Here is a 57,671-nt window from a genome sequence, read left to right on the forward strand (position 1 = left end):
GCTGAAACACACAAGTAACAGGGGTGGGGTGGCCGGAGGTTACAAGGATCACGGCGCGGCAACGAACCCACGCATCCGCCATGGGCGCCCCGACCATCGACGCAAGTGATGCTGTGTCGCCGCACGCCACCGATACCCACCGAATGCCGTATTCCTCCCGCCCCCGCCACCCCCGCCCTCACCCCGCCCCGCCTCGCCCTCAGGCCGCCCGCGCCCCCGCCCTCACCCCGCCCGCGCCTCGCCCTCAGGCCGCCCGCGCCCCACCCTCAGGCCGCCTGCAGCCCACCCTTAGGCCGCCCGCGCCTCGCCCTCGCCTCGCCAGCGGGTCGCCGCCGGGACACCCTTCCGCAGCCAGCCGCCGGTCAGGCCGCCCCGACCCGCCGCGCCGACCCGCCTCCCGCTCCCGCTCCCGCTCCCGCGAGATCTTGGTGCGTTGACGCCCCTTGAGGGGCGGTTCCGTACCAAGATCTCGGGGCACACCGCCTGATACCCCGAGTGGATCATCGGTCGGTGGAGAACCACGGTCCGCGCGGGCTTGCCCTCGACCATGGGGCAGCTCGACAGCGTCGCGGGCAGCCACCCCGGTGCGCCTGAATCGTCTGCGACATCAGCTCGACAGCGATGGAGGTGCGGTAGTTCTTCTCCAGTACGCGATGCCGCGATCGCGGTCGCGCGGGCCCAGGGTGCTGGCTCAGGTGCCAGCCGTGGACTGCGACACGGCGCAGCACGGTCCGGCCGGTGGGAAGGCCGGTTGCCGGCAGGATGCCGGATGCCAGCGGGCCGGACGCCGGCAGGCCAGGTGGCGGGGCCGGGTGCCGGCAGGCCTAGGTGACGGCGAGGGCGGGTGGCGGCGAGGGCGGGTGACGGCGGGCCGGTGACGGCAGGCCGGTGACGGCAGGCCGGTGGCCGCGGCGTGGACTGGTGGGCCTCGGGAACGGGGCCGGCCCGCCACCCGAGGAGTGGGGTGGCGGGCCGGCGGGCGTCGGCGGAGTCGGTCAGCGCCGGGCGAGGCCCTCGCGGGCGGCGACGGCGGTGTCCGGGTGGTCGGTGAAGACGCCGTCGAGGCCGAGGGCGAGGAACAGCTCGTACTCGGCCTGGATGTCGCCGCGGGCGTTCGGGTCGGTACCGATGCGCAGGTCGGCCGGGAGGAACTGGTTTTCGGCCCGGAACGTCCAGGCGTGCACGATCAGCCGCTCGCGGTGCGCGTCCCGCACCAGGGTGGTCGGGGCGAGCAGCCTGCCGGCGGCGTCCCGCGGCACGATCAGGTTCTTGTTCGCGCCGACGCCGTCGGCGTACGAGGCGATCCACTTCAGGCCGGCCGGCTTCGCCAGGTCCTGGTAGGTGCGGGCGTCGCCGGCAACGGTGAAGTCGTACGGGCGGCCGGTGGCGTCGAGGAGCTGCGCGAGCCGGACGTCGGTCATCCGGTCCAGCTTGCGGAGGTTCGCCGTCTCGAACGACTGGATGATCACCGGGGAGTTGCGGCGGGTCAGCCCGTTGCGCCGTAGCACCTCCACCAGCGGCTCCTCCAGCGGCAGCCCGATGGACGCGAAGTAGCTCGGGTGCTTGGTCTCCGGGTAGACGCCGATCGTGCGGCCCCGCGCCCGCCCCTCACTCCGGGCCAGGTCGATGACCTCCTGGAGCGTGGGCACCTGGTAGCGGCCGTCGAAGGCGGTGTTGGCGACGCGCACCTTGGGCAGTCGCTCCTTGGCACGCAGGGTCCGCAGCTCCGCGAGGGTGAAGTCCTCGGTGAACCAGCCGGTGACCGCGACGCCGTCGATGGTCTTCGTGGCCCGTCGCGCGGCGAACTCGGGGCGGACGGCCACGTCGGTCGTACCGCTGATCTCGTTCTCGTGCCGCGCGACCAACGCGCCGTCGCGGGTGGCGACCAGGTCCGGCTCGATGTAGTCCGCGCCCTGCCGGATGGCCAACCGGTAGGCCTCCAGGGTGTGCTCGGGTCGGTAGCCGCTGGCGCCCCGGTGACCGATCACGAGGGGCCGGTCCGTCGGCCGGGCGCGCTCGGCGGCGGGTGCCGGGGCGGCCGAGGCCGTCAGCGCCGGCACGGCCACGGCCGCCGCGAGCAGGGCGCCGGCCAGGCCGAGGGCGGAAAGGGTACGTCGCAACGCCGTCTCCTTGTCGTCGAGGAATCCGCCTCAGCAGACAGGCCCGGGTTGACGGCGAGTTGGTCGGTGCCTGGCCGGCGGGTGAACCCTCGGGATGCCGGTTTCCACACCCGACTCGCGACAGAAAAGGAAGATTGTCTGGTGCGCCGGCTTCTTCGTCATCCCGTACGGCTGGTGCCGTTCGGCTTCCTGGTGACGATCCTGGTCGGCACCGGTCTGCTGATGCTGCCCTGGGCCACCAGCGAGTACCGGCACACCCCCTTCGTGACCGCCCTGTTCACCGCCACCTCGGCGGTCTCGGTGACCGGGATGGCGGTCGTGGACACCCCGAACTACTGGAACGAGTTCGGCCTAGCGATGATCACCGTCCTCACCCAGGTCGGCGGCCTCGGCATCGTGACCGGGGCGACCCTCGTGATCCTCGTGGTGGCCCGGCGGCTGGGGCTGCGCAGCCGGCTGCTGGTGCAGGCCGAGACGGCCGAGTTCGGCATCGGCGACGTACGCCGGCTGCTGCTGCGCATCGCCGGCCTCGCGCTGGTCTGCGAGGCGATCATCACCGCGATCCTGACCGCCCGGCTGTGGCTCACCTACGACTACCCGTTCGGCCGGGCCCTCTGGGGCAGCCTCTTCCACGCCGTGCAGGCCTTCAACAACGGAGGTTTCGCCCTCTACACCGACAGCCTGGTCGCCTTCTCGACCGACGCCTGGGTCACGGTGCCGCTCTCGATCGGCACCATCGTCGGCGGGCTCGGCTTCCCGGCGCTGTTCGAGGCCGTACGCGAGTGGCGGCAGCCGACCCGCTGGGCGGTCGCCACCAAGCTGACCGTCTGGGGCAGCGTGACGCTGCTGGTGGTGGGCTTCCTCGGCCTGCTCGCCATCGAGTGGTCCAACCCGCGCACCCTCGGCATCTACGCCTGGTCGGACAGGTTCCTGGTGACGTTCGCCCAGAACGCGTTCATCCGCACCGGGGGCTTCAACGTCGTCGACGTGGACAGCCTGGAGGAGGAGAGCTATCCCCTGATCATCGCGCTGATGTTCATCGGCGGCGGCAGCGCCAGCACGGCCGGCGGGATCAAGGTGACCACCTTCTTCCTGCTCGCCTTCGTCATGTGGGCGGAGCTGCGGGGGGAGCCGGACGTGACGGTCGGGCACCGCCGGGTGGCCACCGCCAGCCAGCGGCAGGCCATGACGGTCGCGCTGCTCAGCCTCGCGTTGGTGGCCTGCGGCACGGTGGTGCTGATCTTCCTCACCGAGGGGGTCCCCCTCTACGCCGCGCTGTTCGAGGTGACCTCGGCGCTCACCACCACCGGCCTCAGCGTCGGAGTCGCCGCGTCGCTGCCGGAGAACGGCCAGATCGCCCTGATCATTCTCATGTTCGTCGGCCGGATCGGGCCGCTGACCCTCGGGTCGGCGCTCGCCCTGAACACCCGGCGGCGGCTGTACCGCTACCCGGAGGAGCAACCCATTGTCGGCTAGGAAGACGGCGGCCGAAGGCAGCGTCGTGGTGATCGGACTGGGCCGGTTCGGATGCCACCTGTCCGGGGCGCTGACCGCGCTGAATCACGAGGTGCTGGCCATCGACCGCAACCCGGACCAGGTGCAACGGTGGTCGGCGCAGCTCGACCGCGTCGTGCAGGCCGACGCCACCGAGGAGGGGTCGCTGCGCCAACTCGGCGTGGCGGACTTCGGCCGGGTGGTGGTCGCCATCGGCGCCTCGTTGGAGGCGAGCGTGCTGACGGTCCTGGCGCTGGCCGAGCTGGGCGTGCCGCAGATCTGGGCCCGGGCCACCTCGACGAAGCACGCCAAGATCCTGGACTCGGTCGGCGCGCACCACGTGATCTTTCCCGAGGCGGAGACCGGCGAGCGGTTGGCCCACCTCATCGTCAGCAGGATGCTCGACTTCATCGAGTTCGGCGACGACTTCGCCATCGCCAAGGTGTGCACCCCGGAGACGATGGTCGGCCGACCGCTCGGGGAGCTGACCCCCACCGAGCGCTACGGGGTGCGGGTGGTGGGCGTGAAGCTGCCCGGTGAACGTTTTCGGTACGCCACGGACGCCACCGTGGTCGCCCCGGGCAGCATGCTGATCGTCGAGGGGGACATCGGGCAGGTGCAACGGTTCGCGGAACTCAGCTGACCCCGGCGGGCTCAGTCATCGTCGTCGTCATCGTCCCTTTCCGTGTCCCTTTCCCTTTCCGTTTCCTGACTTACTTTTTTTCCACCACCCGACCCCTTGCCCTTGCCGGAGTTGTCGGACTTGGCCTTCGACCCGGCAGAGCTGCCGCCCGAACTTCCGGCGGACGTGCCGGCCTTCTTCGTCGGCGCCTTCGTGGTGGGGGCCTTCGTGGGGGCCTTCGTGGGCGCGACGGATGGCGCCGCGCCGGCCACCCCGGAGACCTGCGCCCCGCAGGCCTCGTCGCCGAGGCGGAACTCCAGCGGCAGCGGGTTGAGGCCCGTGTGCCGCCCGGTCAGGGTGAGCTTCTCCGACGCGCCGGGGGCCAGCGCGGCGCGCTGCGGAGCGGGCTGCACGACCACCGTGCTCCCCTGCTGGCGTACCGGGGCGGGCGTCGCCTTCGTCACCGTCTGCTGGCCGGGGAAGGTGAAGCTCAGCCGCCAGTCCCGCAGCTCCCGCCCGCCCGTGTTGGTCAGGGTCAGCTCGGCGGCGAAGTCCTTGCCGGAGTCCGTACGCAGCGCGTACACGACCCGGCAGGGCGGGGTGGTCGGCGCCTGCGCGCCCATCCGTGCCTGGGTGGGCTGGTCGATGCCCCCGCTGGCCGGGCTGCGGGAGGTGAAACCCCACATTCCCGCCGTCACCGCCACCAGGCCGGCGGCGGCCACCCCCGCCTCGATCCGCCGGCGTCGGATCGCCGCGCGCCGGTTGCGCGTACGGGAGAACGGCAGCGCGTCGGTCGCGGCGGACCAGGGCAGGATCGTGGTGCCGGCGGCGGCCAGCGCGGCCTCGTCCACGGGCCCCGCCGCCGGGGAGACCGGCACCGCGGCCACCATGCCGGCGGCCTCGGCGAGCGTCCGCGCGACCTCGGTGGTGGCGGGCCGGTCCATGGGGCGCTTGGCCAGGCAGCGACCCACCAGGTCGCGCACCTCGTCGGGGAGCCCCGCCACGGGCGGCATCGGTTCCGGATCGTTGTACATGTGCGCGCGCAGCATCTGGGTGGTGGTGCTCGCCTGCCAGGGCAGCCGGCCGGTGAGCATCCGGTAGAGCAGCAGACCGACCGCGTACACGTCGGTGGCCGGGGAGACCTGACCGTTGTCGAGGCGCTCCGGGGCCAGGTACGCGGGCGTGCCGAGCAGGGCGCCGTCCGGCCCCTTCTCCTTCTCGCCCACCAGCGCGGAGATGCCGAAGTCGACCACCTTCACGCCGGTGGCGGTCAGCATGACGTTGCCGGGGGTGACGTCGCGGTGCACCACGCCGCGGGCGTGCGCGGTGGCCAGCGCCGAGGTGACCTCCGCGCCGATCGTCACCGCCTCCCGCCAGGGCAGGCTGCCCCGGCGCAACCGGCCGGTCAGCGACTCGCCGTCGACCAGCTCCATGACGACGTACGGCACGGTCAGGCCGACCTGCTCGGACTCGCCGTAGTCGTAGACGTTGGTGATGTTGGGGTGGCACAGCCGGGCCGCCGCCTGCGCCTCGATCCGGATGCGGTGCCGGAACGCGCGGTCGCTGGCCAGCCGCGACGCGAGCACCTTGACCGCCACCTGCCGGCCGAGCACCTCGTCGTAGCCGCGCCAGACCACGGACATGCCGCCCGCCCCCAGCTGCTCGATCAGCCGGTACCGCTCACCCAGCAGTTGTGCGCCGTCCCGGTTCGCTCCACCCATGAGGTTCGTTGTTGCCCCGGACCGACCCGGCTACACCTCAAGGGTCGGAATCGGTCAGCGATTCACCCGTTCAGGCGGTGGCGAGGAGCTGGTCCACCGGCGCGTAGTCGTCGGTCAGCACCAGCGCCTCACCGACGAACGCGGTGAGGTCCGCGCCCGCCAGCAGGCTGGCGTCCTCCCGCAGCTCGGCCAGCCGGGCGCGGACCGCCTCCAGCGGCAGCGGGGCGTCGGAGGCGACGATCAGGAAGTTCGAGCCCTCCCGCCCGGCGAGCGCCGCCGCCGGGGCGATCAACGCGACGTGCCGGAACTCGGCGGCGACCGTGGCCAGCTCGCTGCGGATGAAGCGCAGCGGCGGGTAGTCGATGACGTTCTGCACGTAGACGCCGCCGGGGCGGGTCACCCGGCGGACCTCGGCGGCCATCTCCCGGGTGGCGAGGTGCCAGGGCACCACGAGGTGCCCGAACGCGTCGCCGACCACGAGGTCGCGGCTGTCGGTGGCCTCCGCGGCGACCAGCAGCCGGGCGTCACCCACGACCGCCCGCAGGTCCGGCCCCTGGCGTACGCCGAGCTGCCGCTCGCCCAGCTCCACCAGCCCGCCGTCGATCTCGAACACGACGTTGTCGGTGCCCGGACGGGTGGCGGTCAGGTAGCGGGGCACGGTGAACCCGCCCCCGCCCAGGTGCAGCGCGTCGAGCCGCTGCCCCTTCGGGGCGACCACGTCGGCCACCGCCCCGATCCACCGCGTGTACGCGTACTCCAGGTGGGTCGGGTCGGCGAGGTCCACGTACGAGTGCTGCGCCGAGTTGAGCAGCAGGGTGCGGCCGGAGTCCCGGCCGGGGTCGGACTCCACGCTGGCGCAGTGGTAGGCGGTCTCGATGTCGCACGGGTTCGGAGCGACCGTGGTCAGCCCGGCGCCGACGAGACCGAGCACCGCCAGGGCGGCCTTGGCACGGGCGGGGCCGGGCAGCTCCGCGCGGTCCTGGCGGCGCAGCCACACCCCGAGGCCGAGCCCGGTGAGCCCGAGCGAGGCCGCCAGGGCGAACAGGATGACCGTGCTGGGCAGCGCGGCCACCAGCACGAACCCGGTGCCCAGGGTGGCCGTGATCCCGCCCAGCGTGCCGATGCCGGAGAGCCGGCCGACCACCTGACCGGTGCGCCGCAGGTCGGCCAGCTGGAGCTTGACCACCAGCGGGGTGACGGCGGCGAGCAGGGCCGCCGGCACGAAGACGGCGAGCGCGACGAGCAGCAGGATGGCCGAGGCCGCCCCGCCGCGCAGCACCTCACCGGCGTACCGGACGACCGGCAGGGTGACCGCCGTGGCGATGCCGGCCAGCACCAGCGCCGGCGCCAGCAGGACCCGCGGGTTGCGCCGGTCGGCCAGCCAGCCGCCCGTCCACGCGCCGTAGGCGATGGCGGCCAGGGCGATGCCGATGACCGAGCTGGTCACCTGGAGGGTCACCCCGACGTACGGCCCGACCAGCCGCAGCGCGACGGTCTCCAGCACCAGGACGGCGCCGCTGGAGAAGAAGACCAGGAACGCGGCGAGGCCGTTGGGCAGGGCCCGGGTGGTCGAGGCCGCCGGTGTGGCGGGCGGGACCGTGACGTCGGAGGATGCGGAGCTCACCCGCGCGATGGTACGCAGGAAAACTGGGCCCGCGGGTCAGTACATCGAGAGATGAACATGGTTCGTGTGGTCGGCGGCGGGGCTGCCGCTGCCGCCGTACGCCCGCCAGCCGGTGCCGGGGTGCCAGATCTGCCGGTACCAGATCACGTAGAGCACGCCGAGCCGGCTCGCGTTGCGCACGTGCCAGGCGGCCAGGCTGTCCCCGTACGCCTTGTCCCCGCCGGTGGCGGTCCTGTCCTCGAACCCGTTGGTGGCGGCCGAGAAGTCACAGGCGCGGCCCTTGGGGTGCTCGCCGGAGCCGCCGCTGCGGTAGCAGGAGACGTGCCGCTTGTAGCCGGCGGCCTGGGTCTGCTTGAGGGCGTTGAGCGTGCGGGGCGTGATGCAGCCGGAGGTGGTGGGGTCGTTCACCGAGCAGGACTCCGACGGCCACGAGCCGTCCGAGTTGCGGGGGGCCGGCCTCGCCGAGGCGGAGTTGCCGCCGCTGAAGCCGCCGCTGCCACCCGAGCTGACCGCCGCGAGCGCCGCCTCGGCCTCCTTCTTCTTCTTCGCCATCACCGCGAGCTGCTTCTGCTGCTCCCGGACCTCGGTGTCGATGGCGATCTTGGCCTGCCGCGCCTGCTCGCGCGCCTCGGTCAGGCTGCGCAGCCGCCTGCCGTCGCGCTGCGCCATCAGGTCGAGGCTGGCCGCCCGCTCCAGGAACGTCTCCGGCGAGGTGCTGTTGAGCAGCATCGACGTGGGCGTCAGCCGGCCCAGCCGGTAGGACTGGGCGGCCACCTCGCCGACCTGCGCGGTCAGCTCGACCAGGCGCACCTCCAGGGCCCCCAGCTGCCCCACCAGCCGCTTCTGCCGGGCCTTGGAGTTGTCCAGCCGCCCCTTGGCCTCGATGTGCGCCTTGGCGGTCGCCTCCAGGGCGTCCCGCAGCTTCTTGGTGCCGCCCTCGTTGGGCTCCGCGTACGCCGGCACGGCACCGACGCCGAGGAGCAGCGCCACGGCGACGAGCAGCGCGGCCAGCGGGCGGCGGGCACGCCGCACGGCGGTCAGCGGGCGGCGGCCGTCAGGCCCGGCGGGCATGGTCCTGCGCACGAAAGCATCCTTCCGTCGGCCGCCGGCCCCGGACGACGGCGTGGCGCGGCGGCGGCCCCCGCCGGGCGCCGGACGGCGGCCTGCTGGCGGAGACCGGCGGTCAGGATACCGGACGGAGCCGTCCCGACCAGGCCCACGAACGCCCGGAGCACCGAACGTCGACGCAGTGTCGCGTCGACGTCACGCACCGCCGAGCAGCGCCTCGCGTACCTCCGCCCAGATGTGCTCGCTCGCGGCCACCAGGAGGCCGTGGCCGTCGTCGCCCGGGCGGTAGTCGGTGCCGTCGAAGCGCCGGGCGACCCCGCCCGCCGCGCGCACCAGCAGGGAACCCGGGGCGTGGTCCCACGGCAGGGTGCTCCAGAAGAGCACGAAGTCCTGGTCCCCGGTCAGCACGTCCAGGTATTCCCGGCCGGCGCAGTGCAGGCCGGGCAGCAGTTCACCCAGCCGCGCGCCGCCCGCCTCGACCAGAGCGCGCGGCGCGGCCGGCAGGGCGTGCGACATCGCGGCGCCGCGCACCGCGTCGAGCGCGGGCGCGCGGTCGCCGGTCCGCACCGGCCGGCCGTCGAGCCGGGTCTCCTCGCCGGCGCGCGCGACGGCCAGCGTCCCGGCGAGCGGGTCGAGCACCCAGGCGGCGACGGGATCCCCGTCGGTCAGCAGCGCCACCATCAGCGCGAACGGCTGCCGGCCGGCCGCGAAGTTCGAGGTGCCGTCGACCGGGTCGACGAGCCACACGTCGCCGGAGCCACGCAGGTGCTCCAGCAGGGCCGGGTCGTCGGCGACCGCCTCCTCGCCCACGACGACCGAGCCGGGGCGCAGCCGGCGCAGGGCCGCCGAGATGATCTCCTCGGCGCGGCGGTCGGCGACGGTGACGAGGTCACCCGGCGCCTTCTCGCTGATGTCGGCGGCGTCGAGCTTGCGGAACAGGGGAAGCACGACCTGGTCGGCGGTCTCGCGCAGCAGACCACCGACGTCGTCGAGCAGGGTGTCAGCCACGCGGCGGCAGCTTCACCACGCTGACGAAGAACTCGTCGATCTGCCGGACCACCGAGATGAAGCGCTCGAAGTCCACCGGCTTCGTCACGTACGCGTTGGCGTGCAGCTGGTAGCTGCGCAGGATGTCCTCGTCGGCCTGGGAGGTCGTCAGCACCACCACCGGGATCCGGCAGAGCTGCTCGTCGGACTTGATCTCTTCCAGCACCTCCCGCCCGTCGCGGCGGGGCAGGTTCAGGTCGAGCAGGATCAGGTCCGGCTGCACGACGTCGGCGTACCGGCCCTCCCGCCGCAGGTAGGCGAGCGCCTCGGCGCCGTCGGAGACGACGGTCAGCCGGTTGCGGAGCTTGTGCTCCTCGAACGCCTCCTGGGTCATCAACACGTCACCCGGATCGTCCTCCACCAGCAGGACCTCGATCGGGCTCTTGCCGTCCGCCGGCGCGGTCATCCCACCGTCTCCCTCATGTCACCCGTTCTACCGCCTTCCGGTGCCCGGTCGGGCCCGTCCGTGGTCTCCGTCTCGTCGGCGCGTCGGTCGGCCTGCGCCGGGGTGCCCGCACCCGCCTCGGCGCCGGGCTCGTCGCCGTCCCCGGTCGTGGGCTCGTCGGTCGGCGCCTCGTCGGTCGCGGCGGACGCGGCGGCCGCCGCCTCGACATCCTCGGGCAGCGCCGGGAGGGTGAAGCGGATCGCCGTGCCCTCCTCGGTGCCGGTGTCCACCCAGACCCGGCCGCCGTGGTATTCCACGATCTTCTTGACGATCGCCAGCCCGATCCCGGTCCCCGGGTACGCGTCCTTGGCGTGCAGCCGCTGGAAGATGACGAAGATCTTGTCGGCGAACTCCGGCTCGATCCCGATGCCGTTGTCCTGGCAGCTGATCTCCCACTCGTCGCCCACGAGGCGGGCCGAGACGTGCACCTTCGGGGGTACGTCGGGGCGGCGGAACTTCACCGAGTTGCTGACCAGGTTGGCCAGCAGGTTGGTCAGCAACGGCTCCTCGCCGCGGATGACCGGCAGCTCGCCCCAGGTCAGCTCCGCGTCGGCGTACTGCCGGGCCGCCTCGGTCTGGCCGGCCACGTCGCCCATGACCTTGTTCAGGTCGACCTCGGTGAAGCCCGTGGTGAGCCGGCCGATCCGGGAGAAGGCGAGCAGGTCGTTGATCAGGCGCTGCATCCGCTGCGCGCCGTCGACCGCGAACGCGATGTACTGGTCGGCCCGCTCGTCCAACTGCCCCGCGTAGCGGCGCTGGAGGAGCTGGCAGAAGCTGGCCACCTTGCGCAGCGGCTCCTGGAGGTCGTGCGAGGCGACGTACGCGAACTGCTCCAGGTCACGGTTGGAGCGGGTGAGTTCCTCGGCCTGCTTCTGGAGCTGGCTGTTGACCCACTCGATGCGCTCGCGGGCCTCCCGTACCTCGGCCAGGTCCTTGGCGATCTTGCGCCGCATCGCGTCCACGTCCTCGCCGAGCCGGAGGAACTCGGGTGGGCCGGTGCCGGAGATGCCGTGCTGGTAGTCGCCCTCGGCCACCTCGCGGACCTGGTCGGCGAGGCCGGTCAGCGGGCGGATCACCATCTTGTCCAGGGAGACCAGCAGCATGCTGCCGGCGATGATCACCACCGCGACCGCGACGATCAGCAGGACGACCAGCAGGTTGCTGGTCCGCCGGACGTCCTCGGCGCTCCGCTGCCGGGCCTCGAAGATCTCGAGCTGGAGGTCGTCCAGCGCGCTGCGGACCGCGTCGAACTGCTCCCGGGCCTGGTCGGTGATCAACGCCTGCCCCGCGGCGGTGCCGCTCTGCTGCGTCGCGGTGACCACCGGCACCGCCACCGCCTGGCGCCACTCCTCGGCCCGCTGCTCCACCTTCAGGAGCTCCTGCCGGATCTCCGGGTAGTCGCCGAGCAGCCGCTCCATCGAGGCGACCAGGTCCTGCTCCCGCTTGCGCCCCGCGTCGTACGGCGTCAGGTCGGCCGGGTTGCCGCTGACCGCGTAGCCGCGCACCGCGGTCTCCTGGTCCAGCAGCGCGTTCTGCACCTCCTGCGCCTGCACCCGCAGCGGCCCGGTCTTGTTGAGGATCGCGTCGATGTGCATGCGGTTCTTCGTCGCCACCGCCACCGCGCCGCCCGCCAGCCCGATCAGGAGGACGGCGACGACGGTGAGCAGCATGACGACCCGCTGGCGCAGGGTCCACTCGCGGATGCCCGTCACCGGCCACCGCCCCGGCTGACCAGCAGCATGGCGACGTCGTCGGCGAACGGGCCGCCGTTGAGCTGTTCGGCCCGCCCGACCAGCCAGGCCGGCAGCTCGGCCAGCGGCACGGCGAGGGTCGCCGGGTCGGCGAGCAGGCCGCTGAGGCCGGGCACGTCGAGGCGCTCGTCGCCCTCGCCGGTCCGCCCCTCGATCAGGCCGTCGGTGTACATCAACAGGGACCAGTCATCGGTGTCGAACTCCAGGTCGTAGGCCACGGGCCGGCGGGGTCGTACGCCGAGCAGCAGACCGCCGCGCGCCGGAACCGGCACCACCTTGCCCCCGGCGAGCAGCAGCGGCGGTGGATGCCCGGCCAGCCGGACGGTGGCCCGATTGGCGTCGAGGTCCAGCCGCACGGTGGCGACGGTCGCGAAGATCTCCTGGAGCCGGCGCTCGCTCATCAGCACCTGCTCCAGCGCCGGAAGCACCTCGTCGTCGGGCACGCCCGCGAGGATCAGCGCCCGCCAGGCGACCCGCAGCTCGACGCCCAGGGCCGCCTCGTCCACGCCGTGCCCGCAGACGTCGCCGACGATCAGGTCGAGCCGGTCGGGCCGGGTCTGCACCACGTCGTAGAAGTCGCCGCCGATCAGGGCGGCGTGCCGGCCGGGCCGGTAGAAGGTGTGCACCGCGACCACGTCGGTGGTCATCAGCGGCTGGGGCAGCAGGCCCCGTTCGAGGCGGGCGGACTCGGCCTGGCGCAGCTCGACCTCGCGCAGCCGCCGGGCGTTCTCGTCGGCGCGCTTGCGCTCCACCGCGTACCGCAGCGCCCGGGTCAGCAGCACCCCGTCGACCTGGCCCTTGACCAGGTAGTCCTGGGCACCCTCGGCGACCGCGACGATGCCGAGGTGCTCGTCGGAGCGGCCGGTCAGCACGCAGACGGCGGCGCCGCTGGCCATCTCCAGCACCTGGCGCAGCCCGTCGAGGCCCTGCGCGTCGGGCAGACCCAGGTCGAGCAGGACGCAGTCGACGCCCATCACGCGCTGCCGGGCCTCGCTGAGGCTGGTCGCCACGAGCAGGTCGATCATCGAATTGGTCTCGGCGAGCAGCTCACCGACCAGGAAGGCGTCGCCCTCGTCGTCCTCGACCAGCAGCACCCGCAGCCGCTCGCCGGGAGGCAGGTTGGGATGACGTCCCATCCCGCCGTGCGGGTACGGCGCGACGGAGGAACCGGCCAGGCCGGTCCCCCGGTACGGCCGGGTCACCGCCGCGAGACGCGGGAGATCGCTGGTGATGTCGGGCTCCTTCCGAGTGCCCTGCTGATCCTGTATTAGACAACGTTCGCACACAACACGACGGGCTCCGCATGCGCGGGGATGGGTCGGATCACTGCGCGGCGGGGGGCGAAACGGACGGGAGAGCCCCTGGTCCGCACCGGGAGTCCCGCTGACGGCCGCCGGGGTGCAGGATGGTGCCCACCTGAGACCCCTCCCGAGGAGACCCCGTGGGCGCACCCCCCATCCGCCCCGCCGACCGCGCGCTGGCCCGGCCCCGTCGCCGGCTGGCCGCCGCCGTGGCGGCGCTCGCCGCGCTCGCCGCCGTGGGCGCCGGCACCCTGCTCGACCTGCGCACCCCCGCGCCGCGCCCGGCCGACGCGCCGCCGGGCGAGTTCAGCGCCACCCGGGCGTACGAGCACGTCGAGGTCGTCGCCGCACGCACGCACGTGGCGGGCAGCCCGGCGAACGACCAGGTCCGCGCCCACGTCGAGGGGGTGCTGCGCGGCCTCGGCCTGGAGACCGAGGTGCAGGACACCGTCGCGCCCGAGGCCGGCCAGCTCAGCGGGGCGGCCGGCGGGGCCACCCTGGCCCGGGTACGCAACGTGGTGGCCCGGCTGCCCGGCACCGACCCCACCGGGAAGGTCTTCCTCGTCTCGCACTACGACTCGGTGCAGTCCGGCCCGGGCGGCAACGACGACGCCGCCGGCACCTCGACCATCCTGGAGGTGGCCCGCGCGCTGGCCGCCGGCCCCCGGCCGCGCAACGACATCGTCTTCGTGCTCACCGACGCCGAGGAGGCGTGCCTGTGCGGGGCGGCCGCGTTCGCGTCCAGCCACCCGCTGGCCGCCGACGGCGGCGTGGTGCTCAACCTGGAGGCGCGCGGCTCCACCGGCCCCGTGATCATGTTCGAGACGTCGCGGGACAACGCCGCCCTGGTGGACGCCTTCGGCCGGGCCGCCCCGCACCCCGTGGGCACCTCGTTCGCCGTGGAGATCTACCGCGCGCTGCCCAACGACACCGACTTCACCGCGTTCCTCGACGAGGACTTCGTCGGGCTGAACTCGGCGTACATCGACGGCGGGGCGATCTACCACACCCCGTTGGACACCCCCGCCGCCATGGACCGGGCCAGCCTCCAGCACCACGGCGACAACGCCCTCGGCCTCGCCCGCGAGTTCGGCCGGGTCGACCTGACCGCCCTGGACGCCGGGCACGACGCCACCTACTTCCCGGTCCCGGGCGGGCTGGTCCGCTACCCCGGCTGGCTGGTGCTGCCCCTGGCGCTGCTGGCGCTCGCCGCCGTGGCCGCCCTCGGCTGGCTCGCCCTGCGGCGGGGCCGCACCACCGGGGGCCGGCTCGCCGCCGGCTTCGGGTTGGCGCTGCTGCCGCTCGTACTCGCCCCGCTCGGCGCGCAGCTGCTCTGGGCGGCGATCACCGCGCTGCGGCCCGGCTACGCCGAGCTGCTCGACCCGTACCGGCCCACCTGGTACCGGCTGGCCGTGGTGGCGCTCGCCGCCGCCGTCCTGTGCACCTGGTACGCACTCACCCGCCGCAGGGTCGGCCCGGCCGCGCTCGCCGTCGGCGGGCTGGGCTGGCTGGCCGTGCTCGGGGTGCTGCTCGCCGTGCTGGTGCCCGGCGGGGCGTACCTGGTCACCCTGCCGGCCCTGGCCGGCGCGCTGGCCGGGCTGGTCGCGCTGAGCGTGCGGATCGACGGCCCGTGGCCGGTGGTCGCGGCGACGCTGGCCGCGGCGGTGGCCGTGGTGGTCCTGCTGCCCACCGTGGTGCTGCTCTTCCCGGCGCTCGGCATGGCGATGGGCGGGGTCGCGGCGCTGGTGGCGGTGCTGCTCGGCCTGGCCGCGCTGCCGGTGGTCGACCTGCTGCACCCGCAGGCCGGCGGGCAGCGGGCGATGGCCGCCCTGCGCGCGCGCCGCCTCGGCGCGCTGCCGGCCGCCGCCACCGCCCTGGCGGCCGTGGTGCTCGCCGGGGTCGGGCTCGCCGTCGACCGCTTCGACGCCGCGCACCCCGCGCCCACCCACCTGATGTACGCCCTCGACGCCGACACCGGGCAGGCCCGCTGGCTCAGCCACGAGGAGGACCCCCAGCCCTGGACCGACGGCTACGTCGACGGGGTGACCGAGGTCGCCGACTTCCCCGGCCTGGGCGACGCGGAACTGCGCGCCGGCCCGGCGCAGGCGGCGAACCTGCCCGCCCCGAAGCTGGAGGTGCTCGCCGACACCACCGCCGGCGCCGAGCGCACCCTGCGCCTGCGGCTGGTCCCGCAGCGCCAGGTCCGCCTCACCACCCTGCACGTGGACGCGGCTACGGCGACGGTGCTGCGGGCGGAGGTGGCCGGCCGCGCGGTGCCGGTGGAGGCCCGGGAGGGACGCTGGGGTTTCGGCCTGGTCTTCCACGCCCCGCCGTCGGAGGGCATCGAGGTGACGCTGACCGTCACGCCGAAGGCGGGACAGGTGGCGCTGCGCGCGATGGACGCCAGCGACGGCCTGGACGCCCTGCCCGGCTTCCGGCCGCGCCCGCCCGGCGTGGGCATCGTGGGCTCGCACAGCTCGGAGATGCTGGCCGTGGCCCGCACCTATCCGCTGTAGCCGGCACGGCGGCGCGGGGCCCGGACCCGCGCCGCCTCCCTCGGCGGCGCTAGCGGTCCGGGCGGGGTTCCTCGCGCCGCCACGCCAGCAGTCGGCGGTACGCCGCCACGCCGTCGGGCACCCAGTCCCATTCGGTGAGCCGCCGGTCCAGCTCCTCCTCGCTGAGGAAGGCGTGCCACGCGACCTCGGTGGCCTGCGGGTCGACTGGCACGTCGCAGCGAACCTCGTAGACCGCCGACCACCACGTGTGCTCCGGCGTGTCGTAGAGGAAGGTGAACAGCGGCGTCGGATCGGGCAGGCCGCGTACGCCCAGTTCCTCCTCCGCCTCGCGCCGCGCCGCCTCGTCGTACGACTCGCCCGCCCCGACCACCCCGCCGACGAACATGTCGTACAGCGAGGGGAAGACCAGCTTCCGTGCGGTGCGGCGGTGCACGAAGATCTCGCCCGCCGCGTTGCGCACCAGCACGAACGTGCAGCGGTGCCGGAGCCTGCGGGCGTACACGTCGCCGCGCCGGGCCTGGCCCACCACCCGGTCGTGCTCGTCCACCACGTCCAGCAGCTCACCCGCCGACAGCCGCGCGTCATCGGCCATGCCGTGGGTCACTTCCAGCGGAAGTGCACGAAGAGGCGGCCGAAGTTCTTCGAGTCCTTCTCGACGCGGTGGTAGAGCTGCTTGACGTCCTTCTGGTCGAGGAAGCGCAGCACCCGCTTCTTGAGCTGGCCGGAGCCCTTGCCGGGGATGATCTCGACGAGGGTGGCTTTCTTCGCCACCGCCTCGTCCATGATCCCGCGCAGGGCCCGGTCGATGTCCTGGCCCTTGTTGAAGATGTCGTGCAGGTCCAGCTTCAGCTTCATCGCGCACCCGCCGGCAGCTCACGTCCCATGACGCCGATGGTAGGCGCCCCGCGGCGCCCACCGCGATGCCCGGTGATCAGGACGGCATGGACGTCACCCGGCCGTTTCACGGTCCATGGCGTCCTGATCACCCCGGCGTGGCGGCGGCGCGCATCGCGGTGACGAGCGCACGGGGCGGGGCAGCTAAGCAGAGCTGCCCCGCCCCGTGCCCGCGCTGTCAGCGGTTGCCCTCGACCCGGGTCTGCACCCGGTCCAGGGCGACGCGGTAGTCGTCGTTGCCGCTGTGCATGGCCGCCGCGATGCGCAGGTGCCGCAGCGCGTCGGCGTGCCGGTTGAGGCGCTCCAGGGTGCGGCCCAGCACGTGGTGGGCGTAGTGGTCGGCGGGGTCCCGGTCGACCAGCTCCCGCAGCTGCGCCTCGGCCCGGTTGAGCTGGGCCGACTGGAAGTACGCCCGGGCCAGCAGCTGGCGTACCGAGGCGTTGCCGGGCTCGGCCTCGACGATCGGTTCGAGCAGCCGGGCCGCCCCGGTCGGGTCACCGGCCTCGAAGAACATGGTCGCCCGCCGGTACTCGGCCAGAAGGTCCATCCGACCCACCCCCTCGTGTCGCGCCACTGTCCCGACGCTGGCACAACATCCGCCGTACCGCGACTGTTCCCGACCGGGAACCGCGTGGGCCCGGCCGGCGACCACGACGCCGCCGGAGCCGGCGGGACGGGACGGAGGCGGAGGAAGGACGGAGGCGGACGGGGCGGAGGCGGCGTCAGGTGGCGGCGCCGTGCCGGTTGGCGGCCAGCTCCCAGGCGCGTACGCCGCCGACGATGCCGGCGGTGTTGGGCACCACCACCACGTCGTCGCCCATCCGGGCGAGCTGCTCGGGGCGGATCAGCCGGGAGTTGCCGCCGCCCAGGTAGAGCCGGTCCCAGCGGAACACCGGCCGCAGCCCTTCGACGACCTGCCGGATCCGGCGGGACCAGAACGCGTCCCCGAGGCGGCGCCGCTCCGGCTCCCCCACGTACGTGTCGTAGGTGGTGTTCCAGCGCACCGGGGCGTGGGACAGCTCCAGGTGCGGGGCGAGCACCCCGCCGTCGAAGAGCGCGCTGCCCAGCCCGGTGCCGAGGGTCAGCACCAGCTCGCAGCCGGTCCCGGCGACCACCCCGGCGCCGTGCACCTCGGCGTCGTTGAGCACCAGCGCGGGCACCCCGAACGCCTCGGCGAGCGCGGTCCGCGCGTCGTACCCGGACCACTGGGTCACCAGAGCCGGGTCGACCTTCGAGCGGGGCCCGGAGCGGGTCACGTAGTGCGGGGTGGCCACCACCACCCCGTGCCGGATCATGCCCGGCAGGCCGACGGTGAGCCGGTCCGCCGTGGGCAGCCGACCCGCCAGGTCCAGCAGCGTCTTGACGAAGAGCGCCGGCGGCAGGGGGTACGGGGTGGGCACCCGCAGCGGCCGGGCGCGCATCGTGCCCGCCTCGTCCAGCACCGATGCCTTGATCCCGCCGCCGCCACAGTCGATCGCGAGAGTGGTCACCACCCGAGCAGTGTGCCGCGCGCCTGCCGGGGCGCGGAGCAAGGGTGGGCGATCGGGGCGGATAGGGTCGGACACTGATGAGCGCGACGATGATCGTCAAGGGGCTGGCCGCGGGGCACGGGGACCGGGCGCTGTTCGCCGGGCTGGACCTGGTGGTCGCACCGGGGGACGTGGTGGGGCTGGTCGGGCCGAACGGGGCCGGCAAGTCGACGCTGCTGCGTACCCTCGCCGGACTGCTGCCCGTGGAGGCCGGCAGCGTGACGCTCAGCCCGCCCACCGCGAGCGTCGGGCACCTGCCGCAGGAACCGGAGCGGCGGCCCGACGAGGGCGTAGGGGAGTTCCTGGCCCGGCGCACCGGGGTGACCGCCGCGCAGGCCGCCCTGGACGCGGCGACGACGGCGCTCACCGACGGCGCGCCCGGCGCCGACGACGCCTACGCCGAGGCGCTGGAGCGCTGGCTCGCCCTCGGCGGCGCGGACCTGGAGGAGCGGGCCGAGCAGGTGGCCGCCGAGCTGGGCCTCACGGTCGACCTCGACCACCCGATGACGGGACTCTCCGGCGGCCAGGCGGCCCGGGCCGGCCTGGCCTCGCTGCTGCTCAGCCGCTACGACGTCTTCCTGCTCGACGAGCCGACCAACGACCTGGACCTGGCCGGCCTGGAGCGGCTGGAGGAGTTCGTCACCGGGCTGCGCGCCGGCACGGTGCTGGTCAGCCACGACCGGGAGTTCCTCGCCCGCACGGTGACCCGGGTGCTGGAGCTGGACCTGCACCAGCAGCAGGTCCGGCACTACGGCGGCGGCTACGCGGGCTACCTGGAGGAGCGCGAGGTCGCCCGCCGGCACGCCCGCGAGGACTACGAGGAGTACGCCGACACCCGGGCCGGGCTGGAGGCGCGCGCCCGCACCCAGCGGGCCTGGATGGAGAAGGGCGTGAAGAACGCCCGCCGCAAGGCCACCGACAACGACAAGATCGGCCGCAAGTTCCGCGCGGAGGCGACCGAGAAGCAGGCGGCCAAGGCGAAGCAGACCGAGCGGCTGATCGAGCGGCTGGATGTGGTCGAGGAGCCGCGCAAGGAGTGGGAGCTGCGGATGGAGATCGCCGCCGCACCCCGCGCCGGCGCCGTCGTGGCCTCGCTGCGCGACGCCGTCGTACGCCGGGGCGACTTCACCCTCGGCCCGGTGACCCTCCAGATCGACTGGGCCGACAAGGTGGCGGTGACCGGGGCGAACGGCTCCGGCAAGTCCACCCTGCTCGCCGCCCTGCTGGGCCGGCTGCCCCTGGACTCCGGGCACGCCGCGCTCGGCCCGGGCGTGGTCGTCGGCGAGGTGGACCAGGCCCGGGGGCTCTTCCTCGGCGACGCGCCCCTGATCGACGCGTTCGGTGCCGCCGTACCGCAGCTGTCGCCGGCGGACGCGCGGACGCTGCTGGCCAAGTTCGGCCTGCGCGCGGGGCACGTGCTGCGGCCGGCGGCGACCCTGTCGCCGGGCGAGCGGACCCGGGCGGCGCTGGCGCTGCTCCAGGGGCGCGGGGTGAACCTGCTGGTGCTGGACGAGCCGACGAACCACCTGGACCTGCCCGCCATCGAGCAGCTGGAGTCGGCGCTGGCCAGCTACCCGGGCACGCTGCTGCTCGTCACCCACGACCGGCGGATGCTGGACGCCGTGACGACCAACCGGCGGCTGCGGGTGGCCGCCGGACGGATCGCCGAGGATTGATCCGTGCCGACCCGCCGGTGGCGGGTGAGAATGACTCCATGCTCAAGTGGGAGTACGCGCTGCTGGTCCGCCGCCGCCAGGCGGCCACCACCGACATCGGCTGGGAGATCGTCTTCGTCTGGTACGGCCCCGACGGCTCCATGGTCGACGTGACGCCCTACGGCGACACCGCGCTGGCGCACCTGAACCGGGCCGGCGACCAGGGCTGGGAGTTGGTGGCGATGAGCGAGGACCCGTCCCTGCCCGGCAACAGCGAGTTGCACCGCTACCACCTCAAGCGGCCCAAGCCGGCCGCACCGCAGCCCCGGCAGCGGATGCGCGGCGGCGCCCGCCCCCGCCGCACGATCACCGGCTGACCCGGCGACAGGCCACCCCGCCGCACGATCACCGGCTGACGCGGCGGCGGGCGGGGTGCCGCGGGCATAACGGGCGGGGATCCGGGTATCGGCCGGCGGGAGGTGGCCCGGATGGTCGCGCTGGCGCAGCATCCGCCCTCGGCCGAGCGGCTGCGGGCGATCGACGGATTCCTCGCCGAGGCGTGGGCCGACCAGGCCCGGCACGACGACCGGCTGCGCGACCTCGCGGTCGAGGTGCGCTTCGACCGGGGGGTGGCCCACCTCGGCGGGGAGGTCGCCGAGGAGGCCGAACTGCGGCTGGTCCGGGACCGGGTCGGCCGGCTCGCCGGGGTGCTCGGCGTCTGGTGCCGGGTACGCGTCGGCGGGCGCGACCCGGTGGTGGTCGACCTGGGCTGCGGCGCCACCAAGCAGTGGCCGGGCAACCTGGGGCTGGACATCTTCCCGGCCCCGGGGGTGGACGCGGTGGCGGACCTCTCCGGCTCGTTGCCGCTGGCCGACGACTCGGTGGACGTCTTCTTCGCGGTGCACATCCTGGAGCACCTGATCGACTTCCTGCCGCTGGTCGACGAGTGCCACCGGGCGCTCCGGCCGGGCGGGGTGCTGCACGTGATGAGCCCGTGGTGGCGGCACGTGAACGCCGTCGCCGACCCGACCCACGTACGGCTGCTCGACGTGCAGACGGTCAAGGGCATCTGCCTCCAGCGCCCGCCGGGCACCCCGCGCTGGTACCCGCTGCACGTCGGCTGCGACGGCTCGTCGATCTTCGCCGACCTCACCCCGCTGCCCCCCGACGCGGACGGCCCCACCCCCGCCCACCTGGCCCGCTTCTTCGACTGACCCGCCTCCCACCCGCCCCGAGGGGGAGAGTGGGTCAGGGGCCCTGGGTGCTTTCGCGGGGGGTCAGGGTCCAGGGGGCGGAGAGTTCGCGGGGTGGGGCGGTGCGGTCGCCGTCGATGCGGCCGGCCAGCAGCTCCACCGCCAGCCGGGCGATGCGCTCCTTGTCGGGGGCGATGGTGCTCAGGGTGGGCACGGAGAAGCGGCCGTCCTCGATGTCGTCGAAGCCGGCCACCGCCACGTCCTCGGGCACCCGCAGGCCCGCCTCGTGCAGCGCGCGCAGGGCGCCCAGGGCGAGGGTGTCGTTGAAGCAGAAGACGGCGTCGGGGCGTACGCCGTAGGCCAGCAGGCCGCGCATCGCGGCGGCGCCGTCCGCGCGGTGCCAGGCCGTCGCGGGCGCCACCAGCCGTTCGTCGTAGGCGAGCCCGGCGTCGGCGAGCGCGGCGGTGTAGCCGGCGAGCCGGAGCCGGGCGCTGACCCCCTCCGGGGTGCGTTGCGAGCCGATGGCGGCGATCCGGCGCCGGCCGAGACCGGCCAGGTGGGCGGTGATCGCCCGGGCGGCGCCCACGTTGTCGATCCCGACGTGGTCGGCGGGACCGTGGTCGACGCGCTCGCCGAGCAGCACCATCGGGGTGCCGGCCAGGCCGGTGAGGTCCTCGGCGGTGAGCGCCAGCGGGCTGAAGATCAGCCCGTCGATGAGGTGCTCGGTGATGCCCGAGGCGGCCACCCGCTCCTGCTCGTGACCGCCGCCGGTCTGGTCGATCAGCACCGTCCAGCCCAGCTCGGCCGCGGCCGTGACGACGTGCCGGGCCAGCTCGGCGAAGTAGGGGATGTCCAGCTCGGGAACCGCGAACGCGATGACGCCGGTGCGCCCCTTGCGGAGGTTGCGGGCGGAGAGGTTGGGCCGGTAGTTCAGCTCGGCGATGGCCTCCTCGACCCGGGCGCGGGTGTCGGGGCGGACGTGCACGTAGCCGTTGACCACGTTGGAGACGGTCTTCACCGACACGCCGGCCCGCTCCGCCACGTCCTTGAGCCTGTGCCGCACCACGCCGCCTCCCCCCATGGGTGCGCACTTTACCTCGTGGGCCGCTCTTTACAACGTTGCTTACAACGTTGTAGAAACCATGGGCACCGGGTGACCGTGGTCACCCGGTACCCGGCAACCAGGAAAGGTGGCACCCTTGCGGACCGCGCAGCTCACCATCGACCCGGCCTTCGCCGTCGGACCGGCCGACCGGCGGCTCTTCGGCTCCTTCGTCGAGCACATGGGTCGCTGCGTCTACGGCGGGGTCTACGAGCCCGGGCACCCCGCCGCGGACTCGCGGGGGCTGCGCGGCGACGTGCTGGAGCTGACCCGTGAGCTGGGCGTGTCGGTGGTCCGCTACCCCGGGGGCAACTTCGTCTCCGGCTACCGCTGGGAGGACGGCGTCGGCCCGGTCGGCGACCGCCCCCGCCGCCTCGACCTGGCCTGGAAGACGATCGAGACGAACGCCTTCGGGCTCGACGAGTTCATGACCTGGGCCGCCGCGGCCGAGGTCGAGCCGATGATGGCCGTCAACCTCGGCACCCGGGGCGTGCAGGAGGCCTGCGACCTGCTGGAGTACACGAACCATCCCGGCGGGACCCACCTGTCCGACCTGCGCCGCAAGCACGGCGCCGAGGAGCCGTACGGGGTGCGGCTCTGGTGCCTGGGCAACGAGCTGGACGGCCCGTGGCAGGTCGGCCACAAGACCGCCGACGAGTACGGCCGGCTCGCCGCCGAGACCGCCCGCGCCATGAAGATGATCGACCCGTCGATCAGCCTGGTCGCCTGCGGCAGCTCCAACCGCACGATGTCCACCTTCGCCTCCTGGGAGGCGACGGTGCTGGAGCACACCTACGAGCACGTCGACTACATCTCCGCGCACACCTACTACGACCCGTCCGACGGCGACCGGGCCAGCATCCTCGCCTCCGCCGTGGACATGGACAACTTCATCCGCGAGGTCGTCGCCACCGCCGACCACGTGGCCGCGAAGCAGCGGCACCGGCGGAAACTGAAGATCTCCTTCGACGAGTGGAACGTCTGGTACCAGTCGCGTCTCCAGGCCGACCTGGACCGGCGCGGCTGGGTCGAGGCCCCGGCGCTGATCGAGGACGACTTCACCGCCGTCGACGCGGTGGTGGTCGGCGACCTGCTGATCACCCTGCTCCGGCACGCCGACCGGGTCGGGGTGGCCTGCCAGGCCCAGCTCGCCAACGTGATCGCCCCGATCCGCACCCGCACCGGCGGCCCCGCCTGGCGGCAGAGCATCTTCCACCCGTTCGCGCTCACCGCCCGGCACGCCCGCGGCACGGTGCTGCGTACGGAGCCGGTCGGCCCGACCTACGAGACGAAGCGGTACGGCGAGGTGCCGGTGCTCGACACGGTCGCCGTGCACGACGAGGAGACCGGCGAACTCACCGTGTTCGCGGTCAACCGGGGCGACACGGACCTGGAGTTGCACCTCGACCTGCGCGGCCTCGCAGGACTATCCGCTTCATCGCACGTGAGCCTCGCCGCCGGGGACGACCCGACGGCGACGAACACCGAGGCCGAGCCCGACCGGGTGACGCCTCGGCAGCTACCCACCACCACCACCGACGGCGGCCGGTGCTCCGTGCGCCTGCCGGCCGTCTCCTGGAACATGCTGCGTTTCTCCCCCGTCGGCGGCTGACACCGCACCTGTCCTGAGCAGGCACAATTCATCCCGTCCCCCAAGGAGCAAAATCCCATGATGCAGAACGAAATGAGCCGGCGGCGGCTGCTCGGCCTCGGCCTCGGGCTCGGCGCCGCGGCCTCGCTGACCCTGGCCGGGTGCGGCGGCGGCGACGACAGCTCGGGCCCGGCGGCCGGCAACGGCGGCAAGGACTACACCGGCCCGAAGGTGGACCTGAAGCTGTGGAACGGCTTCACCGGCGGCGACGGCGACATCTTCAAGGCGCTGGTGAACCAGTTCAACACCGAGCACCAGAACATCGCCGTCGCGATCGCCACGTACCAGTGGGAGGACTACTACAACAAGCTCCCCGGCGCGGCCTCCAGCGGCGCCGGCCCGGACATCGCGGTCATGCACATGGACCAGCTCGCCACGTTCGCCGCGCGCGGCGTGATCACCGAACTGGACGACGTCGCCAAGACCCTGGAGCTCTCCGAGGGCGACTTCGCCCCCACCGTCTGGAAGGGCGGGCTCTACAACTCCAAGCGGTACGGCATCCCGCTGGACATGCACCCCCTCGGCTTCTACTACAACAAGGGGGTCATGCAGAAGGCCGGACTCGACCCGAACAAGCCGCCGGCGACGAAGGACGACTACACCGCCGCGCTGACCGAGCTGAAGAAGTCCGGGGTGCAGGGCTTCTGGGTCAGCCCGTTCCAGTTCACCGGCGGCATGACCTTCTACTCGCTGCTGCACCAGTGGGGCGGCAGCGTCTTCGACGCCGAGGCCACCAAGGCCACCTTCAACTCCGACCAGGCCGTCGAGGCGTGCACCTGGCTGACCGACCTGATCAAGCAGGGCCACTCCCCCGCCAACGTCGGGCAGGACGCCGACTACCTGGCCTTCAAGAGCGGCAAGAACGCCTTCAACTGGAACGGCATCTGGCAGATCAACGACCTGAAGAAGAGCCCGGAGATCCAGTGGGGCGTCGCGCCCCTGCCGCAGATCGGCTCGCAGCCGGCAGCCTGGGCCAACTCGCACAACTTCACGATCGTCAAGCAGCGGGCCAACGACGCCAACAAGGTCTCGGCGGCCAAGGTGTTCATCAACTGGCTCAGCCAGCACTCCCTGGACTGGGCCAAGGGCGGCCAGGTCCCGGCCCGCAAGGCCGTCCGCGACAGCGCCGACTTCAAGGCGCTGACCGAGGTCAACGCCCTCGCCCCCGAGCTGGAGTACGCGGCCTTCCCGCCGGCGGCCCCGGGCCTGGGCGAGGTCATGACGACCTTCTACAACTCGTTCAACGAGGCGGCGCTGGGCAAGAAGTCGCCGAAGCAGGCGCTGGACGACGGGGTGGCCAAGGCGAACAAGCAGCTGGAGGACAACCGCAAGAAGTACGGGAGCTGAGTTCCCGTGGCGGACGTGATCGAGGTCGGGGCGGCGCGTGGTGACGCGCCGCCCCCGGCGGCTGGCGCCGCCCGCCGGGGCACCCGGCCGGGCCGGGCCGGACGGGCCACGCCGTACCTGTTCCTCGCGCCGTACCTGCTGCTGTTCGGGGTCTTCGGCCTGCTGCCGATCCTGCTCGGTCTCTGGCTCAGCGTGCACCAGTGGGACTTCCAGCTGCCCAACCGGCCTTTCGTCGGGCTGGACAACTACGCCGAGCTGTTCTCCAGCGAATCGGCCGTCTACGGCGACTGGTGGCAGAGCGTACGGGCGACGGCGGTCTTCACCGTCTTCGCGGTGCCGCTGCTGGTGGTCGTACCCCTCGGGCTGGCGCTGCTGCTGAACCGCTCGTTCCCCGGCCGGACCTTCTTCCGGGCGGTCTACTTCGCGCCGTACGTGCTGGGCGTGGCGGTGATCGGCCTGCTCTGGCGTTTCCTGCTCGACGCGAACCTGGGCCTGGTGAACCGGCTCGCCGGCATGGTCGGGCTGCCCGCCGACACCCCGTGGGTGACGGACGTGCCGTGGGCGTGGGTCTCGTTGGTGGGGGTGACCGTCTGGTGGACCTCCGGCTTCAACGCCGTGATCTACCTGGCCGGGCTCCAGGACATCCCGCAGGAGCTGTACGAGGCGGCGAAGGTGGACGGCGCGAGCGCCTGGGAACGGTTCCGGCACGTCACGCTCCCCGGGCTGCGTCCCGTGCTGCTCTTCGTGATCACCACGACCGTGCTCGCCTCGGCGAACGTGTTCGGTCAGTCGTTCCTGATCACCCAGGGTGCGCCGGGCACGGAGACCCGCACGGTGGTCTGGTTCATCGTCGAGGAGGGGCTGCGGGACAACGACGCGGGCCGCGCCGCCGCGATGAGCATCGTGTTCGCCCTGATGCTGGCGGTCGTGAGCATCGCCAACTTCCGCCTCTTCCGCTACCGGGAAGACTGAGGGGACCGCCATGACGACGCCCACGCGCACCACGCGCGCCCCCGAGCCGGGCCGGGTCGGTGTCCCGGCGGCCGGGCGCGCGCCGGGTACCGCGCTGCGCCGGACCGCGCTCTACGCCACCCTGGTCGCGCTCGCCCTGGTCTTCCTGCTGCCGCTGGTGTGGATGGTCATCACCTCGCTGAAGACCTACACCGGGGCCCAGCAGATCCCGCCGACCTGGCTGCCGGAGCCGATCTCCGGGTACGGCTACGAGCAGATCCTGAACAACTCGGCCAACCCCGTGCTGCGCTGGTTCGCCAACAGCATGCTGGCCGCCACCGCGCACGCGCTGCTGGTGCTGGCGACGGCCTCGATGGCCGCGTACGCCCTGGCCCGGATGCGCTTCCGCGGCCGTGGGGTGTTCTTCGCGCTGATCGTCGGGACGCTGTTCATCCCGCCCACCTCGCTGATCATCCCGAACTTCCTGATCGTCGACGAGCTGAACTGGATCGACACCCTGACCGTGGTGATCGTCCCCGGGGCGGCGAGCGCGTTCGGGGTGTTCTTCCTGCGGCAGTTCTTCCTCTCCCTCCCCCGGGAGCTGGAGGAGGCCGCGGTGCTGGACGGGGCCAACCAGTGGCAGATCTTCTGGCGGGTGGTGCTGCCGCTGTCCCGGCCGGCGCTGGCCACGCTGGCGGTGCTGTCGTTCCTCACCAACTGGAACGATTTCCTCTGGCCGATCTTCGTGCTGTTCAGCCCGGAGACGCTCACCCTGCCGCCGGGCCTGGGCCTGCTCCAGGGCGCCTACGTCACCGACTACCCGGTGATCATGGCGGGGGCGGTGCTGGCCAGCGTGCCGGTGCTGGTCCTCTTCGTGCTCGCCCAGCGGCACATCATCCAGGGCGTCTCCCGCAGCGGGCTGAAGGGATGACGGTCGGAACGACCCGGCGGCGCGGCGCGGCGGCGGTGTTCGCCGCCGCGCTGTTCGCCGCCGGGTGCGGTGGTGGAGAAGAACCTTCGAACACGGGAGACGACGCGCGCATGTTCACCAACCCGGTCGTACGCACCGACGCGCCCGACCCGCAGGCGATCCGGGTGGGCGACACCTGGTACCTGTTCCACACCAACGCCGGTGGCCGCAACGTCCCGGTGCTCACCTCCCGGGACCTGGTCGACTGGACCCCGGCCGGGGACGCGCTGCCGGAACTGCCGGCCTGGGCGGACGCCGGGAAGACCTGGGCGCCCAAGGTGATCGAACTGGCCCCGGGCCGGTTCGCGCTCTACTACACCGTCGCCGGGCGCGAGTCGGGGCGGCAGTGCGTCGGGCGGGCCGTGGCGAGCGCGCCGCAGGGGCCGTACCGGGACGACTCGACCGGCCCGCTGATCTGCCAGGCGGAGCTGGGCGGCGCGATCGACGCCAGCCCGTTCCGGGACGCCGACGGCAGCCTCTGGCTGCTGTGGAAGAACGACGGCAACGCCATCGGGGTGGACACCTGGATCTGGTCGCAGCGCCTCTCGGACGACGGGCTGCGCCTGGTCGGCGAGCCGACGAAGCTGCTGAAGCAGACCGAGCCGTGGGAGGGCACCCTGATCGAGGGCCCGTTCCTGCACCGCCACGACGGCAGGCTGTTCCTGTTCTTCGCCGCCAACGCCTACGACCGCGCCGAGTACGCGGAGGGCTACGCGATCTGCGAGTCGCCCGCCGGGCCGTGCGTGAAGGCCCCGGAGAACCCGATCCTGAAGACCAACGAGGTCGCCTCCGGGCCGGGGCACGCCTCGATGGTGGTCAACGACGGGCGCACCTGGCTGCTCTACCACGCCTGGCCGCCGGGCCAGGAGGGCACGGTCGACCCGGGCCGCCAGGTCTGGCTCGACGAGGTCGTCTGGACCGACGGCAAGCCCGTCGTCAAGGGCCCGACGGCGGGGCCGCAGCAGAGGCCCTGACCGGGACCTTCCGGAAGGCGGCCAGCCCGGAGGACCGCACGCACGACCCGGAGACAGCGACAGCGCGGCACCCGACAGATCGGGTGCCGCGCTGTCCTCGTACACCGGGGAAAGCGCGACCGAACCGCGGCGGGCGACCCCGGAGGGGTTTCCGGGGAGCCCGGCCTGCGCAGGGATCAAGCCTGACCGCCCGGAGCGGGCCGGGCTCCCGGAAACCCCACCCCGCGACCAGCCGGATCAGACGGAAGCCGGTTCCCGGGAGTCGGCGGACGAGGAACGCCGGGCGAGGCGGTTGCGGCGGTAGCCGTAGCCGAAGTAGATCAGGACGCCGAGCAGCATCCACGCGGCGAACCGCAGCCAGGTCTCCACCGACAGGTTCAGCATCAGGTAGAAGCAGGCCAGCGCCGAGAAGACCGGCAGCACCGGGGAGAACGGCACCCGGAACGGCCGGTCGAGGTCCGGGCGCTTGCGGCGCAGGATCGGCACCGCGACGGAGACCAGCACGAACGCCGCGAGCGCGCCGATGCTGACCAGGTCAGCCAGGGCCGACAGCGGCAGGAAGCCGGCGAGCAGCGCGACCGCCACCGTCATGACGGCCGAGATCCGGTACGGGGTGCCCCAGCGCGGGTGCACCCTCGCGATCGACGGCGGGATCAGCCCGTCGCGGCTGATGGCGAAGCCGATCCGGCCCATGGCCACCAGGTCGACCAGGATCACGCTGGTCAGGCCGGCGACGGCGGCGATCGAGACGAGGATGCCGGCCCACTCGGCGCCGACCGCGTTGAAGGCCGCCGCGATCGGGGCGCCCCGGTCGATCTGGTCGTACGGGACCATGCCCACCACGACCAGCGAGACGCCGATGTACAGCACGGTCGAGATCAGCAGCGTGCCGAGCAGGCCGAGGGTGAGGTCCCGGCGGGGGCGCTTCGTCTCCTCGCCGAGGTTGGCCACAGCCTCGAAGCCGGTGTACGCGAAGAAGACCACGGCGGCGGCACTGAGTACGCCCACGAAGCCGAACACCGAGGGCTCCAGGCCGAAGAGCGCCTGGGTGACGGGCTGCTTGATGCCGTCCTCGCTGCCGTCGGCGGGCTCCGCCGGCGGGATGAACGGGGTGAGGTTGGCGGCCTTCACGAAGAACAGGCCGGCGACCACGATGAAGACGCAGATGGCGACCTTGACCAGCACCAGCAGGTTGGTCACCCGGGCGGACTCGCGGATGCCGACGATCGCCACGACGCCGAGCAGCAGCACGATGCCGATCGCGCCGACGTTGACGACGCTGCCCTCCTCGCCGAACCAGGCGGTGGGCAGGCCGACGAGTTCGGCCAGGTAGCCGGACCAGCCGCGCGCCACCACCGCCGCGCCGAGGGCGAACTCCAGCAGCAGGTCCCAGCCGATGATCCAGGCGACGATCTCGCCCATGGTCGCGTACGCGTAGGTGTAGGCGCTGCCGGCGGCCGGCACGCTGGAGGCCAGCTCGGCGTAGCAGAGGGCGGCGAGCAGGGCGACCAGGCCGGCGATGGCGAACGAGATCACCACGCCGGGTCCCGCGCTGTCGCGGGCCTCGATGCCGGTGAGCGTGAAGATGCCGGTGCCGATCACGATGCCGATGCCGAAGCCGGTGAGGTCGCGGGCGCCGAGCCGTCGTTTCAGGCCGGGTCCGCCGTCCTCGCCGTCGGCTTCGCTCTGCGCGATCACGTCCCCGATCGGTTTGGTACGCAGCACGGACACCGCCGTCACCCCTCCCACCGTCCGGACCACCCCTGTGGCGGCCGGTGACCGGCGATGCTACCCAGCGTGAGCCCTCCTCAATCCTGACGATCTCGGGCCAATCGGGCCGACACCCGGCGTGCGCGGTCCAGCACCCTGCGCGCCGTGGCCCCGGCCACAGGGACGAGCGGACGTGGACGGACGGATCGATCCCGTCCAGACTCTTGCGCAGAGCCGTGAGGTGTGAAAATTTCCTACCAGCGGCAGATTGTCAACGGCGAATCTTGCCGTCTGTGCCGCGATGAACCCCTGACACGGGAGCCCCAACGAAGGGACACACCGCATGAAGGCAACTCGGCTCGGAGCCGCCGGGCTGGCCGCCGCACTGCTCGGCGCGCTCGTCGCCGCCACCCCGGCGAGCGCGGCGCCCGACGCGGCGACCACCGCCGCCTCCACCACCACCTGCGTCACCGACCCGGCCACCCCGAAGCGGCAGTTCCGGGCCATGTGGATCTCCTCGGTCGTCAACATCGACTGGCCGAGCAAGGCGTCCCAGACCGCGCCCGACCGCATCGCCGCGCAGCAGGCGGAGTACCGCCAGCTGCTCGACCTCGCCGAGCGGCTCAACCACAACGCCGTGGTCGTCCAGGTCCGGCCGACCGCCGACGCGCTCTGGCCGTCGCCCCACGAGCCCTGGTCGGAGTACCTGACCGGGGTGCGTGGCGAGAACCCGGGCTGGGACCCGCTGAAGTTCGTGGTCTCCGAGGCGCACAAGCGCAACCTCGAGTTCCACGCCTGGTTCAACCCGTACCGCATCTCCATGCCCGCCCCGGGCGGCGCCGGCGCCGACATCAACCAGCTCGCGCCGAACCACCCGGTGCGCGAGCACCCGGAGTGGACCTTCGCCTACCCGCCGGCCGGGGTCGCCGGCAGCCGGCTGTACTACAACCCCGGCATCCCGGAGGTCCGCGAGTTCGTGCAGACCGCGATGATGGACGCGGTCAAGCGGTACGACGTCGACGGCGTGCACTTCGACGACTACTTCTACCCCTACCCGAGCGGCACCCACCAGGTGCCCGACGACGCCACCTTCGCGGCGCACAACCGGGGCTTCACCGACAAGGCCGACTGGCGGCGGGACAACATCAACCTGCTGATCCAGGAGATGAACGCCAAGATCAAGGCCGAGAAGCCGTGGGTGAAGTTCGGCGTCAGCCCGTTCGGCATCTGGCGCAACCAGTCGGCCGACCCGCTGGGCTCGGACACCACCGGCAGCCAGTCGTACGACATCATCTCCGCCGACACCCGCAAGTGGGTCAAGGAGGAGTGGATCGACTACATCGTGCCGCAGCTCTACTGGTACATGGGCCAGTACCCGGCCGCCGACTACACCCGGCTGGTGCCGTGGTGGGCGGACGTGGTCAAGGGCACCCGGGTGCAGCTCTACATCGGGCAGGCCGACTACAAGAGCGGTGACCCGGTCTACGGCTCGTTCTGGATGAACCCGCGGGAGCTGTCGAACCACCTGACGCTCAACCGGCAGTACCCGGAGGTCCTGGGCAACATCCACTTCTCGGCCGTTCAGGTGCGGGCCAACCGCCTCGGCGCGACCGACATCTACGCCGCCGAGCACTACTCCCGCCCGGCGCTGGTCCCGACCATGTCGCACCTGCCGAAGAAGCCGCTGCTCATGCCGGTGGTCACCAAGGCCGCGCGGCAGGACGACGGGGTCCGCCTGAGCTGGCTCCAGCCGGCCGACGGCGTGGGCCCGCTCGGCACCGCCACCTCGTACGCGATCTACCGCTTCGACGGGACCGGCCTGGCCGGCCGGTGCGACTTCGCCGACGCCGCGCACCTGGTCGACACGGTCCGCGCCGACGCGGGCACCCGGACCCAGTCCTGGGTGGACACGACGGCCGAGGCCGGCAAGCGCTACACCTACTACGTGACCGCGCTCGACCGACTGGCGAACGAGAGCCCGGCAAGCCCGCCGGCGTTCGTCCGCTGACGTCCGACCGAATGCCCCGGGTGCCCCTGGCACCCGGGGCATTCGTCTGTTTCAACGCCTGTCACTAATTGTCGGCGGGCACCACATCCCCCGGATCCCTCCATGATCCACACTGGTCGGCATTCCGGTGACCCGCCGGTAACCCCCGTCCCGCCCGCCATCCCCCGCGGAGGTAACCCGTGCCCAGACGCCTCACCACCCTGCTCGCCTCGGCCGCGCTCGCGATGCTCTTCGTCTTCGGGGTCTCCTCCCCCGCCGCCGCCGTCACGACCTCGCAGAAGCTCTCCGTCCTGTCCAGCTGGACCCAGACCAGCGCCACCAGCTACAACTCCTGGAACTCGGGCCGGCTGAACAAGGGCGCCTGGGCGGCGTACGAGTTCAACTGGTCGACCGACTACTGCTCGTCGAGCCCGGACAACCCGCTCGGCTTCAACTTCACGCTCTCCTGCTACCGGCACGACTTCGGCTACCGCAACTACAAGGCGATGAGCCGGTTCTCGGCGAACAAGGCCCGACTGGACAGCGCCTTCTACGCCGACCTGAAGCGGGTCTGCGCCACGTACAACAGCGTCGTGCGGCCCGCCTGCACCAGCCTCGCCTGGACGTACTACCAGGCCGTCAGCGCCTTCGGCTCGGTCGCCGCCGTGCAGCAGGCCGACATCGACCGCGCCGCCCGGATGAAGGCCGACGCCGAGCGCCGCGCCGCCCTGAGCCGCTGACCCACCCGTACCGCCCAGGGGTCCGCGTCCCCGCCCACCGGGTCGACGCGGGCCCCGACCGGCACGACGACGGACCCCGCCGTCAGGCGTGCCCCGTGTGGTGGCGGCACCGGTCGGGAGTGACGGTCTGGCGGGGCGCCACGTGGGCGTGCCCCGCGCCGAACCGCGCCGAGCCGGCCGCCAGGTCCGGGTGCTCGACGGCGAGGGCCAGCGCCGCCGCCTCCTCCAGCCCCAGCTCGGTCCCCTCGCCGTACGCGCCGTCGAAGGCCGCGTCGCCCAACTCCCGGCGCAGCTCCCCCTGCCGCTGCGCCCAGTACCCGTCGTAGATGCCCGGGGCGCAGCGCATGCTCGCCCGGGTCGCCCCCGCCGCGCCGAACAGGCGGGCCGCCGTCAGGCCGTCGCCGCCGGTCGCGCAGCGCACCGCCATCGCGTTCAACGTGTCGCAGGCCCGGCCGTGGAAGCCGTGGCTCATCCGCGAGCGGAGCGCCACCTGGAGGTGCTCGTGCGCGGCGACGAGGTCCCCACGCGCCAGGGCGACCATCCCGAGCAGCATGTCGACGGAGCGCCGCCCCCGCTCCACCGGCCGGGCCGCCTCCACCGGTCGCGCCGCGCCCAGCAGCTCTGCCGCCTCGTCCAGGGCGCCCCGCCGCCACAGCAGCTCGGCCAGGCTGAACACCCCGAAGAGCGCGTCGCCGAGCACCTCCTGGCCGGACGCCCAGTCGATCACCTCGCGGCAGATCCGCTCGGCCTCCGCGAACTGTCCCATGTCGACCAGCGGGGCGGCCCGCCCGGCGAGCACCCGGGCGAGCAGGCCCGCGTCGCCCGCCTGCCGGGCCGCCGCCTCCGCCCGCTGGGAGTAGCGCAGCTCCTCGGCGAACTCGCCGTCCGCGCCGGCGTGCAGCGAGTGCATGTGGTACGCCGCCGCCAGCTCGGCCTCCGGGATCCGCTCCCCCGTCTCGGCGATGCGCCCGTACAGCCGGAACAGCCAGAGCCGCCCCTCCCGGGCCAGGCCCCGCTCCCGCCACCACTGGTCGAGGCCCCCGGCCAGCCGCAGGCCGGCGCGGGCACTGCCGCCGGTGGCGCACCAGCGCAGCGCGGCCCGCAGCTCGCCGGCGAGCGGGTCGAGGGCGTAGAGCGACAGGGTCACCGGCCGCCCGTCCGGGCCCAGGTGCGCCCGTTCCAGCGCGTGCATCGACCACGCCACGTGCCGGTTGCGGGCCGACCGCTCCTCCCCCGCCTCCACCAGCCGCCGCGCCGCGTACGCCCGGATCGGGTCGAGCATCCGGTAGGTGCTGCCCGCGGCGTGCGGGTCGGCCAGCACCATCGACTTGTCGACCAGCACCGCGAGCGGATCGAGCGGATCGTCGCCGAGCAGCCACTCCACCGCCGCCAGGTCCACCGGCCCGGCGAAGACCGCCAGCCAGCGCAGCAGCCGGGCGGCCCGTGGCCCCAGCGTCCGGTACGACCAGGTGACCGTGGCCTGCATGGTCAGGTGCCGTTCGGTGGCGGAGCGCTGCACCGCCCGGACGGCCGGGCTGGGCGACGCCGTCCCCTCGGCCGCCGCCACCGGATCCACGCCGTCCTGCCGGTCGCCCGACGGGTCCGGCTCCGCCGGAGGCGGGTCCTCCCGCCCTGCGTCGAGGGTGCCCAGCACGTCGTCGAGACGCGCGGCGAGCTGACCGACGGAGAGCACCCGCAGCCGGGCGGCGGCCAGCTCGATGGCGAGCGGCAACCCGTCCAGCCGGCGCACCACCCGCCGCAGGTCGGCCGACTCCGCCGGGTCCGGGGGCCGGCCGCCCCGCGCCGCCGCCGTCCGGTCCAGCAGCAGCGCGACGGCGTCGCTCTCCGCCCCCTCGACCGGCGGGTCGACCGACAACGACGGGATCCGCCAGACCACCTCGCCCGGCAGGCCGAACGACTCCCGGCTGGTGGCGAGCACCCGGACGCCCACCCCGCCGGCGAGCAGCCGGGAGATCACGGCGGCCGAGGCCGCCGGCTGGGCGTCGCAGGTGTCCAGGAGGATGAGCATGCGGCGCGCGGCCGCGTACTCCACCAGTGTGTCCACCATCGGGCGGCCCGGCTCAGGACGCAGACCGAGCACGGCGGCGACCTCGAACGCCACCAGGCCCGGGTCGGTGACCGCGGCGATGTCGACGAACCAGACCCCGTCCGGATGGGACTCCACCAGGTCGACGGCGAGCTCCACGGCCAGCCGCGTCTTGCCCGCGCCACCCGCGCCGAGGACGGTGACCAGCCGGTGCGCCTCCACCAGCCGCCGCAGCTCGGCGAGCTCGGCGTCCCGGCCGACGAACGAGGTGACCGGGGTGGGCAGGTTGTGCGCGCTCGCGTCGGCGGTGCGGGGCCGCGGGAACTGCCGCTCCAGGCCGGGGGCGACGAGCTGGAAGAGCCGTTCCCGGTCGTCGAAGCCGCGCAGCCGGTGCAGGCCGAGGTCGACCAGGGACACGCCGGGCGGCAACGGCTCCACCTGCCGCGCCGTAGACGCCGAGCAGAGCACCTGCCCACCGTGGGCGGCGGCGGCGACCCGGGCCGCGCGGTGCACCTCCGGGCTGACGTACTCGCCGTCGCGCGGCTCCGCCCAGCCGGTGTGCAACCCCATCCGGACCCGGGGCACGGCGTCGGCGGTGGGCCACTCGTGGCTGGCCAGCGCCCGCTGGGCGGTCAGGCAGGCGGTCAGTGCGGCGGTCGCGTCGCCGAAGGCGAGGAAGAACGAGTCCCCCTCGGTCAGCAGCTCCGCGCCCTCGGTCGCGGCGATCGTACGGCGCAGCAGGCGGCGGTGCTCCCGCAGCACCGGCGGGTAGTCCGGCCCGAGCAGCTGGGCCAGCCGGGTGGAGCCCTCGATGTCGGTGAAGACGAAGGTCACCAACCCGCTCGGGAGATGGATCCGTGGCGACATGGTGGAACCTCCGCCCGTGACGTCGGACTCATGCTGCCTGATACCGGACCATCACGCATCGTGAGAACGGTCGGGCGGCTCCGGCCCCCGGGGAGCCGTCCGCCCCGGCTGGCCGGAGGGGTTGGGCCGGCGGACGTCGCGGCGGACGAGGAACCGGCCCGGACGGGCGGGGCGGACCGCCGGTCAGCAGCCGCAGCCGCCGCCGCAGCACCCTCCGCCGGCCGGCGCCGGCGCGCCACCGGCCGCACCGCCGCCCCGGCCGGTGACCGCGACGGTGGAGAGGAGCTTGACCGTGTCGGCGTGCCCCTGCGGGCAGGACGCCGGCTCAGCGGCCCGCGCCATCGGACGGTTGACCTCGAAGGTGTCGCCGCAGGCGCGGCAACGAAACTCGTACCGGGGCATGGCACCCAGGGTACGACCGGTCCTGACGTACGGGGGTACATGGGTGATACTCAACTTGTGGTGGACGGCGAGGACAGGAAGACCCTTCGGCCCCTGCGGCCGGCGGCACCCATCGACGGGCCGCTCGCCGAGTCCGGCGCCGTGCCCGGGCCCGCGACGCGGTTGCCGCGTCCCCGCCGCCCCTGGCTGAGATCCACCTCCACGGAGGACACGAAGCCGGCCGCCGAAGCGAAGCCAGCCGAAGCGAGGCCGGCCGACAAGCCAGTCGCCACGAAGCCGGCGGAAGAGCCCACCGCCGAGGCGAAGCCAGCCGAGAAGGCGAAGCCAGCCGAGAAGGCGAAGCCAGCCGAGAAGGCGAAGCCAGCCGAGAAGGCGAAGCCAGTTGAGAAGGCGAAGCCGGTTGAGAAGGCGAAGCCGGTTGAGAAGGCGAAGCCGGCCGCAGGGCCCGCCACCGAGACGAAGCCGGCCACGGCCGCGAAGCCGGACGAGCCTGCCGCCACCACGGCCGCGCAGCCGGACGACAGGAGCGCCCCCGACACGAAAGCCTGCGGCGCGGCCGGGAAGCCGGCCACCGCGACCTCGGCCACGGGAGCGGCGGCCACCGGGAGCGGGGCGAAGGACGGTGACGGTGACGGCGCCGAGTCGGGCGCGGGCGACCTCGCGCAGACGAAGGTCGACGTGCCCGCCACGAAACCGGCCGCCGGGCCCCGCCGCCGCCGGGTGCAGTTCGCGCACGCCGTACGCCGGCCTCCGCACCGCGTCGCGATCGCCGCCGCCCGCGCCACGCGGGACTGGTCGCGGCGACCCAGCGGGCGACTCACCCTGCCCGGGGTGTTCCTGCTCGCCCTGGTCGCGGCGACGGCTGCGGCGGGCGCGCTGCTGGTGCCCGCGACGGCCCGGGGAACCCGGCCGGTCGCGGTCGACGCCACCTCCCCCGCCCCGACCACCGACCCGCAGGCGCCGCTGCCCGGCGGGACGCCACCGCCCGGCGGGATGCCACTGCCCACCCAGACGGCGCTGCCGCCCGGCACGGCGCCGACCGGCCCGGTCGTCGGCGGTTCCACCGGTCGGCCGTCGGACGCGCTGGCCGGCTGGGCCGCCCAGGTCGGGCCCAAGGTCGGCATCTCGCCGGTGGCCATGCAGGCGTACGGCTACGCCGAGGTGGTGCTCGCCCAGACCAACCGCAGCTGCGGGCTGAGCTGGACCACGCTGGCGGCCATCGGGTTCGTCGAGTCGGGGCACGGTCAGGCCAACGGCGCGACGCTCCGCCAGGACGGCAAGGCGCTGCCCGAGATCATCGGCCTGCCGCTCGACGGGCAGGGCGGCCGGATGCGCATCCCCGACACCGACCGCGGCGTGATGGACAAGGACCCGGTCCTCGACCGGGCGGTCGGGCCGATGCAGTTCATCCCCACGACCTGGCAGGAGATCGGGGCGGACGCCGACAACGACGGCGTCAAGGACCCGCACGACCTGGACGACGCCGCCCTCGCCGCCGGCAACTACCTCTGCAAGGGCGGCCGGAACCTCACCATCCCGGCCGACTGGTGGAACGCGATCCTGTCCTACAACGACGTCCGCCGCTACGCCCAGGACGTCTACGACACCGCCAACCGGTACGGACAGGCCAGCCGCACGTGAAGTGATCGTCCGCGTACATTGGAGAACTGGACACTTCCCCCGGGCAGCGGTTAGCGGCAAGCTAGACGGGTGATGGTGCGCGAGTGGGACCCCAGGACCGCGTCGTCCGCCGAGATCGCGTCGCTGCTGGACACGCTGAACGCGGTCCTGGCGGCCGATCTGCCGCAGGATCCGCCGTGGCGGGAGAGCTCCATGCGGGAATACCTCGCCGAGGTCATGCCCGGCGAACGGCGGATCTCCTGGGTCGCCCAGACGGAACCGGCGGCCGACGGCAGCCCGGGGGCGATCCTGGGCCACGTGCACGTGCTGCTGCTCGGCGACATCGGCGTGCTGGAGGTGCTGGTCCACCCGTCGGCGCGGCGTACGGGCCTCGGCCGGGACCTCGTCCTGACCGCCGCCCGGCGGGTCTACCAGGAGGGCTTCCAGTCGATCGGGGTGGAGGTGGTCGGCGACACGCCGGCCGTCGCCTTCTACGAGTCGCTCGGCTTCTCCAAGGAATACGTCGAGACCCGCAGCGTGCTGGACCTGTCCGGGGTGGACTGGGCCGAGCTGGCCGAGATGGCCACCGGCATCGGCGCGGGCTACCACCTCCAGTTCCACCCGGGCGGTCCGCCAAACGAGCTGATCGAGGCGTACGCCCGGGCCAAGGCGGAGGTGCGCGACGTCGAGGACGGCGAGCTGCGCCCCAGCTCCTACGACCCGGAGCGGCTGCGCGACAGCCTGGACTGCCTGCACCGGCGGGGCATGAAGCCCTACATCGTGCTCGCCCTGCACGAGCAGACCGGCGAGGTGGCCGGGCTGACCGAGGTGGTCGTGCCGGTCCAACATCCCACCCGCGCCGACCAGTACGACACGATCGTCGTGCAGGACCACCGGGGCTACGGCATCGACCGGGCGATCAAGGCCCGGATGCTGATGGAACTGCGCTCGGCCGAGGCGGAGCTGACCGAGGTGCAGACGTGGAACGCGCAGGCCAACGAGGCCATGCTCAAGGTCAACGCCGAGCTGGGCTACCGTCCGGACCGCGAATGGTGCGAATACAGCATCGACGTGGCTGAGCTGGTGCACCGCCTCGACGCCGGACGCTGACCGGAACGTTCACGAATCCGTCCGCTGGGGGATGGACGGCGGTCAGCAGCGACCCTTAACGTGCGTTAGTTCCCCGTCCACCCATCGTGGAGGCCTTATGCGCCCGCGCCGCACTCTTGCCGCGCTCGCGACCGCCACCGCCGCCGTGACCGTCACGGCCGTCGGCGTCGCACCCACCGCGGCCAGCGCCGCGCCCACCGACCTCTTCATCTCCGAGTACGTCGAAGGCTCGTCGAACAACAAGGCGATCGAGCTGTTCAACGGCACGGGCGCCGCCGTCGACCTGGCCGCCGGCGGCTACCAGCTCCAGTTGCACTTCAACGGCTCCACCACGCCGACGAACCTGGCCCTCACCGGCACCGTCGCGGCCGGGGACGTCTTCGTCCTCGCCGCCGCCTCGGCCGCACCGGCCATCCTCGACCGGGCCGACCAGACCACCGGCGCCAGCCTGTTCAACGGCGACGACGCCATCGTGCTGCGTCGCGGCGGCACCGTGCTCGACTCGATCGGTCAGGTCGGCGTCGACCCGGGCACCGAGTGGGGCACGGGCGTCACCAGCACCGCCGACAACACGCTGCGCCGGTCGGCCGCCGTGACGTCCGGCGACACCGACCCCTCCGACGCGTTCGACCCGGCCGCACAGTGGGCCGGCTTCCCCGTCGACACGTTCGACGGCCTCGGCACGCACGCCGTCGACGGCGGCGGGCCGGTCGACGCGCCCGCCACGCTCGCCTGCGGCCCGGCCCTGGTGACCCCGGCCGGCACGGCGGCCACCCGGGAGGTCACCGCCACCGACACCGACGACCGCATCGTCGACCTGGCGGTCACCTCGGTCAGCCCGACCCCGGCCACCGGCTCCGTCAGCCGCTCGGCGGTCACCCCCGCCGACGCGGTGGGCGGCACCGCCCGGGCCACGGTCGCCACGAGCGCCGACCTGGCCGCCGGGGCGTACACCGTGGTGCTGACCTCCACCGACGCGGACGGCGGCACCGCCACCTGCACGCTGGCCGTGCAGGTGACCCGGGAGCTGACCGTCGGCGAGGTGCAGGGCCCGACCACCGACGCCGAGTCCGGTCCCGCCGACCGGTCGCCGCTCGCGCCGGCCACGGGCAACGGGACCAGCAGCACGCTGTACGACGTACGCGGCGTGATCACCCAGCGCACCCTGGCCCGCGACTCGTCGGGCCGCGACCAGCACGGCTTCTTCCTGCAGAGCCGTTCCGACGCCACCGACGGCGACCCGACCAGCTCGGACGGCATCTTCGTCTTCATGGGCTCGTTCACCTCGCTGATCGGCGGCTACGTGCCGACGGTCGGCGACGAGGTGGTGCTGCGCGCCCGGGTCTCCGAGTACTTCAACTTCACCCAGCTCTCCGGGGCGTCGCTGGTGGGCCGGATCGCCTCCGGCGTGGACGTGAACGCCGAGGTCGAGGTGACCGACGCGGTGCCGCCGGTCGACCTGGCGGCGGCCCAGCGCTTCTTCGAGCGGCACGAGGGCGCCCGGCTGCGCGTACGCGCCGGCAGCGGCGCGGTGAGCGGGCGCAACGTCTTCGCCTCCACCGCCGACGCCGAGATCTTCGTGATCGACCGGGACGACCCGCTGCTCGACCGCGCCGACGCGTACGCCCGCCGGGTGTTCCGGGACGCGCACCCGCTGGACAACGACCCGACCCGCCGCTTCGACGACGGCAACGGGCAGCGCGTCCTGCTCGGCAGCATGGGCGTCAAGGGCAGCACGGGTGACAGCGCCGCGCTGCTCCCGCCCGCGCGCACCTTCGACACGCTGACCGCCGACGCGGTCGGCGGGCTCTACTACTCGTTCGAGAAGTACGGCGTGCAGGTCGAGGCGGCCGCGTTCACCGGCGGGGCCGACCCGTCGACGAACAACCCGCCGAAGCCGGCCAACCGCTCGGAGGAGGTCGCGGTCGCGACCTACAACGTCGAGAACCTGTACGACTACCGCGACGACCCGTTCGACGGCTGCGACTTCGCCGGCAACGCCGGCTGCACCGGGGTGCGCCCGCCGTTCGACTACGTCCCGGGCAGCGAGCAGGAGTACCGCGAGCAGCTCGTCGCGCTGGCCGACCAGATCACCACCGACCTGCACTCCCCCGACCTGATCCTGGTGCAGGAGGCCGAGGACCAGGACATCTGCTCGGTCTCCGGCACCGAGCTGGTCTGTGGCAGCACGGACAACGCCGACGGCGCGCCGGACAGCCTCCAGGACCTGGCGCTGGCCATCGCCGCCGCCGGTGGCCCGGCCTACCAGGCCGCGTACGACCGGACCGGCGCGGACGCCCGGGGCATCACCGCGGCGTTCCTGTTCCGCACCGACCGGGTGTCGCTGGCGGCGCCCACCGCCGCCGACCCGCTGCTGGGCTCGGCGCCGACCGTCGAGTACCGGGGGGCGGGGCTGCCGGGCAACGCGGACGTGCAGAACCCGAAGGCGCTCAACGCGGTGCTCCCCGCCGACGTGGACACCTCCACCGGCAAGGACGGAAACAACGTCTTCACCCGCGCCCCGCAGCTCGGCAAGTTCACGGTCGCCGCCGCGCCCGGCTCCGCCGAGCGGTACACGCTGTGGGCCGCGAGCAACCACTACTCGTCCGGGCCGGACAGCCGGGTCGGGCAGCGCCGGGAGCAGGCCGCGTACGGCGCCGCGATCGTCACCGCGATCGAGGCGTCGGACCCGCACGCGCGGGTGGTCTATGGCGGGGACCTGAACGTCTTCCCCCGCCCCGACGACCCCATCGCCACGGCGGCCGACCCCACCCCGTCGGACCAGCTCGGGCCGCTGTACGAGGCGGGCATGCGCAACCTCTGGGACGACCTGCTCGCTGACGCGCCGTCGTCGGCCTACTCGTACAGCTTCGAGGGGCAGGCGCAGACGCTGGACCACCTGTTCGTGAACGGCGCGCTGCACCGGGACCTGGTGCAGATGCGGGCGGCGCACATCAACGCCGACTGGCCGGCCGACCACGCGGCCGACGGCAGCCGGGGTTCCAGCGACCACGACCCGCAGGTGGCCCGCTTCCGCTCCCGGGCGTCGCTGAGCGTCGGCGACGCGTCGGTGGTCGAGGGTGACCGGGGCACCCGGCCGCTGACCTTCACGGCCACCGTCTCGCGCCCGCTGTCGCAGCCGGTGCTGCTCTGCGCCGCCACGTACGGCACCACGGCCCAGGCCGGCGCCGACTACGACCCGTACGTCGGATGCAAGGTCCTGGCGGCGGGGCAGACGTCGCTGGACTTCCCGGTGACCGTGCGCGGTGACCGGAAGCGGGAGGCGGACGAGAAGGTGAACCTGGTGGTGGCCGGCGTGCCGGGCCTGCGCCTGGCGGACCCCCTCGCCGTGGGCACCATCACCGACGACGACTGACGTCGCACCGGAGCACGCCCCGACGGCCCGCCGCCCAGGAGTTCCCCGGGTGGCGGGCCGTTCGCTCACCACGGAGAGCGTGGGTCGGGCAGCCCCGGCGGTGGGGAAACGCGCGGCGGTGGGGGTACGCGCGGTGGCGGGGGCACGCTGCGGTACTTCGCCACCCGCACCTCCCACTGACTGCGCCGTCGCATGGCGTCGCGGACCCTGCGGTCGCGGTAGAACGTCTCCGGCGGGCGGGCCAGCCCGTAGACGTCCGCCCACCACTCGCCCGGCTCGGGGTCGAGAATGGTGTCCAGGTGCGAGGGATAGCGACGCCCCGCCCCGTCCCGGGTGTCCTGCCAGTCCCGCATCGGCTTCAACACCCGCCCGAACTCGTCGACGACGGCCAGCCGGAATCCGGCGACCCCGATGATGCGGCGCAGGAGCAGGATGCTCGGCACCAGCCGGCCCGCCTCGATCCGCCCGACGGTGGAGTGGTTCACCCCGGCCCACCGGGCCAGCTCCCGCTGGCTGAGGCTGGCGTACCGCCGCACCGCCCGGACGATGCCCGCAGCTGGCCACGGCGTGTCGAACGGTTCGGTCAACACCACCGACGGCTCACGCGAGCCCAACGCGGCGGCCCCAGCACCCGGCACGGCGGCTTCAGAGCCCGGCACGGCGGAGCCCGACGTGGCGGCGGAGCCGGGCGCGATGGCGGAGTCCGGCCCGGCGGCAGAGCCCGGCTTGGAGGCAGAGCCCGGCACGGCGTCGGGACTAAGGGGCCGGCCTCTCGCCGGTTCTGCGGGTAGGGCGGTCATCCGGCCACGCTCCCCCGCTGCCGCGCCCTCCCGCAATCCCATCCGCGCCACCTGTGGATAACCCAGCCGCCTGTGGAAAAACCACTACCCGACGCCACACCGCAGCAGGCCGGCCTCGCCCGCTGAATGGTGACTCACAGCAACAGAAGTGATATCCCGCCCAATTTCTACTCTGCGTAATTGCATCCTTCACCTCGAAGCGGCTCTCAGCGACCCCACCAATGAGCAAAACGGCCTGGCCAGCAGTTTTATCTTCCGGCTCGCTGAGGAGCCGCCCAACTCCGCGCGCCCTTTGCTCTGCAGCCATATACGCAACAGTCACCGTGGGTTGCCGGTGCGTAAATGGATGCAGAGCAAAGCGTCCGAGGGACACTGACCTTCGCGCGCAGCGGTATCACTTAAAGTGACGAACGTTCGACCGTTTCCGGCGAGCAAGGTCGCGAGCCTCCACTCGCACCAAGTGCCGGGCAGCGACGATGAGGTGGACCACCAACACCCGAGCCTGCTGGCGAGGCATCGAAAGCGCCCCGCCGGCAGCAGCAAGCACCAGCGCAGAGCCCGCCGGCTCGGCCCGGCCCGGAACGGCTCGGGCGGCTCGGGCGGCTCGGGGCGTCCGTTCAGGCCGGCAGCGACGAGTTGACGAGCCCGGGCAGGGGTGCCGGGCGGACGGAGTTGCGGGTCGGGCAGGGGCGGCGGTCAGTAGCGCTGGCGGAGGAGTTGGGCGGCCTCGACCGCCCAGTAGGAGAGGATGATCTGGGCGCCTGCCCGGCGGATCGAGGTGAGCGTCTCCAGCATGACCCGCTCCCGGTCGATCCAGCCGTTCGCGGCGGCCGCCTCGACCATCGCGTACTCGCCGGAGACCTGGTAAGCGGCGACGGGCACGTCCACCGCCGCACGCACGGCCGCCACCACGTCGAGGTACGGCAGGGCCGGCTTGACCATCACCATGTCGGCGCCCTCGGCGACGTCCAGCTCGACCTCGCGCAGCGACTCCCGCAGGTTCGCCGGGTCCTGCTGGTAGGTGCGCCGGTCGCCCTCCAGCGCCGACTCCACCGCGTCGCGGAACGGGCCGTAGAAGGCCGAGGCGTACTTGACGGCGTACGCCAGGACGGCCACGTCCTGGTGGCCCGCGGCGTCGAGCGCCCGGCGTACCACCGCGATCTGGCCGTCCATCATCCCGGACGGCCCGACCACCCCGACCCCGGCGGCGGCCTGGGCGACCGCCATCTCGGCGTACGCCTCCAGCGTGGCGTCGTTGTCCACGTCGCCGCCGGGGGTGAGCAGGCCGCAGTGCCCGTGCGAGGTGAACTCGTCCAGGCAGAGGTCGCTCATCACCACCGTGGCGTCGCCCACCTCGGCGACGACGTCGCGGATCGCGACGTTGAGGATGCCGTTCGGGTCGATCCCGCCGGACCCGGTGGGGTCCCGCCGCTCCGGCACGCCGAAGAGCATGATGCCGCCGACGCCCGCCTGGACCGCCTCGGCCGCGGCCTTGCGGAGCGAGTCCCGGGAGTGCTGGAGCACCCCCGGGAGCGACGCGATCGCCCGCGGTTCCGTCAGCCCCTCCTTGACGAACATCGGCACGACCAGTTCGGCCGGGTCGACGCGGGTCTCGGAGACCAGCCGCCGGATGGCCGCGTTGCGGCGCAGCCGGCGGGGCCGGATCTCGGGGTACGGCATCACGGACCTCCTGCTACGACTAACGGAACCGCAGGGCGGTCGGCCCCTGCACCTTCGAGCCGCGGCGCTGCTTCGCCGGCATGGCGGCGAGCTTCTCGCGCAACTCGACGGCGTAGGCGGCGAGCGCCTCGACCAGATCGGGGACCGAGGCGTGCGGCGGCTGGACGTCGACCCGCAGGCCGAACTCCGTCGCGGTCTCCGCCGTCTTGGGCCCGATCACTGCAACGACGGTACGGGCGTGCGGCTTCCCCGCGATACCCACGAGATTGCGCACCGTGGAGCTGGACGTGAAGAGCACCGCGTCGAAGCCACCCGACTTGATCGCGTCCCGGATCTCGGCGGGCGGCGGGGCGGCCCGGACCGTCCGGTACGCGGTCACGTCGTCGACCTCCCAGCCGCGCTCGGTGAGCCCGGCGGCGAGGGTCTCGGTGGCGATGTCGGCGCGCGGCAGCAGCACCCGACCGACCGGGTCGAGGATCTCGTCGTGCGGCGAGAACTCGGCCAGCAGCCCGTCGGAGGACTGCTCGCCCGACGGGATCAGCTCGGGCTGGATGCCGAACGCGCGGACGGCGTCGGCGGTCGCCTCACCGATACAGGCGATCTTGACGCCGCCGAAGTGCCGGGCGTCCAGGCCGTGCTCGGCGAACTTCTCCCAGACCGCGCGGACCGCGTTGACGGAGGTGAAGATCACCCAGGCGTACCGGCCGTCGACCAGGCCCTTAACCGCCCGCTCCATCTGGGCGGGGGTACGCGGCGGCTCGACCGCGATCGTCGGCACCTCGCAGGGGATGGCCCCGTACGCGCGCAGCCGCGCGCTCATCACGCCGGCCTGCTCCTTGGTGCGGGGCACGAGGACCTTCCAGCCGTACAGCGGCCGGTTCTCCCACCAGCTCAGCTTGTCGCGCTGGCCCACGCCCTCGCCGACGGTGAGCACCACCCGGCCGGTGAAGCCGAGCGCCGCCGCGACGAACGAGTCGACGGTCGAGGTGGTGGTGTACTGCGTCTCGCCGGTGCCGTCCCCGGTCACCCCCACGCCGGTGGTGCCCTCCACGCCGGCGGCGAGCAGCCCGTCGCGGATCGCGGCGAGGTCACCGGCGTCCACGGCCAGGGCCAGCGAGCCCCGGCGTACGGCGGCGGCCAGCGCGTCGAAGTCCAGCGTGCCGACGTCCTCGACGTCGGCGGCCGTCCGTACGCCCGGCAGCGGCACGCCCGCGTAGGTCGCCACCCCCTCGGCCTGGCCGACGCCGGGCACCACCTCGAAGTGCGCGGCGGTCCGCGCGACCGCCTGCACCTCCTTGACGACCGAGTCGTGGCCGAACGGGTCGCCGGCGACCAGGTGCACCGCGTTCAGCCCGGAGCGGGCCGCCGAGATCAGCACCTTCGCCACGTCACCCGGCGCGCCCTCCGCCGGCGTGAACTCGGCGTCGGACCTGGCCTGGGCGCGCACGGCGTCGAGCAGCGACTCGGGGACTCCCCGGTCGTACACCACCTGGTCGGCGTCGACCAGGGCGTCGTGCGCCCGGCGGGTCAGCAGGCCTGGGTCGCCGGGACCGGCCCCGACGAAGGCGATGCGGCCTACGGGCTTACGGGTGCGGGTCATTCTGTGCTCCCAAATTGCTGGGTCCCCGGGCCGGCGTGTCCATCGTGGCCGAGGATCGAGTCGGCGCCGAGGTCGAGGAGTTCGGCGGCGAGTGCCTTGCCGATCTCCGCCGCGTCGGCGGGCGTTCCGGTGCGGGACAGCCGGAGGTCTCTCGTACCGTCCGGACTGATCACCGCCCCGCGCAGATAGATCTCCTCGCCGGCGTCGCCCTCGGCGAGTTCGGCGTAGGCGGCGACCGGGGCGGAGCACCCGGCCTCCAGGGTGGCCAGCAGCGCCCGCTCCGCGACGACCGCGGCGTGGGACGGTGCGTGGTCGAGCACGGCGAGCAGCTCGACCAGGTCGGTGTCGTCGGCCCGGCACTCCACCGCCAGGGCACCCTGGGCGGGCGCGGGCAGCATCAGCATCGGGTCGAGCGTCTCGGTGATCACATCGGTCCGCCCGAGCCGGGCCAGCCCGGCCCGGGCCAGCACGACCGCGTCGAGGTCGGCCTCCGGGCCGAGCACCCGCGCGAGGCGGCTGTCGACGTTGCCGCGGATCGGGGTGACCTCCAACTGCATCCCGAGGGCGTGCAGCTGGGCGATGCGGCGCAGCGCGCCCGTACCCACGGTCGCGCCGGAGGGCAGCTCGGTGAGGGTACGGCCGTCCCGGGCGACCAGCGCGTCCCGCGGGTCCTGCCGGGTCGGCACCGCCGCGACGTGCAGTCCGGCCGCCGCCGCGGTGGGCAGGTCCTTGTAGGAGTGCACCGCGAAGTCGATCGTGCCGGCGGTCAGCGCGTCACGCAGGGCGGAGACGAAGACGCCGACGCCGAGCCGGTGCACCGGCGCGGCCGAGCGGTCGCCGGCGGTGACCACCTCGACCAGCTCGACGGGCCGGCCGGTCGCGGCGGTCAGGGCCTCGGCGACGTGGCCGGACTGGGCCATGGCCAGTTTGCTGCCACGGGTACCGAGGCGCAGGGGCGTGCTCATCGCTCACCTCCGATGGGCGGGACGTCGGCGGAGCGCGTCGACGGCGGAATGTCGGCGAGGCCGACGGGCGGCGGAACGTCGGCGAGCCCGAACGGCAGCGTGGCGTCGGCGAGCCCGAACGGCGGCGCGGCGTCGCCGGCCCCGATGTCGGGGACGTTGTCGACGGGCGAGGTCTGCGGCACCTGGAGGTCGAACAGCTCGCGCAGCAGGGCCGCGTACTGGTCGCCGCCGGGCTCGGCCGCCAACTGGCGGACCCGCACGGTCGGCTGGTGCAGCAGCCGCTGCACGACCCGGTGCACCGTACGGGCCACCTCGGCGCGCTGGTCGTCGGTGAGGTCCGGGCGGCGCTGGGCGAGACGGCGCAGCTCGGCGCCCACCACGTCGTCGGCACGGCCGCGCAGGGCCGCCACCGTCGGCGCCACGTCGGCGCCGCGCAGCCAGGTGAGGAAGGCGTCGACCTCGCCGACCACGATCCGCTCGACGGCAGCGGCGTCGGTGGCGGCGGGCCCGTCGGCGAGCAGCGCCGCCATCCGGTCGATGTCGATGACCTCGACGCCGGGCAGCTCGGCGACGCCGGCCTCCACGTCGCGCGGCACGGCCAGGTCGAGCAGGACCAGGGGCCCCCGGTCGGGGTCGCGCCGGGCGAGCGCCCGGGTCACCACCTCACGGGTGAGGACCGCTTCGGCGGCCGCGGTGGCGGCCACTACGATGTCCACTGTGGAGAGCACGGTGGTCAGCTCCGCCATCGGCGTCGCGCCGGCCCCGTACGCCTCGGCCAGCCGGACGGCGCGGTCGGTGCCCCGGTTGGTGACGGTGAGCGGCCCGGCGCCCAGCCGGGACAGCGTGGCGACGCCCAGCGACCCCATCGCGCCCGCACCGACCACGAGCGCGGGACGGCCGGCGAGGTCGCCGTCGAGGTGCCCGGCGGCCAGCTCCAGCGCGGCGGTCACCACGCTCTGGCCGGCCCGGTCGATCCCGGTCTCCGCGTGCGCCCGCTTGCCGACCCGCAGCGCCTGCTGCATCAGCTCGTGCAGCAGCCGCCCGGCGGTGTCGGCCCCGGTCGCGGAATGGTAGGCGTCCCGGAGCTGGCCGAGGATCTGCGCCTCGCCGACCACCATCGAGTCGAGCCCGGCGGCGACCCGGAAGACGTGGTCCACGGCGGCGGCGTCGAAGTGCACGTAGAGGTGGTTGGCGAGCGCGGCGGGCTGGCAGCCGGCCTGCTCGGCCAGCACCGCGCAGATGTCGCCGAGGCCGCCGTGGAAGCCGGACACGGCGGCGTAGACCTCCACCCGGTTGCAGGTGGAGACGATCACGGCCTCGGTCACGTACGGCTGGGCGACCAGCCGGTCCAGGGTGCGGGTGAGGTCCGCGGGGCCGACCGCGAGCTGCTCCAGCGTGGCGACGGGAGCGGTGCGGTAGGACGCGCCGACGACGAGCAGTTTCACGTGCCGATCGCCTCCTGCGGGTCGGTGACGGCGAGCCCCCCGGGCAGGGCGGTGAGGGCGGACCCACCGGTGGCGGGGAGCGCGGTCAGCGATGCCTTGCGGTGCTCGTGGAAGGACAGGATCTGCAGCTCGATGGCGAGATCGACCTTGCGCAGGTCGACCCCCTCCGGGACCGAGAGTACGCACGGGGCGAAGTTCAGGATGCTCGTCACACCGACGGCCACGAGCTGGTCGGCCACCGCCTGGGCGGCCGAGGCGGGGGTGGCGATCACGCCGATGGCGATGGCCTCCTCGACGGCGACCCGGGGCAGCTCGTCGATGTGCCGCACGACCAGCCCGTTGATCTCCTCGCCGACCCGCGCGGTGTCGGCGTCGAAGAGCGCGGCGATCCGGAAGCCGCGGCTGGCAAAGCCGTCGTAGCCGGCGAGGGCGTGACCGAGATTACCCACCCCGACCAAGGCGACGGCCCGCCGCTGGGTGAGCCCGAGCACGTACTCGATCTGGTCGATCAGCAGCGCCACGTCGTAGCCGACGCCACGGGTGCCGTACGAGCCGAGGTGCGAGAGGTCCTTGCGGAGCTTCGCGGAGTTCACGCCGGCGGCGCTGGCCAGACCCTCGCTGGACACGGTCTCGTGGCCGGTTTCGGCGAGATTGTGCAGGGCACGGAGGTATTCCGGGAGCCGCGCGACGGTCGCCTCCGGCAGATCCGGGAGCGCCGGTACGGCACCGGCGCGGCCGGGCGCGCCAGGGTGACGGTGCTGACTCATGAGACTCCGTGCGGTGCGATCCTCGGCCAACTCCACCGGCCGGCCGTTTCGGGACTCCCGCTGGCGACCGAGATTGCCGGCTGTGCTAGCAGGGCGCGTCGGAACTACAGAGTAGGCGCTTGTGAAGGCGTGCACAAATCGCGATCTTGAAAGCTCGCGACGCGGCTTCACCAGCCCCTCCATTCCGCAAGATCGATCCGGCGGCCTCCGCCGGCCGCCGCCCGACCTCCGGGCGGCGCCGTTGGCGCTGGCCGCGCCGATTATTGCTCAATTAAGACTTCTCTGACCAATCGCGCGACCCACGGCTCGCCCACGATCCGGTCACGGTAGGGCCAGCCCTACGCCGCAGAGGCGGGCCGACGGGATGGGTCGGCCACCCCGCGCTGCCTAGCCTCGTGGCATGACCGCCGTACCCGTCACCGCCGACCAGCCCGTGCCGGCGCCGACCATCTCCCGCCAGCTCCTGCTGGACTCCGGCTACGTGCTGCTGGGCCTCCCGCTGGCCCTGGCCAGCTTCGTCGTCCTGCTGGTCGGCCTGGCGGCCGGGCTCGGACTGGTGGTGACGGTGATCGGCCTGCCGATCCTCAGCGGCACCCTCTACGCCGCCCGGGGCCTCGCCGACATCGAGCGGCTGCGCCTCCCCGCCGTGCTGCACCAGTCCCGCATCCGCCCCCAGTACCGGCTCGCCGAGCCCGGGGCGAGCGCCTGGCGGCGCATCTTCGTGCCGATGGGGGACGCGCAGTCCTGGCTCGACCTGGCGCACGGCATCCTCAAGCTGATCGTGGCCATCGTCACCTTCGTGGTCACGCTGGTCTGGTGGGCCGGCGCCGTCGCCGGCACCCTCTACTGGGCGTACGACTGGGCGCTGCCGCACGGCGACCCGGAGGACGTGGGCCTCCCCCAACTCCTCGGCCTGGGCGACTCGACCATCGCGCGGATCGGCCTGCACACCGCGATCGGGCTGTTCTTCCTGATCACCCTGCCGATCGTGGCGCGCGGCTGCGCGCTGCTCCAGGCCAGCTTCGGCCGCGCCCTGCTCACCGGCGTGGCCGAGATGCGCAACCGGATCACCGTGCTGGAGGAGCAGAAACGGGCCGCCGTCTCCGCCGAGGCGAGCGCGCTGCGCCGGCTGGAGCGCGACATCCACGACGGCCCGCAGCAGCGCCTGGTCCGGCTGGCGATGGACCTCAGCCGGGCCCGCCAGCAACTCGCCGTCGACCCGGAGGCCGCCGGACGCACCCTGGACGAGGCGGTCACCCAGACCCGGGAGACGCTCGCCGAGCTGCGCGCCCTGTCCCGGGGCATCGCGCCACCGATCCTGGTCGACCGGGGACTGCCCAGCGCCCTGGCCGCCCTGGCCGGGCGCGGCCTGATCCCGATCGAGCTGCGGCTCGACCCGGAGCTGGGCAGCCCGGCCGGCCGGCTCGACCCGGCGGTGGAGAGCACCGCCTACTTCGTGGTGTCCGAGGCGCTGACCAACGTCGCCAAGCACAGCCGGGCGACCGAGTGCCAGGTCACCGTGGCCCGGCACGAGGGGCGGCTGGAGGTCGACGTCGACGACGACGGGCAGGGCGGCGCCCACCTGGCCAAGGGGCACGGGCTGGTCGGCATCGCCGACCGGGTCCGCGCCGCCGGCGGCCGGCTCTCCGTGGTCAGCCCGACCGGCGGCCCCACCAAGATCCGCGCGGAGCTCCCGCTGTGAGCCGTACGTGGTAGACAGGCGCATGCGGATCGTGATCGCGGACGACGCGGTGCTGCTCCGGGAGGGGCTGGTACGGCTGCTCACCGAGCGTGGGCACGAGGTGGTGGCCGCCGTGGCCGACGGCGAGGCGCTGGTGGCGGCGGTGGTGGCCCACCGGCCGGACGTGTCGATCGTCGACGTCCGGATGCCGCCGTCGCACACCGACGAGGGGCTGCGCGCGGCGGTGGAGGCCCGCCGGCTGGTGCCCCGCACCCCGATCCTGGTCCTCTCCCAGTACGTCGAGGTGTCGTACGCCGACGACCTGCTCGCCACCACCGGCGGCGGCGGGGGCGGGATCGGCTACCTGCTCAAGGACCGGGTGGCCGCGATCGACGAGTTCCTCGACGCGCTGGACCGGGTGGCCGGCGGCGGGACGGTGCTCGACCCCGAGGTGGTCGGGCAGCTCTTCGCCCGGCGCCGGCGCGACGACCCGCTGCGCGAACTCACCCCGCGCGAACGCGAGGTGCTCGCGCTGATGGCCGAGGGCCGCTCCAACACGGCGATCGCGAAGACCCTGGTGGTCACCGACGGGGCCGTCGAGAAGCACGTGCGGAACATCTTCACCAAGCTCCAGCTCCCGCCCGACACCGAGCAGCACCGCCGGGTCCTGGCCGTGCTGGCCTACCTGCGCAACTGACCCGGCACCCGGTGCGGCACCGTCGACGGAGCGGTGGGCGGCCGGGGCACTCGCCGTGGGCCGGGCAGCGGGCGCACCCGCCGTCGGCGGCGCGCGGACCCGCCCGGGCCGGTCAGGGCAGCGTGGCCGCCAGGCCGACGGCCTCGCTGAGGGTGTCGGCGACCGGGTGCCCGGAGGCGCGCAGCCGGGCCGCGTCGGTGAACCCGCCGGTGTAGAGGACGGCGCGGCCCCCCACCGACACGGCGGCGTCGGCGTCGTCGACCGAGTCCCCGATCAGCACCACGTCCCGGCCGTCCACGCCGAGCTCCGTCAGGTGCCGCCGGAGGGACTCGGCCTTGCGGTCCCCGCCGACGCTCGCCCGCAGCCCGTCCACCCGGACGAAGTGCCCGGTGAGCCCGTACGTGTGCACGGTCGGCACCAGCTCCTCGTGGAACCACATGGACAGCAGGGACTGGCTGCCCGGCCAGGCCGCCATCGCGACGCCTGCGTCGTGCGCCAGCTCGCAGGTCGTCAACCCCGTGCGGTACGCGTCGTGGAAGATCCGGTCCAGCCGACCGAACGCGTCGTCGTCGACCGCCCGGCCGAGCACCTCGGCGTAGTAGTCGGCGATCGGCCGGCGGAACCGCACCCGGTGCTCGTCGGCGGTCACGGCGGGCCCGCCGACGCTGGCGAAGGCGACGTTGGTGGAGGCGACCACCAGGCTCAGGTCGTTGAGCAGGGTGCCGTTCCAGTCCCACACCAGGTGGTTGCGCGTAGGGGTCATCCGAGCACCCTAGCGCCCGGGCCGGACATGGCTCGTCAGAGCTGCGGGGTGGTCAGGTCGCGCAGCAGCCGCTCCTCCTCCACCCGCCAGTAGCCGTGCTCCTTGCCGTCGAGCAGCACCACGGGCAGCCGGTCGCCGTACTCACGTTCCAGCTCGATGTCGTCGGTGACGTCCTTCTCGATCCACCGGTCCCCGGTGACCGCCACCACCCGGTCCAGCGCCACCTTCGCCTCGTCGCAGAGGTGGCATCCGGGGCGGGTGATCAGGGCGAGTCGGGGCTCACGCATCGGTCTCCTCCGTCGTGCTGGTGCCGGCCGGGGCCGACGTACGGGTCTCCGGCGACGCCGCCGGGGACGGCACCGGGGCCGGGGACGGCGCCGGCCGGAGCAGGGTCTTGCGTACCTTGCCGATCACCGAGTGCGGCAACTCGTCGACGAACTCGACGGCGGTCGGGCACTTGAACCGGGCCAGGTTGCGGGCGCAGTGGGCGAGCAGTTCGGCCTCGGTCACCGCAGCCCCCGGCGCCGCCACCACGTACGCCCGGACAGTCTCGCCGGTGCGCGGGTGCGGCACACCCAGTACCGCCGACTCGCCCACCCCCGGGTGCGCGCTGAGCACCAGCTCGACCTCGTGCGGGTACACGTTGAAGCCGTTGACCAGGATCAGCTCGCCGATCCGGTCCACCAGGAAGAGGTCGCCGTCGGAGTCGGCGTACGCCACGTCGCCGGTGGGCCACCAGCCGTCGGCGTCCGGGCCACCCCGGCCGTCCGGCCAGTAGCCGGCGAAGACGTTGGCCCCGCGCACCACGACCTGCCCCGGGTCGGTGCCGGGCATGACGTCGGAGAGGTCCAGCTCGTCGGCGTCGTCCTCCGGCTCGGCCACGCCGTCGCGCCACAGGTCGGAACCGTCGGACCCGACCAGACGCAGCTCGACGCCGGGCAGCGGCCGGCCGATCGAGCCCGGCTTCGGCTCCCCGCCGACCAGGGTGGAGGTCAGCACCGGCGCGGTCTCGGTGAGGCCGTACCCGACGTGCACCGGGCGACCGGCGACCTCGGCGAAGCGGGCCGCGACGGCCGGCTCCAGCGGCGCCGCGCCGCAGACCACGGCCCGGACCGACGCCGTCGCCGCGGCCAGGGCGGCGGCGTCCGCCGTGGACCAGGCGGCCACCATCGACGGTACGCCGACCAGCACGGTGACCCGGTGCCGGGCGATCTCGGCCAGCCCCGCGTCGGGGCCCGGGTCGTCGACGAGCACCCCGGTCGCGCCATGGTGGACGACGGCGCCGAGCCCCGTGTTCAGCCCGTACGCGTGGAACAGCGGCAGCGCCAGCAGCACGGTGTCGTCGGCACCGACGACGGGCGGGTCGATGCGCCCGACCTGCTCGTGGTTGGCCGCCAGCGCCCGGTGCGTGAGCATCGCGCCCTTCGGCCGCCCCTCGGTGCCGGACGTGTAGAGCAGCAGCGCCAGGTCGTCGCCGCCCCGGTCGGGGAACGGCGGGCCGGCCGGCGCCACCGGCGGCGCGGTGTGCACGGCGACGAGCGCGGGCAGGTCCCCGGCGACGCCGGCGACCAGGTCGCGCACCCGCTCGGTGCCGATCAGCACCGAGGCGCCGGAGTCGGCCAGCACGTGCCGCAGCTCGGGAGCGGTGAGGCCGGGGTTGACCGGCACCGCGACCAGCCCGGCGCGCAGCGCGGCCAGGAAGGTCACCACGAAGTCGGGCGAGTTGCCGAACGCCACGGCGACCCGGGGCGGGTGCCGGTCGGCGGCGGGGCCCGGCGCGGCCGGCGGCGCCCCGGTCAGGGTCACCAGGGCGTGGGCGGTTGCCGTCACCGAGGCGTCCAACTCGGACCAGGTGACGGTCCGGTCGCGCCAGTGCAGCGCGGGTCGGTCGCCGTCGGCGGTGGCCGCCCGGTGGAGCCGCTCGACGAGGGTCGAGGCGGAGCTGTCGGTTGCGTCCTGCACGGTGGCTGAGTCTGGCACAGCGCGGGGCCTGTGGGCCATGCCCGGCGAGAGCCGGTGCAGCGTCGCGGCGGGCGGGACCGCCCACCCGGGCAAGTCCCGCCCACGGGACGGGCGAGGCGCGCGGACGGGACGGCACCGGTCCCGCGCACGGGACGCGCCCGGGCCCGCCGGGCGCGTCCGACGGTCCTGGGGCGACAGTCGCGCCGGCGCCCCGCCCGACGCGGCGGAATGGGGCACTGACCTGGAATTTCCTTCGCAATCACGCCGCAATCCGAAAGTCAACCGCACACGACGGACAACCGGTCCGCCAGCTGTGCGACGCGGCGGGAAATACTTCCGCCCTGTGTAACGGACTTGCCACGCGTGGGTGACGTTGGCCCTATCATCACTCGGGTCGGCTCACCCCATTTGCCGTGAGTCGACACCCCTCAGCCCGAGGAGGCCCCCGTGCCTGTGAGCGCATTGGACCAGCACCTCAAGGGGATCTGCCGCCCGTCGGCACACCCCGAGCCAGCCCTGCCCGGCCCTGCCGGCCGGGCCACGACGGCCACGCGCCGGCCGGCAAGGCCGGTCGGCGGGACGGAGGCGGCGCGGTGACCACCTTCGGATACGCGGAACGGCCGGCCGGCCTGACCAACCCGGCGATCCGCGGCGCGGTCAACGAGCGGCCCGCCGCGCGGGGCCCGCTGGACGACACGGGCAACCTCGTCGCACGGGGGGACGGCACGTCGAGCCGGACCCGCAACCGGCCGCACCAGAACGAGCCACCGCCACGCTCCGCGACACCGGGCGGCAACGCGAAGCCGGCCGGCGGCCGGGTCGTGGTCCCCGCCCGGCCCACCATGCCGGCGCAGGGCCGCCGCACCACCGAGCCGGCCAAGGCGCCCGACGAGTCGGGCCCGGAGACGGCGGTGCTCCCGGCGGTGCCGGCCGCCCCCGCGCCGGTCAACGCCTCGACGGGCTTCCCCAGCCGTCCCGACCCGTCCGACCCCGCCACCGAGGTGTGGGGGCTGGTCGAGCGGGCCCAGGCAGGCGAGTCCGAGGCGTTCGGGCTGATCTACGACAGGTACGTCGACACGGTCTTCCGGTTCGTCTACTTCCGGGTGGGCAACCGCCAGCTCGCCGAGGACCTCACCTCCGACACCTTCCTGCGTGCCCTCAAGCGGATCGGCAGCTTCACCTGGCAGGGACGCGACCTGGGCGCCTGGCTGGTCACGATCGCCCGCAACCTGGTGGCGGACCACTTCAAGTCGGGCCGCTACCGGCTGGAGGTCACCACCGGGGACGTGTTGGACGCCGACCGCGAGGACCGCGGCCCCGAGGGCAGCCCGGAGGCGGCGGTCGTCGAGCACATCACCAACGTGGCCCTGCTCAGCGCCGTCAAGCAGCTCAACCCTGAGCAGCAGGAGTGCATCGTGCTCCGCTTCCTCCAGGGCTTCTCCGTGGCCGAGACGGCCCGCGCGATGGGCAAGAACGAGGGCGCGATCAAGGCTCTCCAGTACCGCGCGGTGCGGGCGCTGGCCCGGCTGCTGCCGGACGGCTTCCAACCGTAGTCCCGTGCAGGAGACCGCCGTGCATCGATGGATGTACGCGCAGGTCAGCGCCGTCGCGACCCCGTGTCGCCGATCACTTTCCGTGATTTCGCCGCCGCCGGCCCCGTAACCCATGTCCGGTGCGGACCGTTTCTCCGGGTGCGACCGGTGGTGGCCCCGGCATCCCCGGGCCCCCGAGGTCCGGCAGTGCGGCCGGCCACGAGCCTCGTCAGTGGTGTCCCGCCGTCACCGGTCGCTGTCGACGACAGCGGCCGACCGGCCGCGACCAGCGAGAGGAGGTGCCCGCGGTGGACAGCAACCTCTTCTCCCGTCGGCGCGCGGAGCGCTTCGCGCAGCTTCTCGACGAGGCCAACGGGGGCCGGCGACACCACGTCCGTTCCCGGGCCGACGACCAGTTGACCGCGCTCGTCGCGGTGGGTCGCCGGTTGGCCGTGGCCCCGCCCGCCGTGCAGGTGGACCCGGAGTTCCGTACGGGACTGCGGGCCATGCTGCTGGCCACGGCCGAGCGCGAGGGCATCGGCGCCCCGGCCGAGCCGTCGTCCCGGCGCTCCGCCGACGCCGGCCGCAACCGGCTGCTACCGGCGGTGACCGCTCGCCGGGCCCGCGCCCGCGGCGCCATCCTCGTCGGCGTCGCCGCCGGCGCCGTCGCCCTCTCGGGCATCTCCGCCGCCAGCGAGAACGCCGTCCCCGGCGACGCGCTGTACGGCATGAAGCGCTCCACCGAACGCGCCCAGCTCGCGCTGGCCAGCTCGGACGTCAGCCGGGGCCAGCTGTTCCTGGACTTCGCCCGCACCCGGCTCGCCGAGGCGGCCGCACTACGCGGGGACGAGGACGGCTTCAGCGCCGTGCTGGACGACATGGACGCCGACACCCGCCAGGGCGTACGCCTGCTGACCACCGCCGCGGCGCAGCGCTCGGACCCGGCGGCCCTGGACGCGATCAACTCCTTCCTCACCGGCCAGCGCCGGGCGGTCGGCGGGCTCCTCGACGACGCCGGCCGGGCCGACCGCGACCGGACCCGCCGCTCCCTCGCCCTGCTCGACGCGGCCCGCAAGCGCTCCGACGCGCTGCGCGCGGCGATCGCCTGCGGCCTGCCCGCGCCGGCCGGCAGCGACGCCCTCGGCCCGGCACCGGCGAGCTGCCCCGGCGACCGCTGACCCGTCCCGCCGCCCCGGACCGGCCGAGACGTCCGCGCCACAGTTCACCCGTGGGGCGGACGTCCGTCACCCGGGCCCGGCTACCCTCGCGGGAGGCACACGTCGAGCGGAGGGAGGTCGCGTGGCCCGCAGCCGCAAGGTGACGGTCAGCACCGACGCCCATGGTCACACCGCCGGCTGGGCGGAGACCGACCTGGCGCCCCTGGCTCCCCCGGAACCGGATCCGAGCGCGGCGGCCTTCTTCGACGTCGACAACACGATGATGCGGGGCGCGTCGATCTACTGGTTCGCCCGGGGGCTCGCCGCGCGCAACTACTTCACCACCACCGACCTCGCCCGGTTCGCCTGGCAGCAGCTCCGGTTCCGCCTGCTCGCCACCGAGCACGCCGGTGACATGTCGCAGGCCAAGGAGGCCGCCCTCGCCTTCGTCGAGGGCTGGCGGGTGGACGACGTGGAACGCCTCGCGGAGGAGATCTTCGACGAGTTGATGGCGCCCCGGATCTGGGCGGGCACCCGCCAGCTCGCCCAACGCCACCTCGACGCCGGCGAGCGGGTCTGGCTGGTCAGCGCGGCGCCGGTCGAGATCGGCCGGGTGATCGCCGCGCGGCTGGGCCTGACCGGCGCGGTCGGCACCGTCGCCGAGATCGTCGACGGCGCGTACACCGGTCGGCTGGTCGGCGACCTGATGCACGGCCCGGCCAAGGCGGAGGCGGTCTCCCAGCTCGCCGCTGTCGAGGGGCTCGACCTGGGCCGCTGCACCGCCTACA

The 57,671-nt window shown here is 73.7% G+C and carries 46 protein-coding genes (1 of these 46 only partly in view); 21 read left to right on the forward strand and 25 right to left on the reverse strand.

The genetic code is table 11. The features are described 5' to 3' along the window. Positions 1-995 precede the first annotated feature (995 nt). The gene (locus ACTMS2_RS15930; protein WP_441176065.1) at positions 996-2,120 is read right to left on the reverse strand and encodes a glycerophosphodiester phosphodiesterase; all 1,125 of its coding nucleotides are present in this window, start codon (positions 2,118-2,120) and stop codon (positions 996-998) included. Positions 2,121-2,261: 141 nt separating this feature from the next. Here ACTMS2_RS15930 and ACTMS2_RS15935 point away from each other — a divergent pair, with 141 nt between their 5' ends. Together ACTMS2_RS15935 and ACTMS2_RS15940 are read left to right on the forward strand one after the other, a co-directional pair. Beyond that, entirely contained in the window at positions 2,262-3,596 is a 1,335-nt protein-coding gene (locus ACTMS2_RS15935) for a TrkH family potassium uptake protein (RefSeq protein ID WP_441176066.1), read from the forward strand. A gap of 28 nt (positions 3,597-3,624) precedes the next feature. Further along, entirely contained in the window at positions 3,625-4,257 is a 633-nt protein-coding gene (locus tag ACTMS2_RS15940) for a potassium channel family protein (RefSeq protein ID WP_441176261.1), read from the forward strand. Between the two features lie 11 nt (positions 4,258-4,268). Here the strand turns inward: ACTMS2_RS15940 and ACTMS2_RS15945 are convergent, their stop codons facing one another. From ACTMS2_RS15945 to ACTMS2_RS15975, 7 genes are all read right to left on the reverse strand, one after another. After that, the gene (locus ACTMS2_RS15945) at positions 4,269-5,957 is read right to left on the reverse strand and encodes a serine/threonine-protein kinase (RefSeq protein WP_441176067.1); all 1,689 of its coding nucleotides are present in this window, start codon (positions 5,955-5,957) and stop codon (positions 4,269-4,271) included. Between the two features lie 70 nt (positions 5,958-6,027). Further along, positions 6,028-7,581 carry a fused MFS/spermidine synthase gene (locus ACTMS2_RS15950; protein ID WP_441176068.1) on the reverse strand — a complete coding sequence of 518 codons (1,554 nt, stop codon included), beginning with the start codon at positions 7,579-7,581 and terminating at the stop codon, positions 6,028-6,030. A gap of 36 nt (positions 7,582-7,617) precedes the next feature. Next, positions 7,618-8,652, reverse strand: a complete 1,035-nt coding sequence (locus tag ACTMS2_RS15955; protein ID WP_101412857.1) for a coiled-coil domain-containing protein — start codon at positions 8,650-8,652, stop codon at positions 7,618-7,620. A 192-nt stretch (positions 8,653-8,844) separates the two neighbouring features. Next, positions 8,845-9,657, reverse strand: coding sequence for an inositol monophosphatase family protein (locus ACTMS2_RS15960; RefSeq protein ID WP_441176069.1), 813 nt, complete (start codon positions 9,655-9,657; stop codon positions 8,845-8,847). Beyond that, complete coding sequence (locus ACTMS2_RS15965; protein ID WP_088998277.1) at positions 9,650-10,102, reverse strand: response regulator; 453 nt, start codon at positions 10,100-10,102, stop codon at positions 9,650-9,652. The genes ACTMS2_RS15960 and ACTMS2_RS15965 overlap by 8 nt, the downstream gene beginning before the upstream one ends. Continuing rightward, positions 10,099-11,811, reverse strand: a complete 1,713-nt coding sequence (locus ACTMS2_RS15970; protein ID WP_441176262.1) for a sensor histidine kinase — start codon at positions 11,809-11,811, stop codon at positions 10,099-10,101. Before ACTMS2_RS15970 ends, ACTMS2_RS15965 begins: the two co-directional genes overlap by 4 nt. A gap of 38 nt (positions 11,812-11,849) precedes the next feature. Then, positions 11,850-13,028, reverse strand: coding sequence for a PP2C family protein-serine/threonine phosphatase (locus ACTMS2_RS15975; protein ID WP_089003194.1), 1,179 nt, complete (start codon positions 13,026-13,028; stop codon positions 11,850-11,852). A gap of 305 nt (positions 13,029-13,333) precedes the next feature. Here ACTMS2_RS15975 and ACTMS2_RS15980 point away from each other — a divergent pair, with 305 nt between their 5' ends. Further along, positions 13,334-15,709 (forward strand): M28 family peptidase, encoded by a 2,376-nt coding sequence (locus ACTMS2_RS15980; RefSeq protein WP_441176070.1) that lies wholly within the window; start codon positions 13,334-13,336, stop codon positions 15,707-15,709. Positions 15,710-15,758: 49 nt separating this feature from the next. Here ACTMS2_RS15980 and ACTMS2_RS15985 read toward each other — a convergent pair whose 3' ends face one another. The 4 genes from ACTMS2_RS15985 to ACTMS2_RS16000 all read right to left on the reverse strand — a co-directional run bounded on the left by ACTMS2_RS15985 (position 15,759) and on the right by ACTMS2_RS16000 (position 18,096). After that, positions 15,759-16,301, reverse strand: coding sequence for an NUDIX hydrolase (locus ACTMS2_RS15985; RefSeq protein WP_441176071.1), 543 nt, complete (start codon positions 16,299-16,301; stop codon positions 15,759-15,761). Positions 16,302-16,309: 8 nt separating this feature from the next. After that, positions 16,310-16,564: a Smr/MutS family protein gene (locus tag ACTMS2_RS15990; protein WP_088987488.1), complete on the reverse strand. Its 255-nt coding sequence runs from the start codon at positions 16,562-16,564 to the stop codon at positions 16,310-16,312. 217 nt (positions 16,565-16,781) lie between these two features. Next, positions 16,782-17,150 (reverse strand): tetratricopeptide repeat protein, encoded by a 369-nt coding sequence (locus ACTMS2_RS15995; protein WP_088998253.1) that lies wholly within the window; start codon positions 17,148-17,150, stop codon positions 16,782-16,784. Positions 17,151-17,325: 175 nt separating this feature from the next. Continuing rightward, a complete protein-coding gene (locus tag ACTMS2_RS16000; RefSeq protein WP_441176072.1) occupies positions 17,326-18,096 on the reverse strand; it encodes an ROK family protein in 771 nt (256 codons plus the stop codon). A gap of 74 nt (positions 18,097-18,170) precedes the next feature. Here ACTMS2_RS16000 and ACTMS2_RS16005 point away from each other — a divergent pair, with 74 nt between their 5' ends. From ACTMS2_RS16005 to ACTMS2_RS16015, 3 genes are all read left to right on the forward strand, one after another. After that, on the forward strand, positions 18,171-19,808 hold the full coding sequence (locus ACTMS2_RS16005; protein WP_441176073.1) for an ABC-F family ATP-binding cassette domain-containing protein: 1,638 nt from the start codon (positions 18,171-18,173) through the stop codon (positions 19,806-19,808). 38 nt (positions 19,809-19,846) lie between these two features. After that, the gene (locus tag ACTMS2_RS16010; protein WP_441176074.1) at positions 19,847-20,164 is read left to right on the forward strand and encodes a hypothetical protein; all 318 of its coding nucleotides are present in this window, start codon (positions 19,847-19,849) and stop codon (positions 20,162-20,164) included. 111 nt (positions 20,165-20,275) lie between these two features. Beyond that, positions 20,276-21,001, forward strand: coding sequence for a methyltransferase domain-containing protein (locus ACTMS2_RS16015; RefSeq protein WP_441176075.1), 726 nt, complete (start codon positions 20,276-20,278; stop codon positions 20,999-21,001). 34 nt (positions 21,002-21,035) lie between these two features. On the opposite strand, the gene ACTMS2_RS16020 is transcribed toward ACTMS2_RS16015, so the two are convergent. Continuing rightward, complete coding sequence (locus ACTMS2_RS16020; RefSeq protein WP_441176263.1) at positions 21,036-22,043, reverse strand: LacI family DNA-binding transcriptional regulator; 1,008 nt, start codon at positions 22,041-22,043, stop codon at positions 21,036-21,038. 136 nt (positions 22,044-22,179) lie between these two features. Here ACTMS2_RS16020 and arfA point away from each other — a divergent pair, with 136 nt between their 5' ends. The 5 genes from arfA to ACTMS2_RS16045 are packed head-to-tail and all read left to right on the forward strand — an operon-like array spanning position 22,180 to position 27,975. Continuing rightward, positions 22,180-23,694, forward strand: coding sequence for an arabinosylfuranosidase ArfA (arfA, locus tag ACTMS2_RS16025; RefSeq protein ID WP_441176076.1), 1,515 nt, complete (start codon positions 22,180-22,182; stop codon positions 23,692-23,694). A 57-nt stretch (positions 23,695-23,751) separates the two neighbouring features. Further along, positions 23,752-25,080, forward strand: a complete 1,329-nt coding sequence (locus tag ACTMS2_RS16030) for an ABC transporter substrate-binding protein (protein ID WP_350823870.1) — start codon at positions 23,752-23,754, stop codon at positions 25,078-25,080. Between the two features lie 6 nt (positions 25,081-25,086). After that, entirely contained in the window at positions 25,087-26,052 is a 966-nt protein-coding gene (locus ACTMS2_RS16035) for a carbohydrate ABC transporter permease (protein WP_363896685.1), read from the forward strand. A 10-nt stretch (positions 26,053-26,062) separates the two neighbouring features. After that, positions 26,063-26,962, forward strand: a complete 900-nt coding sequence (locus ACTMS2_RS16040; RefSeq protein ID WP_088998245.1) for a carbohydrate ABC transporter permease — start codon at positions 26,063-26,065, stop codon at positions 26,960-26,962. Then, a complete protein-coding gene (locus tag ACTMS2_RS16045; protein ID WP_441176077.1) occupies positions 26,959-27,975 on the forward strand; it encodes a glycoside hydrolase family 43 protein in 1,017 nt (338 codons plus the stop codon). Before ACTMS2_RS16040 ends, ACTMS2_RS16045 begins: the two co-directional genes overlap by 4 nt. 237 nt (positions 27,976-28,212) lie before the next feature. Here the strand turns inward: ACTMS2_RS16045 and ACTMS2_RS16050 are convergent, their stop codons facing one another. Beyond that, the gene (locus ACTMS2_RS16050) at positions 28,213-29,715 is read right to left on the reverse strand and encodes an amino acid permease (protein WP_441176078.1); all 1,503 of its coding nucleotides are present in this window, start codon (positions 29,713-29,715) and stop codon (positions 28,213-28,215) included. 313 nt (positions 29,716-30,028) lie between these two features. On the opposite strand from ACTMS2_RS16050, the gene ACTMS2_RS16055 reads away from it, so the two are divergent. Both ACTMS2_RS16055 and ACTMS2_RS16060 read left to right on the forward strand, forming a co-directional pair. After that, positions 30,029-31,693, forward strand: a complete 1,665-nt coding sequence (locus tag ACTMS2_RS16055; protein WP_441176079.1) for a glycoside hydrolase family 10 protein — start codon at positions 30,029-30,031, stop codon at positions 31,691-31,693. A 179-nt stretch (positions 31,694-31,872) separates the two neighbouring features. Beyond that, a complete protein-coding gene (locus ACTMS2_RS16060) occupies positions 31,873-32,412 on the forward strand; it encodes a phospholipase (protein WP_441176080.1) in 540 nt (179 codons plus the stop codon). An 82-nt stretch (positions 32,413-32,494) separates the two neighbouring features. On the opposite strand, the gene ACTMS2_RS16065 is transcribed toward ACTMS2_RS16060, so the two are convergent. Both ACTMS2_RS16065 and ACTMS2_RS16070 read right to left on the reverse strand, forming a co-directional pair. Further along, entirely contained in the window at positions 32,495-35,326 is a 2,832-nt protein-coding gene (locus ACTMS2_RS16065; protein WP_441176081.1) for an ATP-binding protein, read from the reverse strand. Between the two features lie 183 nt (positions 35,327-35,509). Next, positions 35,510-35,728 carry an FmdB family zinc ribbon protein gene (locus ACTMS2_RS16070; RefSeq protein WP_101412874.1) on the reverse strand — a complete coding sequence of 73 codons (219 nt, stop codon included), beginning with the start codon at positions 35,726-35,728 and terminating at the stop codon, positions 35,510-35,512. Positions 35,729-35,767: 39 nt separating this feature from the next. Between ACTMS2_RS16070 and ACTMS2_RS16075 the strand changes: the two genes are divergently transcribed. From ACTMS2_RS16075 to ACTMS2_RS16085, 3 genes are all read left to right on the forward strand, one after another. Then, complete coding sequence (locus tag ACTMS2_RS16075) at positions 35,768-37,369, forward strand: lytic murein transglycosylase (RefSeq protein ID WP_441176082.1); 1,602 nt, start codon at positions 35,768-35,770, stop codon at positions 37,367-37,369. 72 nt (positions 37,370-37,441) lie between these two features. Beyond that, on the forward strand, positions 37,442-38,458 hold the full coding sequence (locus tag ACTMS2_RS16080) for a GNAT family N-acetyltransferase (RefSeq protein ID WP_441176264.1): 1,017 nt from the start codon (positions 37,442-37,444) through the stop codon (positions 38,456-38,458). 97 nt (positions 38,459-38,555) lie between these two features. Beyond that, positions 38,556-41,834 carry a lamin tail domain-containing protein gene (locus ACTMS2_RS16085; protein ID WP_441176083.1) on the forward strand — a complete coding sequence of 1,093 codons (3,279 nt, stop codon included), beginning with the start codon at positions 38,556-38,558 and terminating at the stop codon, positions 41,832-41,834. A 65-nt stretch (positions 41,835-41,899) separates the two neighbouring features. Here the strand turns inward: ACTMS2_RS16085 and ACTMS2_RS16090 are convergent, their stop codons facing one another. From ACTMS2_RS16090 to ACTMS2_RS16115, 6 genes are all read right to left on the reverse strand, one after another. Continuing rightward, positions 41,900-42,424, reverse strand: a complete 525-nt coding sequence (locus tag ACTMS2_RS16090; protein WP_441176084.1) for a helix-turn-helix domain-containing protein — start codon at positions 42,422-42,424, stop codon at positions 41,900-41,902. Between the two features lie 906 nt (positions 42,425-43,330). Further along, positions 43,331-44,314: a porphobilinogen synthase gene (gene hemB, locus ACTMS2_RS16095; protein WP_441176085.1), complete on the reverse strand. Its 984-nt coding sequence runs from the start codon at positions 44,312-44,314 to the stop codon at positions 43,331-43,333. A gap of 19 nt (positions 44,315-44,333) precedes the next feature. Beyond that, complete coding sequence (locus tag ACTMS2_RS16100; RefSeq protein ID WP_441176086.1) at positions 44,334-45,914, reverse strand: uroporphyrinogen-III synthase; 1,581 nt, start codon at positions 45,912-45,914, stop codon at positions 44,334-44,336. Then, positions 45,911-46,879 (reverse strand): hydroxymethylbilane synthase, encoded by a 969-nt coding sequence (hemC, locus tag ACTMS2_RS16105; protein ID WP_441176087.1) that lies wholly within the window; start codon positions 46,877-46,879, stop codon positions 45,911-45,913. Before hemC ends, ACTMS2_RS16100 begins: the two co-directional genes overlap by 4 nt. Then, a complete protein-coding gene (locus ACTMS2_RS16110) occupies positions 46,876-48,324 on the reverse strand; it encodes a glutamyl-tRNA reductase (RefSeq protein WP_441176088.1) in 1,449 nt (482 codons plus the stop codon). Before ACTMS2_RS16110 ends, hemC begins: the two co-directional genes overlap by 4 nt. Next, positions 48,321-49,091, reverse strand: a complete 771-nt coding sequence (locus ACTMS2_RS16115; RefSeq protein WP_357713603.1) for a redox-sensing transcriptional repressor Rex — start codon at positions 49,089-49,091, stop codon at positions 48,321-48,323. The genes ACTMS2_RS16110 and ACTMS2_RS16115 overlap by 4 nt, the downstream gene beginning before the upstream one ends. A 400-nt stretch (positions 49,092-49,491) precedes the next feature. On the opposite strand from ACTMS2_RS16115, the gene ACTMS2_RS16120 reads away from it, so the two are divergent. Then, the gene (locus tag ACTMS2_RS16120; protein WP_441176089.1) at positions 49,492-50,793 is read left to right on the forward strand and encodes a sensor histidine kinase; all 1,302 of its coding nucleotides are present in this window, start codon (positions 49,492-49,494) and stop codon (positions 50,791-50,793) included. Between the two features lie 22 nt (positions 50,794-50,815). After that, positions 50,816-51,469, forward strand: a complete 654-nt coding sequence (locus ACTMS2_RS16125; RefSeq protein ID WP_088998230.1) for a response regulator transcription factor — start codon at positions 50,816-50,818, stop codon at positions 51,467-51,469. 112 nt (positions 51,470-51,581) lie between these two features. Here ACTMS2_RS16125 and ACTMS2_RS16130 read toward each other — a convergent pair whose 3' ends face one another. From ACTMS2_RS16130 to ACTMS2_RS16140, 3 genes are read right to left on the reverse strand one after another with little or no spacing between them, the layout of a single operon-like run. Then, complete coding sequence (locus ACTMS2_RS16130; protein WP_441176090.1) at positions 51,582-52,232, reverse strand: HAD family hydrolase; 651 nt, start codon at positions 52,230-52,232, stop codon at positions 51,582-51,584. Between the two features lie 35 nt (positions 52,233-52,267). Continuing rightward, positions 52,268-52,519, reverse strand: coding sequence for a glutaredoxin family protein (locus tag ACTMS2_RS16135; RefSeq protein WP_088998228.1), 252 nt, complete (start codon positions 52,517-52,519; stop codon positions 52,268-52,270). Next, entirely contained in the window at positions 52,512-54,233 is a 1,722-nt protein-coding gene (locus ACTMS2_RS16140; RefSeq protein ID WP_441176091.1) for an AMP-binding protein, read from the reverse strand. The genes ACTMS2_RS16135 and ACTMS2_RS16140 overlap by 8 nt, the downstream gene beginning before the upstream one ends. 554 nt (positions 54,234-54,787) lie before the next feature. Between ACTMS2_RS16140 and ACTMS2_RS16145 the strand changes: the two genes are divergently transcribed. The 3 genes from ACTMS2_RS16145 to ACTMS2_RS16155 form a co-directional block, all read left to right on the forward strand. Beyond that, a complete protein-coding gene (locus ACTMS2_RS16145; RefSeq protein WP_441176092.1) occupies positions 54,788-55,747 on the forward strand; it encodes an ECF subfamily RNA polymerase sigma factor, BldN family in 960 nt (319 codons plus the stop codon). Between the two features lie 287 nt (positions 55,748-56,034). Next, positions 56,035-56,904 (forward strand): DUF5667 domain-containing protein, encoded by an 870-nt coding sequence (locus ACTMS2_RS16150; protein WP_441176093.1) that lies wholly within the window; start codon positions 56,035-56,037, stop codon positions 56,902-56,904. Positions 56,905-57,025: 121 nt separating this feature from the next. After that, a protein-coding gene (locus ACTMS2_RS16155) for an HAD family hydrolase (RefSeq protein ID WP_363619838.1) crosses the window boundary here: on the forward strand, positions 57,026-57,671 show its 5' portion. Its footprint extends 230 nt past the window's final position; the window shows 646 of its 876 coding nt (coding positions 1-646); it begins with the start codon at positions 57,026-57,028; its stop codon lies off the right edge, out of view.

Source organism: Micromonospora sp. SD12 (assembly GCF_052068495.1).
Taxonomy (GTDB): Bacteria; Actinomycetota; Actinomycetes; order Mycobacteriales; family Micromonosporaceae; genus Micromonospora; species Micromonospora echinofusca.

Coding starts and splice junctions, on each gene's coding strand:
- ACTMS2_RS16065 (WP_441176081.1), bottom strand. CDS start 35,326: ATGTCGCCACGGATCCATCTCCCGAGCGGGTTGGTGACCTTCGTCTTC.
- ACTMS2_RS16005 (WP_441176073.1), top strand. CDS start 18,171: ATGAGCGCGACGATGATCGTCAAGGGGCTGGCCGCGGGGCACGGGGAC.
- ACTMS2_RS16045 (WP_441176077.1), top strand. CDS start 26,959: ATGACGGTCGGAACGACCCGGCGGCGCGGCGCGGCGGCGGTGTTCGCC.
- ACTMS2_RS16135 (WP_088998228.1), bottom strand. CDS start 52,519: ATGCGTGAGCCCCGACTCGCCCTGATCACCCGCCCCGGATGCCACCTC.
- ACTMS2_RS16125 (WP_088998230.1), top strand. CDS start 50,816: ATGCGGATCGTGATCGCGGACGACGCGGTGCTGCTCCGGGAGGGGCTG.
- ACTMS2_RS15965 (WP_088998277.1), bottom strand. CDS start 10,102: ATGACCGCGCCGGCGGACGGCAAGAGCCCGATCGAGGTCCTGCTGGTG.
- ACTMS2_RS15970 (WP_441176262.1), bottom strand. CDS start 11,811: ATGCTGCTCACCGTCGTCGCCGTCCTCCTGATCGGGCTGGCGGGCGGC.
- ACTMS2_RS15990 (WP_088987488.1), bottom strand. CDS start 16,564: ATGAAGCTGAAGCTGGACCTGCACGACATCTTCAACAAGGGCCAGGAC.
- ACTMS2_RS16115 (WP_357713603.1), bottom strand. CDS start 49,091: ATGAGTCAGCACCGTCACCCTGGCGCGCCCGGCCGCGCCGGTGCCGTA.
- ACTMS2_RS15975 (WP_089003194.1), bottom strand. CDS start 13,028: ATGGGACGTCATCCCAACCTGCCTCCCGGCGAGCGGCTGCGGGTGCTG.
- ACTMS2_RS16140 (WP_441176091.1), bottom strand. CDS start 54,233: ATGGCCCACAGGCCCCGCGCTGTGCCAGACTCAGCCACCGTGCAGGAC.
- ACTMS2_RS16130 (WP_441176090.1), bottom strand. CDS start 52,232: ATGACCCCTACGCGCAACCACCTGGTGTGGGACTGGAACGGCACCCTG.
- ACTMS2_RS15985 (WP_441176071.1), bottom strand. CDS start 16,301: ATGGCCGATGACGCGCGGCTGTCGGCGGGTGAGCTGCTGGACGTGGTG.
- ACTMS2_RS16085 (WP_441176083.1), top strand. CDS start 38,556: ATGCGCCCGCGCCGCACTCTTGCCGCGCTCGCGACCGCCACCGCCGCC.
- ACTMS2_RS16010 (WP_441176074.1), top strand. CDS start 19,847: ATGCTCAAGTGGGAGTACGCGCTGCTGGTCCGCCGCCGCCAGGCGGCC.
- ACTMS2_RS16075 (WP_441176082.1), top strand. CDS start 35,768: ATGGGTGATACTCAACTTGTGGTGGACGGCGAGGACAGGAAGACCCTT.
- hemC (WP_441176087.1), bottom strand. CDS start 46,879: ATGAGCACGCCCCTGCGCCTCGGTACCCGTGGCAGCAAACTGGCCATG.
- ACTMS2_RS16100 (WP_441176086.1), bottom strand. CDS start 45,914: ATGACCCGCACCCGTAAGCCCGTAGGCCGCATCGCCTTCGTCGGGGCC.
- ACTMS2_RS16080 (WP_441176264.1), top strand. CDS start 37,442: ATGGTGCGCGAGTGGGACCCCAGGACCGCGTCGTCCGCCGAGATCGCG.
- ACTMS2_RS15995 (WP_088998253.1), bottom strand. CDS start 17,150: ATGGACCTTCTGGCCGAGTACCGGCGGGCGACCATGTTCTTCGAGGCC.
- ACTMS2_RS16070 (WP_101412874.1), bottom strand. CDS start 35,728: ATGCCCCGGTACGAGTTTCGTTGCCGCGCCTGCGGCGACACCTTCGAG.
- ACTMS2_RS16030 (WP_350823870.1), top strand. CDS start 23,752: ATGATGCAGAACGAAATGAGCCGGCGGCGGCTGCTCGGCCTCGGCCTC.
- ACTMS2_RS15955 (WP_101412857.1), bottom strand. CDS start 8,652: ATGCCCGCCGGGCCTGACGGCCGCCGCCCGCTGACCGCCGTGCGGCGT.
- ACTMS2_RS16055 (WP_441176079.1), top strand. CDS start 30,029: ATGAAGGCAACTCGGCTCGGAGCCGCCGGGCTGGCCGCCGCACTGCTC.
- ACTMS2_RS15945 (WP_441176067.1), bottom strand. CDS start 5,957: ATGGGTGGAGCGAACCGGGACGGCGCACAACTGCTGGGTGAGCGGTAC.
- hemB (WP_441176085.1), bottom strand. CDS start 44,314: ATGCCGTACCCCGAGATCCGGCCCCGCCGGCTGCGCCGCAACGCGGCC.
- ACTMS2_RS16015 (WP_441176075.1), top strand. CDS start 20,276: ATGGTCGCGCTGGCGCAGCATCCGCCCTCGGCCGAGCGGCTGCGGGCG.
- ACTMS2_RS16040 (WP_088998245.1), top strand. CDS start 26,063: ATGACGACGCCCACGCGCACCACGCGCGCCCCCGAGCCGGGCCGGGTC.
- ACTMS2_RS16120 (WP_441176089.1), top strand. CDS start 49,492: ATGACCGCCGTACCCGTCACCGCCGACCAGCCCGTGCCGGCGCCGACC.